The sequence below is a fragment of the Janibacter indicus genome (genome assembly GCF_900176385.1).
Lineage (GTDB): Bacteria > Actinomycetota > Actinomycetes > Actinomycetales > Dermatophilaceae > Janibacter > Janibacter indicus.
On the sequence record NZ_FWXN01000012.1, the window covers coordinates 1 to 54969 of the forward strand.

Annotated in this window: 59 protein-coding genes (1 of these 59 only partly in view); 18 read left to right on the plus strand and 41 right to left on the minus strand. The window is 71.8% G+C overall.

The window, feature by feature from the left end:
- A partial coding sequence (locus B9B60_RS14210) for an integrase core domain-containing protein (RefSeq protein WP_143445587.1) occupies positions 1–263 on the plus strand: 263 nt, incomplete at its 5' end.
- 75 nt (positions 264–338) lie between these two features.
- Entirely contained in the window at positions 339–845 is a 507-nt protein-coding gene (locus B9B60_RS14215; RefSeq protein WP_084452404.1) for a MarR family winged helix-turn-helix transcriptional regulator, read from the plus strand.
- 22 nt (positions 846–867) lie between these two features.
- Here B9B60_RS14215 and B9B60_RS14220 read toward each other — a convergent pair whose 3' ends face one another.
- From B9B60_RS14220 to metG, 6 genes are all read right to left on the minus strand, one after another.
- Positions 868–2691 carry an ABC-F family ATP-binding cassette domain-containing protein gene (locus tag B9B60_RS14220; RefSeq protein ID WP_084452405.1) on the minus strand — a complete coding sequence of 608 codons (1824 nt, stop codon included), beginning with the start codon at positions 2689–2691 and terminating at the stop codon, positions 868–870.
- Entirely contained in the window at positions 2691–3629 is a 939-nt protein-coding gene (locus B9B60_RS14225) for a 4-(cytidine 5'-diphospho)-2-C-methyl-D-erythritol kinase (RefSeq protein WP_084452406.1), read from the minus strand. Before B9B60_RS14225 ends, B9B60_RS14220 begins: the two co-directional genes overlap by 1 nt.
- Positions 3626–4519 (minus strand): 16S rRNA (adenine(1518)-N(6)/adenine(1519)-N(6))-dimethyltransferase RsmA, encoded by an 894-nt coding sequence (gene rsmA, locus B9B60_RS14230; protein WP_084452407.1) that lies wholly within the window; start codon positions 4517–4519, stop codon positions 3626–3628. Before rsmA ends, B9B60_RS14225 begins: the two co-directional genes overlap by 4 nt.
- A gap of 101 nt (positions 4520–4620) precedes the next feature.
- On the minus strand, positions 4621–5868 hold the full coding sequence (locus B9B60_RS17800; RefSeq protein ID WP_327078595.1) for a resuscitation-promoting factor: 1248 nt from the start codon (positions 5866–5868) through the stop codon (positions 4621–4623).
- A 168-nt stretch (positions 5869–6036) separates the two neighbouring features.
- A complete protein-coding gene (locus B9B60_RS14240) occupies positions 6037–6921 on the minus strand; it encodes a TatD family hydrolase (RefSeq protein ID WP_084452409.1) in 885 nt (294 codons plus the stop codon).
- Positions 6921–8720, minus strand: a complete 1800-nt coding sequence (metG, locus tag B9B60_RS14245; protein ID WP_084452411.1) for a methionine--tRNA ligase — start codon at positions 8718–8720, stop codon at positions 6921–6923. The genes B9B60_RS14240 and metG overlap by 1 nt, the downstream gene beginning before the upstream one ends.
- Positions 8721–8811: 91 nt before the next feature.
- Between metG and B9B60_RS14250 the strand changes: the two genes are divergently transcribed.
- Entirely contained in the window at positions 8812–9408 is a 597-nt protein-coding gene (locus tag B9B60_RS14250; RefSeq protein WP_084452413.1) for a DUF4126 domain-containing protein, read from the plus strand.
- Between the two features lie 28 nt (positions 9409–9436).
- Here the strand turns inward: B9B60_RS14250 and B9B60_RS14255 are convergent, their stop codons facing one another.
- Positions 9437–10027 carry a TetR/AcrR family transcriptional regulator gene (locus B9B60_RS14255; RefSeq protein ID WP_084452415.1) on the minus strand — a complete coding sequence of 197 codons (591 nt, stop codon included), beginning with the start codon at positions 10025–10027 and terminating at the stop codon, positions 9437–9439.
- Between the two features lie 145 nt (positions 10028–10172).
- Here B9B60_RS14255 and B9B60_RS14260 point away from each other — a divergent pair, with 145 nt between their 5' ends.
- Positions 10173–10355 (plus strand): hypothetical protein, encoded by a 183-nt coding sequence (locus B9B60_RS14260; RefSeq protein ID WP_084452418.1) that lies wholly within the window; start codon positions 10173–10175, stop codon positions 10353–10355.
- Positions 10356–10458: 103 nt separating this feature from the next.
- Positions 10459–11226, plus strand: coding sequence for a CPBP family intramembrane glutamic endopeptidase (locus tag B9B60_RS14265; RefSeq protein WP_084452421.1), 768 nt, complete (start codon positions 10459–10461; stop codon positions 11224–11226).
- Between the two features lie 9 nt (positions 11227–11235).
- Here the strand turns inward: B9B60_RS14265 and B9B60_RS14270 are convergent, their stop codons facing one another.
- From B9B60_RS14270 to B9B60_RS14285, 4 genes are read right to left on the minus strand one after another with little or no spacing between them, the layout of a single operon-like run.
- Positions 11236–12135 carry a hypothetical protein gene (locus tag B9B60_RS14270; protein WP_084452423.1) on the minus strand — a complete coding sequence of 300 codons (900 nt, stop codon included), beginning with the start codon at positions 12133–12135 and terminating at the stop codon, positions 11236–11238.
- Positions 12136–12164: 29 nt separating this feature from the next.
- Positions 12165–12908 (minus strand): succinate dehydrogenase/fumarate reductase iron-sulfur subunit, encoded by a 744-nt coding sequence (locus tag B9B60_RS14275; RefSeq protein ID WP_072625386.1) that lies wholly within the window; start codon positions 12906–12908, stop codon positions 12165–12167.
- A gap of 2 nt (positions 12909–12910) precedes the next feature.
- Positions 12911–14902: a fumarate reductase/succinate dehydrogenase flavoprotein subunit gene (locus tag B9B60_RS14280; protein WP_084452425.1), complete on the minus strand. Its 1992-nt coding sequence runs from the start codon at positions 14900–14902 to the stop codon at positions 12911–12913.
- A gap of 17 nt (positions 14903–14919) precedes the next feature.
- Positions 14920–15633 (minus strand): succinate dehydrogenase cytochrome b subunit, encoded by a 714-nt coding sequence (locus B9B60_RS14285; protein WP_223277646.1) that lies wholly within the window; start codon positions 15631–15633, stop codon positions 14920–14922.
- A gap of 136 nt (positions 15634–15769) precedes the next feature.
- Between B9B60_RS14285 and B9B60_RS14290 the strand changes: the two genes are divergently transcribed.
- Positions 15770–16459: a spermidine synthase family protein gene (locus tag B9B60_RS14290; RefSeq protein WP_084452429.1), complete on the plus strand. Its 690-nt coding sequence runs from the start codon at positions 15770–15772 to the stop codon at positions 16457–16459.
- Positions 16460–16634: 175 nt separating this feature from the next.
- On the opposite strand, the gene hemL is transcribed toward B9B60_RS14290, so the two are convergent.
- The 13 genes from hemL to B9B60_RS14355 form a co-directional block, all read right to left on the minus strand.
- The gene (hemL, locus tag B9B60_RS14295; RefSeq protein WP_084452431.1) at positions 16635–17966 is read right to left on the minus strand and encodes a glutamate-1-semialdehyde 2,1-aminomutase; all 1332 of its coding nucleotides are present in this window, start codon (positions 17964–17966) and stop codon (positions 16635–16637) included.
- A 285-nt stretch (positions 17967–18251) separates the two neighbouring features.
- A complete protein-coding gene (locus B9B60_RS14300; protein WP_084452433.1) occupies positions 18252–18731 on the minus strand; it encodes a MarR family winged helix-turn-helix transcriptional regulator in 480 nt (159 codons plus the stop codon).
- Positions 18728–19711, minus strand: coding sequence for a porphobilinogen synthase (hemB, locus tag B9B60_RS14305; protein WP_084452435.1), 984 nt, complete (start codon positions 19709–19711; stop codon positions 18728–18730). Before hemB ends, B9B60_RS14300 begins: the two co-directional genes overlap by 4 nt.
- The gene (locus B9B60_RS14310) at positions 19708–21345 is read right to left on the minus strand and encodes a bifunctional uroporphyrinogen-III C-methyltransferase/uroporphyrinogen-III synthase (protein ID WP_084452437.1); all 1638 of its coding nucleotides are present in this window, start codon (positions 21343–21345) and stop codon (positions 19708–19710) included. Before B9B60_RS14310 ends, hemB begins: the two co-directional genes overlap by 4 nt.
- Positions 21342–22301 (minus strand): hydroxymethylbilane synthase, encoded by a 960-nt coding sequence (hemC, locus tag B9B60_RS14315; RefSeq protein WP_084452439.1) that lies wholly within the window; start codon positions 22299–22301, stop codon positions 21342–21344. Before hemC ends, B9B60_RS14310 begins: the two co-directional genes overlap by 4 nt.
- A complete protein-coding gene (locus B9B60_RS14320; RefSeq protein WP_084452441.1) occupies positions 22298–23572 on the minus strand; it encodes a glutamyl-tRNA reductase in 1275 nt (424 codons plus the stop codon). Before B9B60_RS14320 ends, hemC begins: the two co-directional genes overlap by 4 nt.
- Positions 23569–24252 (minus strand): redox-sensing transcriptional repressor Rex, encoded by a 684-nt coding sequence (locus B9B60_RS14325; RefSeq protein ID WP_185220786.1) that lies wholly within the window; start codon positions 24250–24252, stop codon positions 23569–23571. Before B9B60_RS14325 ends, B9B60_RS14320 begins: the two co-directional genes overlap by 4 nt.
- Positions 24253–24386: 134 nt before the next feature.
- Positions 24387–24635: a glutaredoxin family protein gene (locus B9B60_RS14330; RefSeq protein WP_407656487.1), complete on the minus strand. Its 249-nt coding sequence runs from the start codon at positions 24633–24635 to the stop codon at positions 24387–24389.
- Between the two features lie 8 nt (positions 24636–24643).
- Positions 24644–26146: a lysophospholipid acyltransferase family protein gene (locus B9B60_RS14335; protein WP_084452443.1), complete on the minus strand. Its 1503-nt coding sequence runs from the start codon at positions 26144–26146 to the stop codon at positions 24644–24646.
- Positions 26146–27198 (minus strand): NAD-dependent epimerase/dehydratase family protein, encoded by a 1053-nt coding sequence (locus tag B9B60_RS14340; RefSeq protein ID WP_084452448.1) that lies wholly within the window; start codon positions 27196–27198, stop codon positions 26146–26148. The genes B9B60_RS14335 and B9B60_RS14340 overlap by 1 nt, the downstream gene beginning before the upstream one ends.
- Positions 27199–27361: 163 nt before the next feature.
- On the minus strand, positions 27362–27460 hold the full coding sequence (locus B9B60_RS14345; protein ID WP_003792170.1) for a 30S ribosomal protein bS22: 99 nt from the start codon (positions 27458–27460) through the stop codon (positions 27362–27364).
- A 152-nt stretch (positions 27461–27612) separates the two neighbouring features.
- The gene (locus B9B60_RS14350) at positions 27613–27810 is read right to left on the minus strand and encodes a helix-turn-helix domain-containing protein (protein ID WP_072626317.1); all 198 of its coding nucleotides are present in this window, start codon (positions 27808–27810) and stop codon (positions 27613–27615) included.
- A 172-nt stretch (positions 27811–27982) separates the two neighbouring features.
- Positions 27983–29173, minus strand: coding sequence for an acetoin utilization protein AcuC (locus tag B9B60_RS14355; RefSeq protein WP_084452450.1), 1191 nt, complete (start codon positions 29171–29173; stop codon positions 27983–27985).
- A 70-nt stretch (positions 29174–29243) separates the two neighbouring features.
- On the opposite strand from B9B60_RS14355, the gene B9B60_RS14360 reads away from it, so the two are divergent.
- Positions 29244–29903: a potassium channel family protein gene (locus B9B60_RS14360; RefSeq protein WP_370543538.1), complete on the plus strand. Its 660-nt coding sequence runs from the start codon at positions 29244–29246 to the stop codon at positions 29901–29903.
- Positions 29904–29980: 77 nt separating this feature from the next.
- On the opposite strand, the gene B9B60_RS14365 is transcribed toward B9B60_RS14360, so the two are convergent.
- The 9 genes from B9B60_RS14365 to B9B60_RS14405 are packed head-to-tail and all read right to left on the minus strand — an operon-like array spanning position 29981 to position 37046.
- The gene (locus B9B60_RS14365) at positions 29981–30499 is read right to left on the minus strand and encodes a GNAT family N-acetyltransferase (RefSeq protein WP_084452452.1); all 519 of its coding nucleotides are present in this window, start codon (positions 30497–30499) and stop codon (positions 29981–29983) included.
- A 42-nt stretch (positions 30500–30541) separates the two neighbouring features.
- The gene (locus B9B60_RS14370) at positions 30542–31045 is read right to left on the minus strand and encodes a GNAT family N-acetyltransferase (RefSeq protein ID WP_084452454.1); all 504 of its coding nucleotides are present in this window, start codon (positions 31043–31045) and stop codon (positions 30542–30544) included.
- Positions 31045–31833 (minus strand): pyrroline-5-carboxylate reductase, encoded by a 789-nt coding sequence (proC, locus tag B9B60_RS14375; protein WP_084452456.1) that lies wholly within the window; start codon positions 31831–31833, stop codon positions 31045–31047. Before proC ends, B9B60_RS14370 begins: the two co-directional genes overlap by 1 nt.
- 27 nt (positions 31834–31860) lie before the next feature.
- Entirely contained in the window at positions 31861–32805 is a 945-nt protein-coding gene (locus B9B60_RS14380) for a proline dehydrogenase family protein (RefSeq protein WP_084452457.1), read from the minus strand.
- Positions 32802–33722: a diacylglycerol/lipid kinase family protein gene (locus B9B60_RS14385; RefSeq protein ID WP_084452458.1), complete on the minus strand. Its 921-nt coding sequence runs from the start codon at positions 33720–33722 to the stop codon at positions 32802–32804. Before B9B60_RS14385 ends, B9B60_RS14380 begins: the two co-directional genes overlap by 4 nt.
- 24 nt (positions 33723–33746) lie before the next feature.
- The gene (locus tag B9B60_RS14390) at positions 33747–34481 is read right to left on the minus strand and encodes an ABC transporter permease (protein ID WP_084452459.1); all 735 of its coding nucleotides are present in this window, start codon (positions 34479–34481) and stop codon (positions 33747–33749) included.
- Positions 34478–35242: an ABC transporter ATP-binding protein gene (locus tag B9B60_RS14395; protein WP_084452460.1), complete on the minus strand. Its 765-nt coding sequence runs from the start codon at positions 35240–35242 to the stop codon at positions 34478–34480. Before B9B60_RS14395 ends, B9B60_RS14390 begins: the two co-directional genes overlap by 4 nt.
- Positions 35242–36075: a sugar phosphate isomerase/epimerase family protein gene (locus B9B60_RS14400; RefSeq protein ID WP_084452461.1), complete on the minus strand. Its 834-nt coding sequence runs from the start codon at positions 36073–36075 to the stop codon at positions 35242–35244. Before B9B60_RS14400 ends, B9B60_RS14395 begins: the two co-directional genes overlap by 1 nt.
- Positions 36076–36119: 44 nt before the next feature.
- A complete protein-coding gene (locus B9B60_RS14405; protein ID WP_084452462.1) occupies positions 36120–37046 on the minus strand; it encodes a Ppx/GppA family phosphatase in 927 nt (308 codons plus the stop codon).
- 61 nt (positions 37047–37107) lie between these two features.
- Between B9B60_RS14405 and B9B60_RS14410 the strand changes: the two genes are divergently transcribed.
- From B9B60_RS14410 to B9B60_RS14435, 6 genes are all read left to right on the plus strand, one after another.
- Positions 37108–37941 (plus strand): DUF3109 family protein, encoded by an 834-nt coding sequence (locus tag B9B60_RS14410; protein WP_084452463.1) that lies wholly within the window; start codon positions 37108–37110, stop codon positions 37939–37941.
- Positions 37938–39362 (plus strand): FAD-binding oxidoreductase, encoded by a 1425-nt coding sequence (locus B9B60_RS14415; protein ID WP_084452637.1) that lies wholly within the window; start codon positions 37938–37940, stop codon positions 39360–39362. Before B9B60_RS14410 ends, B9B60_RS14415 begins: the two co-directional genes overlap by 4 nt.
- Positions 39363–39481: 119 nt before the next feature.
- A complete protein-coding gene (gene radA / locus B9B60_RS14420) occupies positions 39482–40879 on the plus strand; it encodes a DNA repair protein RadA (RefSeq protein ID WP_084452465.1) in 1398 nt (465 codons plus the stop codon).
- 9 nt (positions 40880–40888) lie between these two features.
- On the plus strand, positions 40889–41965 hold the full coding sequence (gene disA / locus B9B60_RS14425; protein ID WP_084452466.1) for a DNA integrity scanning diadenylate cyclase DisA: 1077 nt from the start codon (positions 40889–40891) through the stop codon (positions 41963–41965).
- Positions 41962–43257 (plus strand): DUF4185 domain-containing protein, encoded by a 1296-nt coding sequence (locus B9B60_RS14430; protein WP_084452468.1) that lies wholly within the window; start codon positions 41962–41964, stop codon positions 43255–43257. The genes disA and B9B60_RS14430 overlap by 4 nt, the downstream gene beginning before the upstream one ends.
- The gene (locus tag B9B60_RS14435; protein WP_327078596.1) at positions 43254–44147 is read left to right on the plus strand and encodes an HhH-GPD family protein; all 894 of its coding nucleotides are present in this window, start codon (positions 43254–43256) and stop codon (positions 44145–44147) included. Before B9B60_RS14430 ends, B9B60_RS14435 begins: the two co-directional genes overlap by 4 nt.
- Positions 44148–44175: 28 nt before the next feature.
- On the opposite strand, the gene B9B60_RS14440 is transcribed toward B9B60_RS14435, so the two are convergent.
- Together B9B60_RS14440 and B9B60_RS14445 are read right to left on the minus strand one after the other, a co-directional pair.
- Positions 44176–44673: an amino-acid N-acetyltransferase gene (locus tag B9B60_RS14440; protein ID WP_084452470.1), complete on the minus strand. Its 498-nt coding sequence runs from the start codon at positions 44671–44673 to the stop codon at positions 44176–44178.
- A 76-nt stretch (positions 44674–44749) separates the two neighbouring features.
- A complete protein-coding gene (locus B9B60_RS14445) occupies positions 44750–46174 on the minus strand; it encodes an LVIVD repeat-containing protein (RefSeq protein WP_084452472.1) in 1425 nt (474 codons plus the stop codon).
- A 183-nt stretch (positions 46175–46357) separates the two neighbouring features.
- Here B9B60_RS14445 and B9B60_RS14450 point away from each other — a divergent pair, with 183 nt between their 5' ends.
- Positions 46358–47026, plus strand: coding sequence for a DUF305 domain-containing protein (locus B9B60_RS14450; protein ID WP_084452473.1), 669 nt, complete (start codon positions 46358–46360; stop codon positions 47024–47026).
- A 42-nt stretch (positions 47027–47068) separates the two neighbouring features.
- Here B9B60_RS14450 and B9B60_RS17225 read toward each other — a convergent pair whose 3' ends face one another.
- On the minus strand, positions 47069–47218 hold the full coding sequence (locus B9B60_RS17225; RefSeq protein ID WP_159451219.1) for a hypothetical protein: 150 nt from the start codon (positions 47216–47218) through the stop codon (positions 47069–47071).
- Between the two features lie 121 nt (positions 47219–47339).
- Between B9B60_RS17225 and B9B60_RS14455 the strand changes: the two genes are divergently transcribed.
- From B9B60_RS14455 to B9B60_RS14465, 3 genes are read left to right on the plus strand one after another with little or no spacing between them, the layout of a single operon-like run.
- The gene (locus tag B9B60_RS14455) at positions 47340–47708 is read left to right on the plus strand and encodes an ArsR/SmtB family transcription factor (RefSeq protein ID WP_084452475.1); all 369 of its coding nucleotides are present in this window, start codon (positions 47340–47342) and stop codon (positions 47706–47708) included.
- Positions 47705–48241 carry an SRPBCC domain-containing protein gene (locus B9B60_RS14460; protein ID WP_084452477.1) on the plus strand — a complete coding sequence of 179 codons (537 nt, stop codon included), beginning with the start codon at positions 47705–47707 and terminating at the stop codon, positions 48239–48241. The genes B9B60_RS14455 and B9B60_RS14460 overlap by 4 nt, the downstream gene beginning before the upstream one ends.
- Positions 48238–48828: a TIGR03086 family metal-binding protein gene (locus B9B60_RS14465; RefSeq protein ID WP_084452479.1), complete on the plus strand. Its 591-nt coding sequence runs from the start codon at positions 48238–48240 to the stop codon at positions 48826–48828. Before B9B60_RS14460 ends, B9B60_RS14465 begins: the two co-directional genes overlap by 4 nt.
- Before the next feature lie 238 nt (positions 48829–49066).
- On the opposite strand, the gene B9B60_RS14470 is transcribed toward B9B60_RS14465, so the two are convergent.
- The 4 genes from B9B60_RS14470 to B9B60_RS14485 form a co-directional block, all read right to left on the minus strand.
- Positions 49067–51586 carry an ATP-dependent Clp protease ATP-binding subunit gene (locus B9B60_RS14470; RefSeq protein WP_084452481.1) on the minus strand — a complete coding sequence of 840 codons (2520 nt, stop codon included), beginning with the start codon at positions 51584–51586 and terminating at the stop codon, positions 49067–49069.
- A 210-nt stretch (positions 51587–51796) separates the two neighbouring features.
- A complete protein-coding gene (locus B9B60_RS14475; RefSeq protein WP_084452483.1) occupies positions 51797–52102 on the minus strand; it encodes an antibiotic biosynthesis monooxygenase family protein in 306 nt (101 codons plus the stop codon).
- Positions 52099–52761: a DUF4328 domain-containing protein gene (locus B9B60_RS14480; protein ID WP_159451220.1), complete on the minus strand. Its 663-nt coding sequence runs from the start codon at positions 52759–52761 to the stop codon at positions 52099–52101. Before B9B60_RS14480 ends, B9B60_RS14475 begins: the two co-directional genes overlap by 4 nt.
- 77 nt (positions 52762–52838) lie before the next feature.
- Positions 52839–53498 carry a DUF4328 domain-containing protein gene (locus tag B9B60_RS14485; RefSeq protein WP_084452487.1) on the minus strand — a complete coding sequence of 220 codons (660 nt, stop codon included), beginning with the start codon at positions 53496–53498 and terminating at the stop codon, positions 52839–52841.
- Between the two features lie 82 nt (positions 53499–53580).
- Here B9B60_RS14485 and B9B60_RS14490 point away from each other — a divergent pair, with 82 nt between their 5' ends.
- On the plus strand, positions 53581–54168 hold the full coding sequence (locus B9B60_RS14490; protein ID WP_084452641.1) for a flavin reductase family protein: 588 nt from the start codon (positions 53581–53583) through the stop codon (positions 54166–54168).
- Position 54169: 1 nt separating this feature from the next.
- On the opposite strand, the gene B9B60_RS14495 is transcribed toward B9B60_RS14490, so the two are convergent.
- A protein-coding gene (locus B9B60_RS14495) for an Fpg/Nei family DNA glycosylase (RefSeq protein ID WP_084452489.1) crosses the window boundary here: on the minus strand, positions 54170–54969 show its 3' portion. It continues 25 nt past the right edge of the window; 800 of the gene's 825 nt are visible here — the last part of the coding sequence; its start codon lies beyond the right edge, outside the window; it ends in the stop codon at positions 54170–54172.

Here is a 54969-nt window from a genome sequence, read left to right on the forward strand (position 1 = left end):
ACAAGAACTCCCACGACGTGCGCGCCGTCCTCGACGAGCTGGGCGCCAAGCACAAGTTCATCAAGCCCCACTGCCCCTGGCAGAACGGCAAGGTCGAACGCTTCAACCGCACCCTGCAAACCGAGTGGGCCTACCGGCAGGTCTTCACCAGCAACCAGCAACGAGCAGCCGCCCTTGCGCCCTGGCTCGAGCACTACAACACTGAACGCCGCCACACCGCACTCGGCGGCCTCGCCCCGACCAGCCGACTGTCAACAACCTGACGGCCGAGTACACCTAGCCGCCACTCCCCGATTCATCTCGACATCAAGATTCATGACCGCAGGTATTCTTGACGGATGAGCAGCCGCCACGACCCGTCCGACGACGTCGACGCCATCGTCGAGGCCTGGCGACGCGAGCGCCCCGACCTCGACGTCGAGCCGCTCCACGTCTTCTCCCGCGTCTCCCGGCTGGCCCGGCTGCTCGACCTCGACCGCACGAGCGCCTTCGCCCGGCACGAGCTCGAGGGCTGGGAGTTCGACGTGCTCTCCGCGCTGCGTCGCGCCGGTGAGCCCTACCAGCTCTCCCCCGGTCGCCTCGTCCAGGAGACGCTCGTGACCTCGGGGACGATGACCAACCGCATCGACCGCCTCGCCACCAAGGGCTGGGTCGAGCGACTCCCTTCGCCCACCGACCGCCGGGGCGTCATCGTTCGCCTGACGCAGGAGGGCCAGTCGGCGGTCGACGCGGCGATGGCCGACCTGCTCTCCCGCGAGGGCGAGCTCCTCGACGACATGTCGACCGACGAGCGCGCCGCGCTCACCCGCGCCCTCAAGCGCCTGCTCGCCCCCTTCGAGGCCTGAGCGGGCTCCCCTTCGCCCGGGCTCACCCGACGAGCTCGGCGCACTCCAGCCACTCGAGCTCGAGCATCTCCTTTTCCTCCGCGAGCTCGCCGAGCGTCGCATTGAGCTGCGCCAGCCGCGTGTGGTCGTGCACCGCCTCGGCCATCTCGTGGTGCAGCCTGTCCTCGCGGGCGGCCACCTTGGCCAGCTGCTTCTCGATCCGGGCCATCGCCTTGCGAGCCTCGCGCTGCGTCGCCGGGTCCACGCTCGGCTCCACCGATGACGAAGGGGGACCATCTGCCCCCTTCGTCGTGGTCGCCGTGGCCTGCGCCACCACGTCACGAGCACCGGTGGTGCCGGCCTGCGCGGCGCGCAGCCGCAGGTACTCGTCGACACCGCCGGGCACGTGCCGCAGCCGGCCGTCGAGGATCGCGTACTGCTGGTCGGTGACCCGCTCGAGCAGGTATCGGTCGTGGGAGATGACGATGAGCGTGCCCGGCCACGAGTCGAGCAGGTCCTCCATCGCCGCGAGCATGTCGGAGTCGACGTCGTTGGTCGGCTCGTCGAGGGCGATGACATTGGGCTCGTCGAGGAGCAGGAGCAGCAGCTGAAGGCGCCTCTTCTGACCGCCGGAGAGGTCGTCGACGCGCGCCGACAGGTGCTCGCGGGCAAAGCCGAGCCGCTCGAGCAGTTGCGCCGGCGTGTGGTCGCGCCCCTCGATGGTGAAGGTCGTCTTCGTGCGGGCGAGCACCTCGCGCACCCGGTCGGAACCGATGCTCGCCAGCTGCGAGAACTGCTGGTCGAGGAAGCCGAACTTCACCGTCTTGCCGCGCTTGACCCGCCCGCTCGTCGGCGCGATCGTCCCGGCGACGAGCCCCAGGAGGGTCGACTTGCCGGCGCCGTTGGCGCCGAGGATCCCGGTGCGCTCGCCCGGCGCGATGCGCCAGGTGATGTTGCGCAGGATCGTGCGGTCGCCGAAGCTCACACCCGCGTCCTCGAGGTCGATGACGTCCTTGCCCAGACGGGCGACGGCCATCCGCTGCAGCTCGATGGGGTTGCGCACCGGGGGCACGTCCTCGATGAGCTGGTTGGCGGCGTCGATGCGGAACTTCGGCTTCGAGGTGCGCGCCGGGGCGCCACGACGCAGCCAGGCGAGCTCCTTGCGCATGAGGTTCTGGCGCTTCTGCTCGGTCGCGGCAGCGATGCGGTCGCGCTCGACCCGCTGGAGGACGTAGGCGGCGTAGCCGCCCTCGAAGGGCTCGACGATGCCGTCGTGGACCTCCCAGGTCTCGGTGCACACCTCGTCGAGGAACCACCGGTCGTGGGTGATGACGAGGAGGCCGCCCGACGTGCGCGCCCACCGTCGCTTGAGGTGCTCGGCGAGCCACGAGATGCCCTCGACGTCGAGGTGGTTGGTCGGCTCGTCGAGGGCGATGAGGTCCCACTCGCCGACGAGGAGCGCGGCGAGCGCCACCCGACGCCGCTGACCACCCGACAGCTCGCCGACGCGCGCGTCCCACGGCACGTCGGAGACGAGGCCGCCGATGACGTCGCGCACCGCGGGGTCGCCGGCCCACTCGTGATCGGGTCGGTCGCCGACGATGCTGTGCCCGACGGTCGCCGCGGGGTCGAGGTCGTCGGTCTGGCCGAGGACACCGAAGCGCACGCCACCACGGCGGGTGATCCGGCCGGACTGGGGCGCGATGGTCCCGGCGAGCATGCCGAGCAGGCTCGACTTGCCGTCGCCGTTGCGCCCGACGAGCCCGATCCGGTCGCCCTCCTCGATGCCGAGGCTGACCGAGTCGAAGACGACGCGCGTGGGGTACTCGAGGTGGAGCGACTCGGCTCCGAGGAGGGGCGTGGCCATCAGGACGTGCGCACCGTCGGCAGGACGTGGGCACCCTGGACCGGCCCGGTGGCGCGCAGGACGTCACCGGCGACCCCCGACGCGGTGAGCGCCACGGCGACGTCGATGGCCCCCTCCGCGGACTCGGTGAGGATCGCGACGGTCGGGCCCGACCCGGAGACGATCGCGGCGAGCGCCCCGAAGCCCATGGCGGCCTCGATGACCTCGCCGATGCCCGGCTGCAGCGCGATCGCGTCAGCCTGCAGGTCGTTGTCGAGGACGGGCGCGAGTGCGCTCGGGTCACCGGCACGCAGCGCGCTCATCAGGGCGGCGCTGGGGTGCGGGTCGTCGAGCCGGGTGCCCGCCGTGCGCTGGTCGAAGGCGGAGTAGACCATCGGCGTCGACAGCCCGCTCGCGGCCGACGGGACGAAGACCCAGTGATAGGTCCCCTTGGCCAGCACGGCCGTGACGACCTCGCCGCGGCCCGACCCGACCGCCGTCCCGCCGTGGAGGAGGAAGGGCACGTCGCTGCCGATGCCGGCGGCGATCTCCTCGAGCTCCTCCCGCGGCAGGGCGGTGCCCCACAGGGCGTCACAGGCGACGAGCGCCGCGGCAGCGTCGGCCGAGCCCCCGGCCATGCCGCCGGCGACGGGGATCTCCTTGTGGATCGACAGGTGGACCGGCTCCTGGCCCCCGGTGTGCTCCGAGAGGGCCAGCGCGGCCCGCAGCGCGAGGTTGGACTCGTCGGTCGGCACCTTGTCGGCGTCACGACCACGGACCGAGCAGCCCCAGTCGTCGGCGAGTGCGGCGGTGACGTCGTCGTGCAGGCCGACGGCCTGGTAGACGGTCGAGAGGGCGTGGAAGCCGTCGTCGCGCAGCGGGCCGACGAAGAGCTCGAGGTTGACCTTCGCCGGGGCGCGCACGGTGACGGGCGCGGGCGACTCGAGGACGGAGGTCATGGCGTCACCCTAGCCATGAGTTCCTCGGTGATCCGCGCGAAGGCCGCCACGTCGAGCTGCTCGCCCCGGGTGCGCGGGTCCACCCCGGCGGCGAGGAGGGCCTGCTCGGCGATCTCACCCGAGCCGGCCACGGAGCGAAGGGAGGCCCGCAGCGTCTTGCGTCGCTGGGCGAAGGCGGCGTCGACGACGGCGAAGACCTGTTCGCGCGTCGCCGCGGTCTGCGGCGGCTCACGGCGCACGAGGCGGACCAGCCCGGAGTCCACATTGGGCACCGGCCAGAAGATCGTCCGGGAGACCCGACCCGCGAGGGCCACGTCGGTCCACCAGGCGGCCTTGACGCTCGGGACGCCGTAGGTCTTGCTGCCGGGGTCGGCGGCGAGGCGCTCGGCGACCTCGAGCTGGACCATGACCAGGACGCGCTCGATGCTCGGGAAGGTCTCGAGGAAGTGCAGCACGACCGGCACGGAGATGTTGTAGGGCAGGTTGGCCACGAGGGCGGTGGGCGTCGGCCCGGGCAGCTGGGTCACGGACATCGCGTCGGCGTGGACGACCTCGAGGCGCGCTGCGGCACCGGGCGCCTCCTCGGCGACGGTGCCGGGCAGCGCTGCGGCGAGCACCGGGTCGACCTCGACGGCCGTCACCCGGCCGGCCGCCTCGAGCAGCGCGAGGGTGAGCGACCCGAGGCCGGGGCCGATCTCGACGACGTGGTCCTGCGCCGTGACCTCCCCCGCGCGCACGATGCGCCGCACGGTGTTGGCGTCGACGACGAAGTTCTGTCCCCACTGCTTCGTCGGGCGCACCGCGTGGCGCTGCGCCAGCTCGCGGATGCGGGCTGCCCCGAGCAGGCCGCCGGGCCCGTCATCGGGGTGCGTGGGCTGCTCGCTCGTCATGGGGGTGACTCTATGACGACGGGCCCCACGACCGAGTCGGTCGTGGGGGCCCGTCGTCACGTTCCCAGGGAGGTCGTCGAGCGACCGTCCCGGGGCGGGGGTCAGGCCGCGTGGGCGCAGCCCCAGGGCTGCAGGCCACGGTCGGCGTAGACGCGGTTGGCCACGGTGATCTGCTCCTCGCGGGTGGCGAGGTCGGCACGCTGGGCGAAGTCCCCTCCGCCGGCGCCGAGCCAGGTCTGGATGTCGAACTGCAGGCCGCCGTAGTAGCCGTTGCCGGAGTTGATCGACCAGTTGCCCGTCGACTCGCACTGGGCGATGCGGTCCCACATCGCGGCGCGCGAGGTGTCGAGGCCGGAGCTGCTCGAGGAGGACGTCGGCTCGGGGGCGGGCGTCGAGGCCTTGGGCGTCGAGGCCTTGGGCGTCGAGGCCTTGGGCTGCGAGGTCGGCTCCGGGGCGGGGGCCGGCTTCGGCGCGGGCTTCGGCTTCGGCGCGGGCTTCGGCTTCGGGGCCGGGCGGGCCTTGGTCCCCTGGCGCACGATCTTGTCGACCGGCTGCTGGGTCACCTTGGTCGAGGTCCGCTTGGAGAAGACGACGTCGCCGTTCTTGTAGGTGAAGCTGTAGGTGGAGGTGCGCGAGCCCGCGCGGCCCTCCTGCTCGACCTTGGTCGTGCCCTCGTAGAGCGAGGAGTCCTGCTTGACGACCGTCTCGAAGGGGATGGCCTCGGTCCGGGTGCCCGGCTTGCGGTTGACGCGGTCCAGGCGGATCGTCATGCCGTCCTTGACGCTGGCGGAGGCGCCCGGCTTGATGAGGTCGTTGCTGTCGTAGCGGACCTCGGCCTGGGTCAGGGCGTCCTCGACCGTGGTGGCCGTGACGGTCGCGGTCGAGCGCTTGCCGCCGACGAGGAGCTTGATCTCCTTGGGGGTGCTCACGCGCAGGTCCAGGCCCTTGCGGCCGATGGACTGCGAGCGCGAGGCGGAGAGCACCGCGCCGTCGCCGTTGCGGATACCCAGCTGCTTGAGCGCGTCGCCGACCGTGGTGGCGGTCGTCCAGTACTCGCGCTCCTTGCCGTCGACGGTGACCGTCAGCTTGCGGCCGTAGCGCACGACGATGGTCTGGCCGTCGTCGACGGGGCTGTCGGCGGAGGGCGTGACGACGTCGTGGGGGCCCAGGTCGATGCCCTGCTTGTCGAGGACGTCACCGACGGTGCCGCCGAAGGCGTGGACGGTGGACTTCTCGCCGTCGACCGACAGGGCGACGGACTTGTCCATGACGACGACGCCCGAGACGCCGAGCGCCAGGGCGCCGACGACGCCGGCCTGGGTGATGCGACGGATCGCGGGTGAACTCACGGTGCTCCGATGTTTGAAACTCCCGGGCACCGGTGGGTCCGCGCACGGGGACCCAAAGAAGGCGGGCACCTGTGTCAGCGAAAAGATCAGGGGAAACCGGCCCCGGCCAACAGCGGACTACCTTGCCCGACAGGTCACGCGAAGGTCAAGTTTTGATAACGGGCGGCGCTATGACGTCTGCCACGAGCCGTAGACCCGCTCGCTGTTGGCCGAGATCGCCGAGCACATCGTCGGCACGTCGACCCCGAGGGTGCGGGCCATGACGCGCACCGTGTGGGGCAGCAGGTAGGGGGCGTTGGCGCGGCCCCGCTCGGGCGTCGGGGTGAGGTAGGGGGCATCGGTCTCGGCGAGGACCTGCTCGAGGGGTGTGTGCGCCAGCGCCTCACGCAGCCCGGCCGCGCTCTTGAAGGTCACGGTGCCGGCGAAGGAGAGGTGGTAGCCGCGCTCGACGCACTCCCGGGCCATCGCGAGGTCACCGCTGAAGCAGTGCAGCACGGTCGTCTCCGGGGCCCCCTCCTCGGCGAGGATGCGCAGGATGTCGTCGTGGCTGTCGCGGTCGTGGATCTGCAACGCCTTGCCCGTGCGCTTGGCCAGGTCGATGTGCCAGCGGAAGGACTCCTGCTGCACGGCGTGCCCGTCGGGCCCGGTGCGGAAGTAGTCGAGGCCCGTCTCGCCGATGGCGCGCACCCGCGGGTGCGCGGACAGCTGCTCGATCTCGTCCCACGCCTCGTGGAGGCGGCCAGCCTCCGCTAGTGCGGGAATCTCGTTGGGGTGCAACGCAACTGCACCGAGCATCGTCGGGTGACGGTCGACCTGGTCGACGGTGAAGCGGGCACTCTCGAGGTCGCAGCCGACCTGCACCACCCGGTCGACCCCGACCGACGCGGCGGTGGCGAGCGCCGCGGCGACGTCCTGCGTGGTCCGCTCGTCACCCCCTTCGGGAGCGATGGCGTCGGCGACGTCACGACGGCGGATGTCGAGGTGCGTGTGGTTGTCGACGACGGCCACCGGCAGCGGGTCCGGGTGCGGCGCGACGCCCTCGCGGTCGCCCATCAGCCCTCCCCCGACATGGCCGCGCGCTCGGTGGCGACGACCTCCTCCGCGTCGAGCTTGACGAAGACCGGGCTCGGCTTGGCGATCGGCGTGCCGACGGTCACCGGGGTCGGCTCCCAGCGGGGGAAGCCCGAGTAGTCGCCGGTGATGACCGGATAGCCGCGGCCACCGTCGAGGTCCTCGACGTCCTCGACGTGCGGCATTGGCACCAGGGCCCCCTCGCCCCCGAGGACCGCGTCGACCCGGTTGGCCGCGTGGGGGAGGAAGGGGGCGAGCAGCAGGTTGCAGTCGCTGACGCACTGGGTGAGCGTGTGCAGCACCGTCGCCAGCCGCTCGCGCCGGTCCTCGCCCTTGAGGCGGAAGGGCTCGGTGTCGGTCACGTACTTGTTGACGTCGCCGACGACCCGCATGACCTCGCCGAGCGCGGCCTTCTGCCGGTGGCGGGCGAGCAGCCCGCCGACCTCGTCGAAGGCGGCGGCGACGCGGGCCAGGACCGCCCGGTCGACGTCCTCGAGGTCACCCGGCTGTGGGATCTCGCCGAAGTTCTTGGCGACCATCGACGCGGTGCGGTTGACGAGGTTGCCCCAGCCGGCGACGAGCTCGGAGTTGTTGCGCTGGACGAAGTCCGGCCAGGTGAAGTCGGCGTCCTGGCTTTCCGGGCCGGCGGCGCAGATGAAGTAGCGCAGCGGGTCCGGGCCGTAGGCCTCGAGGACGTGCCGCACGCCGATGACGTGGCCCCGGCTGGAGGAGAACTGGCGGCTCTCCATCGTCAGGAACTCGCTGGAGACGACCTCGGTCGGGAGGTTGAGCTCGCCGTAGGGGCCGGGCTCGCCCCCCTTCGCCCCCTTGCCGGAGTAGGCGAGCAGCTCCGCCGGCCAGATCTGGCTGTGGAAGGTGATGTTGTCCTTGCCCATGAAGTAGTAGGACAGCGCCTCGGGGTCGTTCCACCACTCGCGCCAGCGCTCGGGGTCGCCCTGGCGGCGGGCCCACTCGATGGACGCGGACAGGTAGCCGATGACCGCGTCGAACCACACGTAGAAGCGCTTCGTCGGGTACTTGGTGGCCAGCTCGCCCGGCAGCGGGATGCCCCAGTCGATGTCGCGCGTCATCGCCCGCGGGCGGATGTCGTCGAGGATGTTGAGGCTGAAGCGGATGACATTGGGCCGCCACGTGCCGGTGGCCTCGCGGCCCTGGAGGTACTCGCGCAGGGCGTCGGCCAGGGCCGGCAGGTCGAGGAAGAAGTGCTCGGTCTCGCCGAACTGCGGCGTCGAGCCGTCGATCTTGCTGCGCGGCTGCTTGAGGTCACTCGGCTCGAGCTGGTTGCCGCAGTTGTCGCACTGGTCGCCGCGGGCCTCCTCGTAGCCGCAGATCGGGCAGGTGCCCTCGATGTAGCGGTCGGGCAGGGTGCGGCCGGTGCGCGCGTCGAGGGCGACCTGCTGGGTCTGCTCGATGAAGTAGCCGTTGGCCCGGCACTGCTCGAAGAGGTCCTGGACGACCTGGTAGTGGTTGCGCGAGGTGGTGCGCGTGTAGAGGTCGTAGGAGCAGCCGAGGTCGGCCAGCTCGTGGGCGATCGTCGCGTGGTGGGTGTCGACGAGCTCGCGTGCCGTCGTGCCCTGCTTGTCGGCCAGGACGAGGATCGGGGTGCCGTGCTCGTCGGAGCCACTCACCATGAGCACGTCGTGCCCCGCCATGCGCATGTACCTGCTGAAGACGTCGGAGGGGACACCGAACCCGGCGACGTGGCCGAGGTGGCGCGGTCCGTTGGCATAGGGCCAGGCGACGGCGGAGAGAACCTTCATGACCTCATCCTAGGTTCCCCGCCCACGCCGTCCCGCGCCGCTAGCCTGCCGGGACGAGGTGCGTGAGCACCCACCGACGAGAGGGGCATCGATGATCGCTGCACTCACCGGGATGGGGCTGAGCGCCGCCGCCGGTCTCAACGCCTACATCCCCTTCATCATCGTCGCGCTGCTCGCCCGCTTCACCGATGCCGTCGTGCTGCCCACGGGCTTCGAGTGGATGGAGGCGTGGTGGACGATCGGCATCGGCGCGGTGCTGCTCGTCACCGAGATCACCCTGGACAAGGTGCCCGCGGTCGACAGCCTCAACGACGCGGTACAGACCGTGATCCGCCCCGGGATGGGTGGGCTCATGGGCGCCGCCACCGCCGGCGCGAGCACGCTCGACGAGTCGACGTGGATGCAGGAGCACGCCTGGGTCGGGGTCGTGCTCGGCATCGTCGTCGCCGGGCTGGTCCACACCGGCAAGGCGGCCTCCAGACCGGTGATCAACGCCGGCACGGCGGGCTTCGGCGCGCCGGTCGCCTCGACCGCCGAGGACGGCGCCGCCGTGGGCATCGCCCTCGTCGCGATCTTCCTGCCCCTGCTCGTCGTCCTCGTGCTCGTCGTCCTCGCCGCGGCGCTGGTCTGGGTGCTCAGCGCGTGGCGCCGGCTGCGCCGGCGACGACAGGCCCGGCTCGCCGCCTGACCCGATGCGGCCTGACGGGCCCGACGCGTCAGTCGACGTGGACGAAGGCCTCGATGATGCGCCGTCCGACTCCGCGCACATAGGCCTCGCGCTCCTCGACCGGCCGGGTCAGCGCACTGTTGAGCACGCCCTCCATCGCGGCGATGACCGCCTGCGCACTGGTCTCGGCGTCCTCGACCTCGGCGAGCACGAGGATCTGCCGCACGATCCCGTCGATGCGGTCACGTGCGGGGGCCATCGCCGCGGCGATCTCCGGCTGACGGGTCGCCTCCTGGCTGAGCTCGGCCTTGGCGGTCCAGGCCTCGGGCTCGTCGAGCCACGAGACGAAGAGGTCGAGCGCTCGCTCGACGAGCTTGACCTCGTCCTCACCGGCCTGCTGCTGCCGACCGAGCTCTTCGATGCTGTCGATGAGGCCGGCGGCGATGAACTCGGTGAGGGCGGTGACCAGGGCCAGCCGCGTGCGCAGGTAGCCCGAGGTGCTCCCCTGCGGCAGCCCGGCCTCGGCGTCGACGGCCCGGTGGGTCAACCCCCGCATGCCACCGGCCGCCACGACCCGGGTCGCGGACTCGAGGATCAACCGCATCCGCGGGGAGAGCTCGGTGCTGTCAGTGACGCTCATCCGGCTCACGCTACCCGTTCCCACGGCCCCGTCAGGGCCGCCCGCGGGGACGTGACCCGGCCCCGGACGGCGAAGTTGACGCGACCTTTCTACGGGTGTAGTTTGGTCTATGTCTTCAACAGATGTAGAAGGGATTGACACCATCATGAGCATCGCCTCCATCACCACCTTCGTCACCGTCTCGCTCGTGCTCGTCGGCCTCGCGCTGGCGCTCCTCCTCGTGACCGTCGGCGTCGCCGCCTTCCAGTTCTTCGCGGCCAACCGTCCGGTGCGCGTCGCCCGTCAGGAGAGCATCCGGACGTACTACCGTCAGGCCGCCTTCAGCTGATCCATCGCTGACGAAGGGAGGACCGCCGCCGTTCCCCCCTTCGCCCCCGGGCCGGGGTCCACGCCGGCGACGACGCCACGGACCCCGCGCCTACGCTGAGGCCATGTCCTCAGCCCCCGAGCCCCTGGCCCCCCGGACGGCCGTCACCGAGACACTTCTCGTTCTCGGGGTCTCCCTGGGCGCCTCGGCCCTGTGGTCGGCCCTGTCGCTGCTGCGCAAACTCACCGCCGACCAGAGGCTGTCCGGTCAGGTCACGTCGATGAACCAGTCCGTGACCCCCGACCAGCCGTGGCTCGACCTGGCCCACCAGCTCGTCGGCATCGCACTGGCGCTGGTGCCGGTCGCCCTCGCCCTGCACCTGCTCGCCCGGCAGCACCGCCGGCCCACCCACCTCATCGGGCTCGACACCCGCGCCCCGGGCCGCGACCTGCTCCAGGGACTCGCTCTCGCCGCGGCGATCGGGATCCCCGGCCTGGGTCTCTACCTCGCCGCCCGCGCCCTCGACCTCAACACGACCATCGCCGCGTCGGACCTGACGCAGGCGTGGTGGACCGTGCCCGTCCTCGTCCTGGCCGCCGGGCAGAACGCCCTGCTCGAAGAGGTCATCATGCTCGGCTACCTCTTCACGAGGTGGCGGGAGGCCACGTGGTCCCCCGTCGCGATCGTCGTCGCCAGCGCCCTCGTGCGGGGCAGCTACCACCTTTACCAGGGCATCGGCGGCTTCGTCGGCAACATCGCGATGGGGCTGCTGCTCGGCGCGGTCTACCTGCGGGTGCGCCGGGTCATGCCGATGTTCATCGCCCACTGGGTCATCGACATCGTCGCCTTCGTCGGCTACGCGCTGCTCGTCACCCGCGTGGCCTGGCTGTGAGCCCGCGGCTCACAGGTCCTCGTCGCCGAACTCCTTGAGCGTGCGCGCACCCGCCGGGGCCTTCCAGTTCTCCCGGCTGGATCCCCAGTCGCTGAAGCTCAGCGTCGTGCGCGCCGGGTAGGTGCCGTAAGTCATCTTCAGCAGCGCGGCGTTGCCGTCGGTCGACAGCCACACCTGGCGCTGCTGGTCGTTGCCGCCCTCCTTGCCCGCCTTGTTCAGCTGCAGGAGGTAGGCCCACTCGTCGCCCATGGGGACGGTGCTCGCCGGGCTGCGGCGGACGTCCTCGGGCGTCAGCCCCACCCCGAAGAAGCTGCTCTTGAGCAGGCGGTGCGGCTTGTACTGCTCGACCGGCGACTGCTGGCGCGGCACCTTGACCCACTCTCCGACCCGCTTGCGCAGCGGGCTGTCGAGCTTGGGCTTGCGGGTGTCGATCCACTGCTGGTCGACCCGCAGGTAGTGGTCCCAGCCGACGACGATGCTCTCCATCGTGCCGCCGCCCGGGAGCTCGAGGGTGGTGCGCGAGATGCCTGCGTCCGAGGTGACCTGCTGGGCCAGGCCCGCGGTCGACCCCTCCGCGTGGATCTTCATCTGCATGTCCCGCTCGGTGTCGTGCAGGGTGCCGCGGATCGTCACCGACGACGCAGCGTCCATGTAGGTGCGCATGTCGTCGGCCAGGGCCACCGGGTCCGGCGTCTGGGGCTTGGGGCCGGTCGGGTCCCCGCTCGGCGAGGTCGACGACGATGCGGTGGCATCGTCCGTCGGTGTCGGCGTCAGCGTCTCCACCGGCTCCCCCGAGCTCGAAGGGGGTGCCTGCCCGGGCAGCAGGGCACACCCGGAGACGGACAGCGCCACGGCGCCGGCCAGCAGCAGGCTGGCGCGGCGCCGTGGCGCGTGGTCACGCGCAGTCATGACGATCCCCTCGTCGTCTGCTCGCGGGCTCAGAGAGCGCCGCGCGCCGCCTTGCGCAGGTCGGCGTTGAGCGTGCTGATGACGTCGAGCGGGATCTCCTTGGGGCACGCCGCCGCGCACTCACCGATGTTGGTGCACCCGCCGAAGCCCTCGAGGTCGTGCGTCTCGAGCATCTTGACGACCCGGCCGCCGCGCTCGGGCTGACCCTGCGGCAGCTCACCCAGGTGGGTGACCTTGGCGCCGAGGAAGAGCATGCCCGAGGCATTGGGGCAGGCCGCGACGCAGGCGCCGCAGCCGATGCACTTGGCCGAGTCGAAGGCCCGGTCGGCCTTGTCCTTGGGCACCGGCACCGAGTGCGCCTCGGGGGCCGCGCCCGTGTTGACCGAGATGAAGCCGCCCGACTGGATGATCCGGTCGAAGGCGCTCCGGTCGACGACGAGGTCGCGGATGACCGGGAAGGCGTTGGCCCGCCACGGCTCGACCGTGATCGTCTCGCCGCTGCGGAAGGAGCGCATGTGCAGCTGGCAGGTGGTCGTCCGCTCGGGGCCGTGGGCCTCCCCGGAGATCATCAGGCCGCACATGCCGCAGATGCCTTCGCGGCAGTCGCTGTCGAAGGCGATGGGCTCGGTGCCCTCGGCGATGAGCTGCTCGTTGAGGACGTCGAGCATCTCCAGGAAGGACATGTCCGGAGAGATGTCCTTGAGCTGGTAGGTGACGAGTTCGCCCTTCGCCGTGGGTCCGGCCTGGCGCCAGATCTTGAGGGTCAGTTCCATGCTCACTTGTAGCTCCGCTGCTTCAGCTCGATGAACTTGTAGTTCAGGTCTTCCTTGTGCAGGACGGGCGCGCCGTCGCCGCCGAACTCCCATGCCGCGACGTAGGCGAACTCGTCGTCGTGACGCAGCGCCTCACCGTCGTCGGTCTGCGACTCGGCGCGGAAGTGGCCGCCGCAGGACTCGCGACGGTGCAGCGCGTCGATGCACATGAGCTCGCCGAGCTCGAGGAAGTCGGCGACACGGCCGGCCTTCTCGAGGCTCTGGTTGAGGGTGTCGGCCTCGCCGAGCACCCGGACGTTGGTCCAGAACTCCTGCTTGAGGTCGCGGATGAGGCCGATGGCCTTGCGCAGACCCGCGTCGCTGCGCTCCATCCCGCAGTACTCCCACATGATGTTGCCGAGCTCGCGGTGGAAGGAGTCGACGCTGCGCTCGCCGTTGATCGAGAGGAACTTCTCGATCCGCTCGGTCACCGACGCCTTGGCCTCGACGACCGCCGGGTGGTCCTCGGAGATCTTGTCGAAGGGGCCCTTGGCGAGGTAGGAGCGCACGGTGTTGGGCAGGACGAAGTAGCCGTCGGCGAGGCACTGCATGAGCGACGAGGCGCCCAGACGGTTGGCGCCGTGGTCGGAGAAGTTGGCCTCACCGACCGCGTACAGGCCCGGGATCGAGGTCTGCAGGTCGTAGTCGACCCACAGCCCGCCCATCGTGTAGTGCACGGCCGGGTAGATACGCATCGGCGTCTCGTAGGGGTTCTCCCCTGTGATCCGGGCGTACATGTCGAAGAGGTTGCCGTACTTCTCCTCGACGGTCTCCCGGCCCATCCGCTCGATGGCGGCGGCGAAGTCGAGGTAGACACCACGCCGCATCTGGCGCTTGTTGCCGTCCTGGTCGACCTCGTCGACGAGCGGGCCGACACCGCGGCCCTCGTCGCACATGTTCTTCGCCTGGCGCGAGGCGATGTCGCGGGGCACGAGGTTGCCGAAGGCCGGGTAGATCCGCTCCAGGTAGTAGTCGCGGTCCTCCTCGGGGATCTGCCGCGGGTCCTTGTCGCAGTCCTCGGCGCGCTTGGGCACCCAGATGCGACCGTCGTTGCGCAGTGACTCCGACATCAGGGTCAGCTTCGACTGGTGGTCACCGGAGACCGGGATGCACGTCGGGTGGATCTGCGTGTAGCAGGGGTTGCCGAAGTAGGCGCCCTTGCGGTGGGCCCGCCAGGCGGCGGTGACATTGCAGCCCATGGCATTGGTCGAGAGGAAGAAGACGTTGCCGTAGCCGCCGGTGGCCAGGACAACGACGTCGGCGAGGTGGGTCTCGATCTCACCGGTGACCATGTCGCGGGCGATGATGCCGCGGGCGACCCCGTCGACGAGGACGACCTCGAGCATCTCGTGGCGGCTGTACTCGGTGACGGTGCCCTTGGCGACCTGCCGCTCCATGGCCTGGTAGGCGCCGATGAGCAGCTGCTGGCCGGTCTGGCCTGCGGCGTAGAAGGTACGGGCGACCTGGACGCCACCGAAGGAGCGGTTGTCGAGCAGACCGCCGTACTCGCGGGCGAAGGGAACACCCTGGGCGACGCACTGGTCGATGATGTTGGTACTCACCTCGGCGAGGCGGTAGACGTTGGTCTCGCGGCTGCGGTAGTCGCCGCCCTTGACCGTGTCGTAGAAGAGGCGGTAGGTCGAGTCACCGTCGTCGTTGTAGTTCTTCGCGGCGTTGATGCCACCCTGCGCGGCGATCGAGTGCGCGCGCCGGGCGCTGTCCTGGTAGAAGAAGCTCTTGACGTTGTAGCCGGCCTCTCCCATGGTCGCTGCGGCGGAGGCACCGGCGAGGCCGGTGCCGACGATGATGACGTCGAGCTTGCGGCGGTTGGCCGGGTTGACCAGGGCGTTGTCGAACTTGTGCTGCGTCCACATCTTGTCGATGGGCTGGTCCGGAGCCTTGGTGTCCGCGATGGGCTCACCCTCGGTGAAGTACTCGCTGAGCGTGTCGGTCATGTGGTCAGTGCTCCTGGTCAGACGAGGTTGAAGAACAGCGCGAGCGGCGGGATGAGGAAGCCGACGACGACCACCGCGGCGATGACACCACCGAGGGCGCGGGCGCGGGAGCGGGCCACCGCGGTCCGGTTGAGGCCCATGGTCTGCGAGGCGCTGTAGACACCGTGGTAGAGGTGCATGCCCAGCGCGATCATCGCCAGGACGTAGATGAGGACGACCCACCACAGCTCGAAGCTGGCGCTGATCATGACGAAGGGGGATTCCTTCACCGCGTCGGCGTCGGCCGAGGAGTTGAAATTCGGCTTGACGACGGTGAAGTGGATCAGGTGGAAGATCACGAAGAGCAGGAGCGCGAGACCGCCCCAGCGCATCGTGCGCGAGGCGAAGGTCGAGGAGATGTTCTTCTTCGCCTGGTACTTGACCGGGCGTGCGGCGTTGTTGCGCGCGATGAGCTTCAGCGCGGCGTAGACGTGCCCGATGATCGCGAGGATGAGCACGACCCGCACGATCCACAGCAGTCCGCCGTAGGGCAGCATCGGCTCGCCGAAGGTGCGCAGGTGGTGGGCGTACTCGTCGAAGGCCTCCTGCCCGGCGAGCGCCTTGAGGTTGCCGTACATGTGCAACAGGACGTACAGGATGAAGATGACGCCGGTGCCCGCCATGAGGTATTTCAGCCCGATGGAGGAAGACGCCACCCCCTTCTTCTTCGCGGGGAGGGTCGTAGTAGCCACGGGGTCAAGGTACCGCCTTGTGAGCAGGCACACGTAGCCGGGGCGGCCCTCCCACGGTGTGATGTTTGCCCGGTTACCGTGACGTAATAGACAACACATTCGTCCCGGAAATCCGGGGCTGGCGAGGAGTGAGGACATGGACGACAGCGCTGCCGAGACGATCGTCTCCGCGACGACACCCCGCGGCGAGATCGCCCTGCGGGAGCGGGCGCACCCCGACGGCAGCGGCTCGGTCGTCCACGAGCTCGTCGTCGCCGGCGTCTTCGCCATGGACAGCCTCGACACGTCGACCGAGACCGCGCTGGCGGTCGAGGCGCTGACCCGGACCGCGGCCCCCGGGCGGGTGCTCGTCGGCGGCCTCGGTCTGGGCTTCACGGCCTGGCAGGTCCTCAAGGACAAGCGGGTGCGCCAGGTCGACGTCGTCGAGATCGAGAGCGACCTCGTCGAGTGGGCCCGGCTCGGCCTGGCCCCGACACTCGGCCTGGTCGCCCGCCACCCCCGCGTGCGCGTCCACGCCGGCGACATCGCACCGGTGCTCGCCGGCGCCGCGACCCCCTTCGGCCCGTGGGACCTCGTCCTGCTCGACGTCGACAACGGCCCGAGCTTCCTCGTGCACGCGGGCAACGAGCGCATCTACTCCCCCGAGGCCATGCGCGGGGCTCTCGACCAGGTCTCCCCCGGCGGCACCCTCGCCATCTGGGCCGCCCAGCCCGAGCCCGACCTGCTCGTGTCCCTGGCCACTCTCGCCCCGACCGAGGAGGTCCTCCTCGAGGTCGAGCGCGAAGGGCGCACCCTCACCTACGCCCTCTACCTCACCCGCCCCTGACGTCACCCTGGCTGGGCTGGGAGGTGGGGTCCGGTGCCAGAGGCCGACAAGGGTGGGTCCGCGCGACTCAAGCCGACGTCGAGAACGACGACGTGACCACACGACGACGAAGGACTTCGGCCCAGCGCGGACCCACCCTCTCTCGGCCGACCCTGACCGGCCCGAAAGGACTGGCTCAGCCGGCAGCGGCCGCCTTGGCAGCGGCGGGCAGGGCGGCGCGGATGACGTCGAGGGCCTCGGTGTCCAGGGCGCCGGAGACGAACCACGCCTCGAAGGCGCTCGGCGGCAGGTGGACGCCGCCCTCGAGCATCGCGTGGAAGAAGCGCCCGTAGGCCGAGGTGTTCTGCGCCTGCGCGTCGGCGAAGGAGCGCACCGGCTCGTCCCGGAAGAAGATCGAGAACATCGACCCGGCCCACTGGACGGTGTGCGCGACCCCCTCGGCGGACAGGGCGTCGGAGGCGGCGTCGGCGATGGTGCGCGCGCTCTCGAGCAGGCGCGGGTAGAGCTCGTCGGTGCACGCCCGGAGCGTCGCGAGCCCGGCCGCGGTGGCGACGGGGTTACCCGAGAGCGTGCCGGCCTGGTAGACGGGCCCGTCGGGCGCCAGCCGCGCCATGAGGTCGGCGCGGCCGCCGAAGGCCGCAGCGGGGAAGCCGCCACCCATGACCTTGCCGAAGGTGAACAGGTCCGGGGCACCGCTCGGGTAGCCGCCGGGGTGGGCTCCCTCGGCACCGGTCTCGAGGCCGTACCAGCCCGAGCGGCTGCAGCGGAACCCGGTCATGACCTCGTCGCTGATGAGCAGTGCCCCGTGAGCAGACGTGATCCGACGCAGCGCCTCGGTGAACCCGGGCGCCGGCGGCACGACGCCCATGTTGCCGGGCGACGCCTCGGTGATCACCGCGGCGACCTCCTCCCCGCGCACGGCGAAGAGCTCCTCGACCGCGCCCAGGTCGTTGTAGGGCAGCACCACGGTCTCCCCCGCTGCCGACGCGGGCACGCCGGCCGAGTCGGGCAGCGCAAAGGTCGCCACCCCCGAACCGGCCTGCGCGAGAAGGGCGTCCACGTGGCCGTGGTAGCAGCCGGCGAACTTCACGACGACCGAGCGGCCGGTCGCGCCCCGCGCCAGACGAAGGGCGGACATCGTCGCCTCGGTCCCCGAGGAGACGAGGCGCACCTGCTCCAGCGGCTCCACGCGCTCGACGATCTCGGCGGCCAGGGCCACCTCGTTCTCGCTCGGGGTACCGAAGGAGAATCCCTTGGCCGCGGCGTCGGTGACGCTGGCGAGCACGTCGGGGTGGGCGTGCCCGAGGATCATCGGGCCCCACGAGCAGATGAGGTCGACGTAGCGGTTGCCGTCGACGTCGGTGAGCCAGGGACCGCGGGCGCTGTCGATGAAGCGCGGCACGCCACCGACCCCGCGGAAGGCCCGCACCGGCGAGTTGACGCCGCCGGGGGTGACCTCGCGGGCGCGGTCGAAGAGAGCCTGGGATGCGGTGGTCGAGAGCGTCATGCCCTGATCCTCCCAAATCCGGTCGCCCGCTCCCCGAGGAGGCGCTCGCCATGATCGAGCAGGCGATGGCGCGCCGGGCGTGACCGGGATGAGCGCAGATGGCCGGGATGTCCGGACCTGGCCGTGCAATTGCGCGGTCACGTCCGGACATCCCGGCCATCTCAGGACTTCCCGGCCATCAGGACCGTGTGAGAGCGAAGGGAGGGTCAGCGCCCCTGGATGTCGGCGATCCGGGCCCCGACCTCGTCGGCGGCGTGCCGTGACGCAGCCAACAGCCCGACGAGGTCAGTCGTCGAGCCCGATCTCGTGGTGCTGCGGTGCCATCCGGTCGCGCAGCGCGGCCATCGCCTCGCCGAGCGCGGCGAACTGCTGCGGCGTGAGCACGTCGACGAGGTGGCTGCGCACGGAGGCCACGTGGGTCTGCGCGATGCCCTCGAGAGCCTCGCGCCCGGCGTCGGTGAGCGAGATCTCGACCCCGCGTCCATCGTCGGTGGAGCGGCACCGCTCGACCCAGCCGCGCTTCTCCAGCCTCGAGGCCGTGTGGGTGACGCGGGAGCGCGACTGGATGATGTCGTCGGCCAGGCGCGACATCCGGGTGCGCTGCCCGGGTGACTCCGAGAGCATCGAGAGCAGCTCGTACTCGGTCAGCTGGATCCCAAGGGGGGCGAGGTCGTCGACGAGTGCCCGCTCGAGGAGCCGCGACCCGCGCAGGTAGGCCCGCCAGTGCTGCTGCTGCTCGTCGTCGAGCCAGACGTCGTCGCTCACAGTCGGCCGGCGATCTCGAGGGCGAAGTAGGTGAGCACGATCTGGGCGCCCGCGCGCCGGATGTGCAGGAGCGACTCCATGACGGCTGCGTCGCGGTCGATCCAGCCCCGCTCGCTCGCGGCGACGATCTGCGAGTACTCCCCCGAGATCTGGTAGGCCGCCACCGGCACCGGCGAGATCTCGGCGGCCGCCGCGATGACGTCGAGGTGCGGCTGGGCCGGCTTGACCATGATGAAGTCCGCGCCCTCGGCGAGGTCGAGCTCGATCTCGCGCAGCGCCTCGGTCGCATTGGCCGGGTCCTGCTGGTAGGTCGCGCGGTCGCCGCTCAGCGAGGACTGCACGGCCTCGCGAAAGGGCCCGTAGAGCGCGGAGGTGTACTTCGCCGCGTAGGCCAGGACGAGCGTGTCGGTGTAGCCGGCCTCGTCGAGCGCGGCACGCACGTGGGCGACCTGGCCGTCCATCATCCCGGACAGCCCCAGGACGTGGGAGCCGGCGGCGGCCTGGGCCAGCGCCATGTCGGCGTAGCGCTCGAGGGTGGCGTCGTTATCGACGACGCTGCGCCCGTCGAGCGTCGTCGTGAGCACCCCGCAGTGGCCGTGGTCGGTGAACTCGTCGAGGCACAGGTCGGTCATGACGACCAGCCGGTCGCCGACGGCGTCGACGACCGCCCGGGTGGCGATGTTGAGGATGCCCTGCGGGTCGTCGGCCCCGGAGCCACGGGCGTCCTTGGTCTCCGGCACCCCGAAGAGCATGATCCCGCCGATGCCCGCCTCGACGCAGGCGCGCGCCTCCTGGACGAGCGAGTCGAGGGTGTGCTGGACGACGCCGGGCATCGAAGAGATCTCCACGGGCGCGGAGATGCCCTCGCGGACGAAGACCGGCAGGACGAGGTCCGCCGGGTGCAGCCGCGTCTGCGCCACGAGACGACGAAGGGGGACGCTCCCCCGCAGTCGTCGCGGTCGCACGACCGGGCCGCTCACCCCTTCGCCTTGCGTCGGGCCGTCGACTTCTTGCGCCGCTGGCTGGGACGGGTCGGCTCCTCGCCCGCTTCGGCCGCGGCCGCCGCGAGCTCGCGACCGTGGTCGGCGAGGGCCTCGACGAGGCTGTCGCCGGTCGCCTCGGGGGCCAGGACGTCGACCCGCAGGCCGGCCTCCTCGGCGGTCTTGGCGGTGGCCGGACCGATGCACGCGATGATCGTCGACGGGTGCGGCTTGCCGGCGATGCCGACGAGGTTGCGCACGGTCGAGGACGAGGTGAAGACGACGGCGTCGAAGGCGCCCTGCTTGATGGCATCGCGCACCGGCGCCGGCGGCGGGGTTGCGCGCACCGTGCGGTAGGCGGTGACGTCGTCGACCTGCCACCCCATGTCCTGCAGGCCCGCGACGAGGGTGTCGGTCGCGATGTCGGCCCGCGGGAGGAAGACGCGGTCGATCGGGTCGAGGACCTCGTCGTAGGGCGGCCACTCCTCGAGCAGTCCGCGGGCGGACATCTCGCCGGACGGCACGAGGTCGGGCTCGAGGCCCCAGTCGCGCAGGGCGTCGGCGGTGACCCCACCGACGGCGGCGATCTTCAGCCCGGAGAAGGCGCGGGCGTCGAGCCCGAACTCCTCGAACTTCTCGCGGATCGCCTTGACGGCGTTGACCGAGGTGAAGCCGATCCACTGGTAGCGACCGGTGACGAGCCCCCGGACGGCACGCTCGACCGCCTGCGGGGTCCGCGGCGGCTCGACGCTGATCGTCGGGACGACCTCGCTCGTCGCGCCGTGGCCGAGCAGCTGCTTGGTCATCGGCCCGGCCTGGTCCTTGGTGCGCGGGATGAGCACGCGCCAGCCGTAGAGCGGCTTGGTCTCGAACCACGACAGGGCGTCGCGCATGCCGACGGTCGACCCGATCACCGCGAGGAGCGGCTCGTCGAGGTCGGCGAGCGCCTCGGCTGCGGCGTCGAGGGTCGTCTGCCGGGTGGCCTGCTGGGTGGTCGTCCCGCCCCGGGTCAGGGCGACCGGGGTGTCGGCCGCCCGACCGGCCGCGATGAGCTCGCCGAAGGCCGGCGCGATGTGCTCGGGCAGGCCGAGCAGCACGAGCGTGACGTCGTCGGCGACCGAGTGCGACAGGTCGGCCCGCTTGGAGCCGCTGAGGCTGATGACGTGCAGCGCCCCGGTGCCACGTGCGGTGAGGGGCACCCCCGCGTAGGTCGGCACGGCGCTCACCGACGAGACCCCGGGGACGATGTCGAAGTCGATGTCGGCCTTGACCAGCGCCTGCGCCTCCTCGGCCAGGCCGTTGAAGGTCGCGGGGTCGCCGTCCATGAGTCGCACGACGAGCCCGCCCTTGTGCGCCTTGGCGGTCTTGACGACGAGCTTGGCCCGGGACGCGTGCGTCAGCTGCTGCCCGTGCTCGCCGTGACTGGCGTCGACGACGTCGACGTCGTCGCCGGTCATCGAGGCGACGATGGCCTCGTTGGTCAGCTGGTCGGTGATCACCGCGTCCGCGCGCCTCAGCAGGTCGACGGCGGCGACGGTCATCAGTGACGCGTCACCCGGTCCGGCGCCGACGAAGGCGACGCGGGCCGGCCGGCGAGCGGCGGTGGTGGCGGTGGCAGTGCGCTGGGGGGTCACTGGGCATGCTCCGAAGCGGTCGGGGGGTGGGTGGCGGTCAGGTCGGCGATGGCGGGGGCGCCGTCGTCGACGAGGGTGCGGGCGAGCCGGCGGCCGAGCTCCTCGGCCTGCTCGAGGGGGCCGGTGGCGGACCGACGCAGGTCGCTGGAGCCATCGGTCGCGGCGACGACGGCCCGCAGCGACAGCACTGGACCGTCGACGTCGTCGACGACCTCGGCGAGCGCGCCGACGGGTGCGGCGCAGCCGGCCTCGAGCTCGGCGAGGATCGCGCGCTCGGCGGTGACGGCGGCCCGCGTGTCGGCGTCGTCAAGGGGACGCAGGGCGGCGAGCACCCGATCGTCGTCCTCGCGGCACTCGACGGCGAGGGCGCCCTGGCCGGGCGCCGGCAGCATCTGGATCGGGTCGAGGACCTCGGTGACGCGGTCGCGCAGGTCGAGCCGGGTCAGGCCCGCGTGGGCGAGCACGATCGCGTCGAGCTGGTCCTCACCGGGGCCGACCATGTCGAGCCGGGTGCCGAGGTTGCCGCGGATGTCGCGGAAGCGCAGACCGAGGCCGAGCGCGGCCAGCTGGGCCCGACGTCGCGGCGACCCGGTGCCGACGACGGCGCCCTCGCCGAGCTCGCCGAGGGTGAGCCCGTCACGGGCGCACAGCGCGTCGCGCGGGTCGACCCGCGGCGGGATGGCGACGACGACGAGCCCCGGCTCCGTTGCGGTCGGCAGGTCCTTGAGCGAGTGCACGGCCACGTCGATCTCACCGTCGTGCAGCGCCTGGCGCAGCGCGCTGGCGAAGACCCCGGTGCCACCCATGCTGGCGAGCGAGGCGCGGTTGGTGTCGCCCTCGGTGACGATCTCGACGAGCTCGACGTCGTGGCCGGCGGCCCGCAGGGCGTCGGCGACGTGGCCGGACTGGGTCGTGGCCAGGGCCGAGCGACGGGTCCCCAGACGAAGGGAGGTCACAGGACACCTCCGTCGGCGTGCAGGTCGAAGAGCTGACGCAGGGCGTCCTCGTACTCGCCGAGCCGACCGTCGACGGCCAGCTCCTTGGCGCGCACGGTCGGCTGGTGCAGCAGCTTGTCGACGATCCGGTGGACGGCCCGCTCGACCTCGGCCCGGTGCTCGGCACTCATGTCGGGGGTGCGCTGGTCGAGGCGGCCGAGCTCACGCTCGACGACCTGCTGGGCGGCCGCGCGCAGTGCCCGGACCGTCGGCGCGGCCTGAGTCGCCGCGCGCGCACCGAGGTGCCGGGTGACGGCGTCACCGACGAGCGAGCGCGCCTGCTCGACCTCGGGGACGGTGCCGCTGGAGCCGAGGAGCTCGCCGAGCTCGGCCAGGCCCAGACGCACGACGCCCGTGAGGTCGGCGACCTCGTGGCCGATGTCGTGCGGGAGGGCGAGGTCGACGAAGGCCTGCCGCCGACCGCCGCGCGCCACCTGGGCGTCGGCGACGTCGGCCAGCGTGATCGCCAGACCGGTCGAGCCGGTGCAGGAGATGACCACATCGGCGTCGGCGAGGGCCTCGGCGAGCTCGTCGAGGGGACGGGCGGTGCCCTCGAGCCGCTCGGCGAGCGCGACCCCCCGCTCGTGGGTGCGGTTGACGACGGTGAGCCGCTCGGCACCGCGGCGCACGCTGCTCGTCGCGGCCAGGGCGCTCATGGCGCCGGCACCCACGACGAGGACGTGGGCGTCGGCGAGCGGGCCGACGTGCTGCTCCGCGGCGTCGAGGCCGGCACCGACGAGCGAGCGCGAGACCTCGTCGATGCCCGTGTCGGAGTGCACCTGCTTGCCGGTGCGCAGGGCCTGCTGGACCAGGGAGTTGAGGCTGGAGCCGACGTGCCCGTCCGCCTGGCCGCGAGCCAGTGCGTCACGCAGCTGCCCGAGGATCTGCGACTCTCCGACGGCCATCGAGTCCAGGCCCGCCGCGACGTTGAAGACGTGGGCGACGGCGGCGTCGCCGTAGTGGAGGTCGAGGTGGGTCTTGAGGTCGTCGTGGGTGATGCCGGTCGACGAGGTGAATGCCTCGGTGAGGTCGGCGACCGCGCCGTGGAAGCCGCTGACCTCGGCGTAGATCTCGGTGCGGTTGCAGGTCGCGACGACGACGTGCTCGCTGATGTCGGGGCTGTCCGAGGCCGCCGCGAGGATCTGGGCGAGGCTGGCCTCGTCGAGCGCCGCCCGCTCCAGCACGGAGATGGGGGCACGTCGGTGGTTGAGGCCGAAGGCGAGCAGACTCATCGGCCCGCCGCCTCGTCGAGGAGCTCGTCCGAGCCGCCCACGCGCTGTTGCTCGTGGAAGGCGAGGATCTGCAGCTCGGTGGACAGGTCGACCTTGCGCATGTGCACCCCTTCGGGAACCTGGATGGCCGTCGCGGCGAAGTTGAGGATGGAGCTGACACCGGCCGCGACGAGCAGGTCGGCGACCGCCTGGGCGGACGCCGCCGGGGTCGCGATGACCCCGATGCACGCCTCTCCGGGGACGACGAGGGAGGTCAGCGCCCCCATGGGCTGGATCGCCAGCTCGTCGACGCTGTCGCCGACGATGGCCTCGTCGCGGTCGAGGAGCGCGACGACCTTGAAGCCCTTGGTCGCGAAGCCCCCGTAGGAGGCCAGGGCCCGACCGAGGTTGCCCATGCCGACGATGATCACGGGCCAGTCGTGGGTCAGCCCCAAGGCCCGGGAGATCTGGTAGGTCAGGTGCGCGACGTCGTAGCCGACTCCGCGGACACCGTAGGAACCGAGGTGGCTGAGGTCCTTGCGCAGCTTGGCGGAGCTGACGCCGGCACTGTGGGCGAGCTCCTCGGAGGAGACGGATTGCACGTCCTGCGCGGTCAGCTGGCCCAGGGCCCGGAGGTATCCGGGAAGTCGCGCGACCGTCGCATCGGGGATCTCCCGCTTGGCGGCCTGATCGACTGACACGGCTGGGCTGCGCTCCTCTCGCGGTCGTGGGGCCGAGCGGCGCCGAACGACCGAACGACTCGAGATTACGCTCTTGTGAACAAATGCACAAAGTCGCCACATACCGTGGACACCGGCCACCCCGGCCCGCACCCTCACGCCCGCAACGCCGCGCGCAACCGCCCTTCGTCCACCCGCCAGTAGTCGTGCTGGCGCCCGTCGACGAAGGTGACCGGCACCTCCTCGGTGTAGCGCGCCAGCTCGGGGTCGGCATCGATGTCGACCTCGGCGAAGCTGTCGCCGGTCTCGGCGACGACCCGCGCGATGATCGCGCGCGCCTCGTCGCACAGGTGACAGCCTTGGCGTCCGACCATCACCACCCGGGCATCGGGAAGGGCGACCACAGCGCCTCCTAGAAGAAGACGGAGCGGCGCGTGACGAGCACGGAGTACAGCGTCTGCTGGATCGTCTCGCGCACCTGGTCGGTCAGCTCGAAGACGAGCATCGGGTCCTCGGCCGCCGCCGGACCCAGCGACGCGGTGTCGACCGGCTCGCCGAACTCGATGATCCACTTGCTCGGCAGCGGGATGAGCCCGAGCGGGCCGAGCAGAGGGAAGAAGGGCGTGATCGGCGCATAGGGAGCCCCGAGCAGCCGGGCCACGGTCTTCATGTTGCCGATCATCGGGTAGACCTCCTCGGCGCCGACGACCGAGCACGGGATGATCGGCACCTCGGAGCGGATCGCCGCCGACACGAAGCCGCCACGGCCGAAGCGCTGCAGCTTGTAACGCTCACGGAAGGGCTTGCCGACGCCCTTGAACCCCTCGGGCCAGACCCCGACGAGCTCGCCGCCGCGCAGCAGCCGCTCGGCATCGGCGTTGGAGGCCAGGGTCGCGCCGGTCTTGCGTGCGACGTCACCGACCACCGGGAGCTGGAAGACGAGGTCGGCGCCGAGCATGCGCAGGAAGCGCTGCTGCGGGTGGGCGTCGTGGATCGCCAGCTGGGTGATGACCGAGTCGATGGCCACCGTGCCCGAGTGGTTGGACACCAGGAGCGCGCCGCTGTCGGCCGGGATGTTTTCGATGCCCCGCACCTCGACGCGGAACCACTTGTCCTTGAGCAGCCGCAGCACGGGGAAGACGGTGTGCGTGGTGAAGTCGCGGTCGAAGCCGAAGTCGTCGACGGCGTAGTCGCCCTTGACCCGACGCTGGAGGAACTGGAGGGTCTCGGCGAAGCGCCGCTCCCAGTCCTCGCCCGCGGCCGCGCCGGCCGCCTGGCCCAGGGTGCGCGAGGTCAGCTGCCCGGCCGACAGCAGCACGGAGAGCAGCTCGGCCAGACCCGGCACGAGCGCCTGGCCGCTGTCGGGGGTCCCCGGCGTCGCGACCGGCTGGGCCGGAGCCACCGCCGGCGAGACCGGCCGACGTGATGCCGCGGCGGTGCTGCGTGCTGCCGGACGCGAGGCGGTCGAGGTGCTGCGCCGGGCCGGCGGTCGGCGGCGGGCGGTCGGGGTCGCCGCGGGGGGCGCTCCGTCGGGTCCGGGGACGACGGTGAGGCGCGGCTGGCGCGGGGCCGACGGCTTCTTGGGCTTGGCCGGGCGGGAGGACGTCGACGAGGTGCGCGATCCGCCCTTCGAGCTCGTGGTCGTGGGGACCTCGGCCGACGGACCGGTGAGCAGCGGGGTCGTGCGGCGGCGGGCCCGCTCTCCCCCGGCACGGTCGGCGGCCGCGGCGACCGAGCTGACCTTGGCGGGCGTCCGCGCGGCGGCCTTCTGGTTCGCCTTCTTCGGCGTCGCCTTCTTCGGCGTCGCCTTCTTGGCGGTCGACTTCTTCGCGGTCGACTTCCGCGTCGCCGGCTTCGCGGCGGTCTTCTTCGCGGCGGTCTTCTTCGCGCCGGAGGCGCGGGTGCTGTCGGCCATCACTTCTCACTCTCGGGGGCGGGCGACACGGCGCGCATGGCGGCCTCGGCGGCCTGCACGGCAGACCAGCCGGGCTGGGCGAAGGGGAGGCGGTCCAGCACCCTCCCCTTCGTCGCGCGGGCGTAGTCCTCGTAGGCGGCGCGCGTCGTGTAGGCGGGCTCGAAGCCCAAGTCGGCGCGCATCCGGGTCGTGTCCAGACCACGACCGAAGGTCATGAAGTCGAGCTGGTCGGAGCCGATGTCGATCAGGCCGAACTTCTTCGCCAGGTCGGTGAGGGCACCGGTCGTCGCGCGCGGCACGAGGACGAAGGGCCGTCCGGCGAGGTTGGCCGCCTGGCTCGCGGTGATGATGCCGTCGCCCGCGACGTTGACCGAGCCCAGACCCGGGATGCTCACCGCCCGGGCGATCGCGTCGACGCAGTCGTCCTCGTGGACGAACTGCAGCCGGGCATCGTAGCCGAGCGGGATCGGGATGACGGGCAGGCTGAAGTGGTCGGTGAAGGCGGTGCGGATGCGCGGCCCGATGACGTTGGCGAAGCGCAGCGTGGTGATCTCGATGTCGGGTCGGCGCCGCGAGAGACCGCGCACGTAGCCCTCGACCTCGACACTGTCGCGGGCCCAGCCCGAGCGCGGCATCTGCTTGGCCGACATGTCCTCGGTGAACATCGCCGGATCACGGGGGCTCGAGCCGTAGACGCCCGCGGTGGACTTGACGACGAGCTTGGTCACCGAGTCGGCGCGCTGGCAGGCAGCGAGCAACTGCATCGTGCCGATGACGTTGACTTCCTTCTGGGTCGCCCGTCCCCCGCCGGCGCGGGGGGTGGCGATGACGCCCATGTGGACGACCGTGTCGACGTCGTTGCCCGAGATGATCCGGCTGATGAGCGGGCTGCGGATGTCGGCCCGCATGAACTCCGCACGCCCGATGCCGTGCCGCGGCGGCACCACGTCGACGCCGATGATCCGGTCGATGGACTCGTCTCGGCTCAGGCGACGCGCAAAGGCTCCGCCGAGGTGGCGGGAGACTCCTGCGACGAGGACCGTCTGGGGCACCGGGAGGCCTTCCTGTGGACGTCGGCCGCGGGTGGTCACGACCTGGTCTGCAGCCTAGCCACGCGCTGCCGCCCGCGGGGCCCCGCCGGGCGAGACGGCGGTCACCGTGAGCACGACGAAGGGGGTCGGTCCGGATGATCCGGACCGACCCCCTTCGTGCGGGTCACTTCTTGTTGCGACGCTGGTGGCGCGTCTTGCGCAGCAGCTTGCGGTGCTTCTTCTTCGCCATGCGCTTGCGACGCTTCTTGATGACAGAACCCATGCGGATGTCCTTCTGGTGTCGTGGTCGGTGCTTGTCGGGGGCGGCTCGAGCGATGCCGATCCTGCCGAGGCAGGGCCCACCGAACTACGAGTCAGACGACAGAGTCTATCCGCTCCCACGAGCGCCTCGCGCCGGGGGCGGGTGCCGGTCGCTCAGGCGGTCTCGATGAAGGAGCTCTCGAGGTAGGTGTGCACGGCGTCCTCCGGGACGCGGAAGCTGCGACCGACGCGCACTGCCGGCAGGTCGCCGTTGTGGACCATGCGGTACACGGTCATCTTCGACACGCGCATGATCGAGGCAACCTCGGCCACGGTGAGGAAGCGCACCTCACCCAGTCGGTCGTTGGACATGATCACCTCGGTCTCCGCGGGGTCGCACCACCGGCCCGTGCCGGATGGATCGTCTACGAGCCCCGCAGACGACAACCATAGGGGCAGATGTGACGACTGTGAAGCCGCAGGGGGAGATTATCGCCCGCACGTCCACCCGACACGCCGATGCGTGGCGAGAAGTCGCGGAATTTCAGTCGTACCAGACGTCGAGGCCGTGGAGCGGGAAGACCGCCTCGCGGGCGGCCATGATCGCCCGGTCGACGCCGCTGTGGGGGTTGTAGCCCATCGCCCAGGGCTGCACCCAGATCGGCAGCTCCCGATCGGGCAGGTCACCCATGCGCTCCGGACCGAGCTGCCCGGAGACGAGCTCGACGTGCTCGCGCCAGGCCAAGGGGATCTCGGTGGCGGCCGGCACCGGCTTGTGCGCGGCGATCGCGGTCAGGTGGGTCCACGTCCGGGGCACGGCGCCGCAGACGTCGTAGCCACCCCCGCCGAAGGCGACCCACCGCCCGTCGGCGACCTCGTGCGCGAGACGGTGGAGGTTGACCGCGGCCTGCCGCTGGGCGTCGACGGTCAGGGCCATGTGGGCCAGGGGGTCCTCGCGGTGGGTGTCGCAGCCGTGCTGGGTGACGAGCACCTGCGGCTCGAAGGCGCGCACGACCGGGGCGGCGACCGAGGCCAGCGCACGCAGCCACGGCCCGTCGGTGACCCCGGGCGGCAGCGCGATGTTGACGGCCGTGCCCTCGGCACCCGGCCCCCCGGTGTCAGCGGGCCAGCCGGTGCCCGGGAAGAGGGTGCGGCCGGACTCGTGGAGCGAGACGGTGAGCACGCGCGGGTCGTCGTAGAAGATCGCCTGCACGCCGTCGCCGTGGTGGACGTCGACGTCGACGTAGGCGACCCGCTCGACGCCCTGGTCGAGCAGCCACCGGATCGCGGCGGCGATGTCGTTGTAGATGCAGAAGCCGGCGGCACGATCGCGCATCGCGTGGTGCATGCCACCGGTGAAGTTGACGGCGTGCTCGGCCTCGCCGGTCCACACCCGCCGGGCGGCCTCGACCGATCCGGCGACGATGCGGGCGCTCGACTCGTGGATCCCGGCAAAGGCGGGCACGTCGTCGGTGCCGATGCCCCAGGTGCCGTCGGCGGCGGAGGGGTCGGCGGACATCGCCTTGACGGCGTCGACGTAGGCGCGGTCGTGGACCGTGGTGAGCACCTCGTCGGGCGCGATGTCCACGTCGACGAGCTCGACGTCGTCGAAGACGCCGAGCTCGCGGCAGAGTCGTGCGGTCAGGTCCAGCCGCACCGGTGCCATGGGGTGACCCGGCCCGAAGTCGTACTTCGTGAAGTCCTCGCCCCAGATGGCGCACGCCTGTGTGCTCATGAGCAGGACGCTACCCCGGCTAGGGTCGGTGATCACTGACCCCCCGACGATCGGAGAGACCGTGCCCCGCATGCGTCTGCACAACGAGGACGTCCTCGTCATCGGCCTCGGCCGCTTCGGCGGGGCCGTCGCGACCGAGCTGCACCGGCTCGGCAACCGCGTCACGGCCCTCGAGCTCGACCCCCGTCTGGCGGAGAGCTATCTCGGCCGGGTCGGGCGCATCGTCCAGGGCGACGCCACTGCCGTCACGACGATCGAGGAGATCAAGCCGCACGCCTTCTCGGCGAGCGTGCTCGCGATCGGCTCGTCGATCGAGGCGAGCGTCCTCGCGGCGGTCAACCTCATCGACGGCGAGGCACCCAAGGTCTGGGCCAAGGCGGTCAGCCCCGAGCACGCCCGCATCCTCAACCGGATCGGCGTGCACCACGTCCTCTCCCCCGAGATCGAGTCCGGCAAGCGGCTGGCGCACCTCATCGGCAGCCGGCTCATGGACTACATCGAGTTCGACGACGGCTTCGCGATCGTCAAGATGACCCCGCCGCAGGAGGCGATCGGCTTCACCCTCGAGCAGTCGTCGATCCGCAGCAAGTACGGCGTGACCGTCGTCGGCGTGAAGTCACCCGGCCAGGACTTCACCTATGCCCGCCCCGAGACCAAGGTGCGCAGCGGCGACCTGATCATCGTCAGCGGGCCGACCGCGCTCATCGAGCGGATGGCCGCGCGGCCGTAACCCGGCCCGCCTCACGGCGGCGCCCCTCCTCCCTTCGGTCGAAGGGAGGAGGGGCGCCGGTGGTCGTGGGGTCGCGGTCAGCCGCGGTCCTCGCCGAGGGCCAGGACGAGCGCGATCTCCTCCTCGGGAGCGCCGTCGCCACCCGAGACGCGCATCGGGCGGCGGTCGTCGGTGGGGCGGAAGCCGAAGCTGGAGGCGAAGGCGACGGCGCGGCCGTTGTCGGAGCCGACCCAGTAGTAGAGCTGGCTCAGGCCCTTGTCCTCGGCGATGCGAGCGCCCTGGCGCACGAGGTTGGCGGCGACGCTGCGGCCACGCCACTGGGGGTTGACCCACAGGCCGAAGAGCTGGCCGGCGGTCTCGCCCTTGTCCTCGCTGACGCTGCCGATGCTGACGACACCGACGTGCGCGCCCTCGGCCTCGGCGACGAGGCGGACGCTGCGGGCCATGCGGGCGCGCCAGAAGTCCTCGGGCTCGGCGGCCTCGGTGTCGTGGTCGGCGACGAAGGCGTCGGGAGATTCGCGCAGGGCTTCCAGCCGAAGGGTGCGGTAGGTCTCCCACTCGTCCTCGGTCAGTGCGCGCACGGTGATCTCACTCATGGCGTGAGTCTCTCATCCCGGGCCGCGGAATGCTCCCCCGGGTCATCGAGAATTCACCTCTTCGCCTGTCACAGCGCGGATCTCGCGACTCATCCGGTCGCACCCCCGGGCGTCGCCGTGTGCCCCGTCGAAGGCGAACCCGGCCCGCTCGTAGAAGCCGAGTGCTCGCGGGTTGTCGAGCATGACGTGCAGTCGCACCTCCGTCGCGCCCCCGGCCGCCGCCTCGGTCACGGCGGCGTCGACGAGGGCGTCGGCGAGCCCCCGACCACGGGCGTGGCCGGCGACCCACATCGCGACGATCTCGGGGACGTCGGCCGGGTCGAGTCGCAGCATCGTCGCGGCGCCGAGCGGGAGGCCGTCGCCGCCCTCGGCGAGGAAGACCGCCTGCTCGAGGAGCGAGCGCCACCTCTGCTCGTCGTAGGAGACCTCCCGGGCGAAGCTGCTGCCGTAGGCCGCCGGCTCGTCGAGGAGCATCGCCAGCCGCACGGCGCGGTAGCGCTGCCAGTCCTCGGCGGTCAGGCGGCGCACCGACCAGTCGGCGGCCATCAGCCGGCTCGGTCGGCGCAGGCCGAGACGGCGTCGGCGAGGGCGTGCCGCACCCCGTGGGCCTCGAGGCGGGCGAGCGCCGCGGCGGTCGAGCCCCCCGGCGAGGTGACCTGGGCGCGCAGCAGCGCCGCCTCCTCGCCGGTCTCGACGAGCATCGCGCCCGCACCACGTGCGGCCTGCCCGGCGAGGGCGAGGGCGTCGGCGCGGGTCAGCCCCTGCGCGACGCCGGCGTCGACCATCGCCTCGACGACGAGGTAGAAGTAGGCGGGCGCCGACCCGGACAGGGCCGTGGCCGCGCCCTGCTGCGTCTCGGGAAGGACGAGGGTGGCCCCGGCCGGCGCGAGCACGTCGCGCACGAGCTGCAGCTGCTCGTCGGTGACGTCGGCGGCGGGGCTGAGCACGGTCATCCCCTGGCCGACGCGGGCCGGGGTGTTGGGCATCCCGCGGACCGCGGCGACGCCGTCGGGCAGCGCGGCGGCCAGGTCGGCGAGGGAGACGCCGAGCGCGAGGGAGACGACGAGCGAGCCGGGGCGAAGGGAGTCGCGCACCTGCGCGAGCAGGTCCGCCACCGCGTAGGGCTTGACGACGACGAGGTGGACGTCGGCGCGGGCCGCGGCCGTGGAGGCGTCGACGACCTCGACCGCGGGCCGGTCGGCGTAGCGCTCGCGCAGCTCGGTGGCGCGCTCGGGGGTGCGCGCGACGGCGAGGACCTCGCCGTCGCCGTGCGCGGTGAGACCGTCGAGGATGGCGCCGCCCATGGCGCCGACTCCGTAGATCGCGGTGGTCATCTGGGTCCTCCTGGGTCGGTGGTGCGGTCAGCCGCGGCCGGTGACGGTCTCGACGAGGCGTCGGACCCCGGAGGGGCGGCGGGCCAGGTCGTGCAGGTGCTCGAGCCACATCGGACCGTAGGGCACGAGGATGCGCACCCGGTGGCCGGCGTCGGCGGTGCGCAGCTGCAGGTCGGGGTCGGCGCCGAGGAAGAACTGGTACTCCAGGCCCTCGGGTCCCCGACCGGACTGGTCGGCGAGGCCGTCGGCCAGGTCGAGGAGCACCGGCTCGTGGGTCGCGACGACGGTGTGGACCCCGCTGCCGAGCAGGGTCGCGAGGCAGCGGGCGAAGGCGAGGTCGACCTCGTGCGGGTCCTGCCAGCTCGACGCCTGCGGCTCGCCGGTGCCGCCGCGCACGAGGCGCACCCGGGCGCCCGTCGCGGCGAGCATCGCCGCATCGGCCTCGGAGCGGTGGCGGCGGGCGACGAGCGAGGTCGTGAGGCGGGGGTGCTCCAGCCGCACCCGCTGGACGAGGTCGAGCAGGGCGTCCATCGAGTGGTCGGGGCCAGAGCGCAGGGTGATGTCGACCCGGTGGTCGTCGCCGACCGTGCACACCCGGCGCAGGGCTTCTTCGGCGCGGGCCGGGTCCTGGCCCAGCCCGAAGTGCTCGGGGGCGAGGTAGAGCTCGGAGTGGTAGTCGCCGCCCGCGGTGACGGGCGCGATCCTCTCGATGGCCGTCGTCGCCTCGGTGATCGTCGCCTCGACGGCCGCGGCATCGGTCGCGGCGGGCAGGAGCGGGTGGAGCGCGGCCAAGCGGTTGGTCCGCCGCAGCCAGGCCGCCGTGGCGACCGCGTCGTCGACGCCCTCGCCGGCGACAAAGCGATGCCGGGCGGCCTGCACGATGCGGGAGCGCTCGGTGCGCCCGCGCGCCTGCGAGGTCACGAGGGCGTCGAGCAGCCGGGTGCGCAGGTGGTCGGGGTTGAGGATGCTCACGTCGTCTCCTCGGGGGTGTGCAGACGGTAGGCCTCGGGCACGACCCGCCAGGTGCGCTCCCTGACGGGGTCGAGCTCCTCGCCGTCGGCATTGGCGGCGAAGGCGTGGTTGACCCCGCGGACGGTGACGGTGCGGGCCCGGCGGGTCACGACGTCGTCGAGCTCGGTGTGCGTCCCGCGGCTCAGGTGCAGCGCGTAGCGGAGGCGGCGACGGGGAGCGACGGCGAAGGAGGCGACGACCTCGGCACGGCCGTCGCCGGGTGCTGCGTCGGGGGCGATCATGCTGCCGCCGCCGAAACTCGTCCCGATGGTCGCGGCGACCTGCAGGACGCGACGACTGCCGTCGGCGATGACCTCGTCGTCGACGACCACCTCGAGGTGGCGACCCTGCTGACCGAAGCCCGCGGCGATGCCCCCGATCGCATAGCTGAGGATCCCGAGGTGCACCTTGCCCAGACGCTCCTTCCAGGGGGCGGCGATGCGGCCGGCCTCCTCGCCCACGCCGATGTGCACGGCATTGGCCACGAGGTTGTCGTCGTCGTCGATGAGCACGTCGACCGGGCGCACCGGGCTGGCCAGGACGATGCGCGCCGCCTCGGCGGGGTCCTTGGGCAGGCCCGTCGCCCGGGCGAAGTCGTTGCCCGTGCCCATCGGCAGCAGGCCGACGGTCGGCGGGTCCTCGCCGAGGTCGCCGGTGCGGCACAGCGCGGTGACGAAGGCGTGCAGCGACCCGTCTCCCCCGGCGACGACGACCTCGCGGCCGTCACGCGCGGCGATCGCCTCGGTGAGATCGTCGATCGACTCGGTCTCGACGACCTCGACGTCGCCGCCCTCGCGCAGCACGGCCAGCGCGGCCGCCTGGGCCTTCCGGTCGGAGCTGCCCGCTGAGGCATTGGCGATGAAGAGCAGTCGTCTCACGCCCGTCAGCCTACGGTCCCGCGGTCACCCGGTCCGGCGGCGCAGGGTGAGGCTCCCCAGGGCGAGGGCCACGACGATCCAGCCGGCGATGACGAGCAGCGGGGTGACGAGGTCACCGCCCGGGTCGGGCGCCCGCGCGACCGAGGTCGCCGCGTCGACGACGTAGGACAGCGGCAGCACGTCGGAGACGAGCTCGAGCGCGCGCGGCAGCTGGTCGCGCGGCACGAGCAGCCCGCAGAGGAGGAACTGCGGCAGCACCGTGGCCGGCATGAGCTGGACGGCCTGGAACTCGGTGGCGGCAAAGGCCGACGCGAGCAGCCCGAGCGAGGTCCCGAGGACCCCGCTCGCGACGACGACGAGCACGAGCCAGGCCGACGTCGCGGCGGTGTCGAGCCCGAGGAGCCACACCGAGACGGCCGTGACGACCGCCCCCTGGACGACGGCGAGCAGACCGAAGGCGAGCGCGTAGCCGAGGACGAGGTCGGCCTTGCCCAGGGGCGTGGTGAGCAGCCGCTCGAGGGTGCCGCTCGTGCGCTCGCGCAGCGTCGCGACGCTCGTCACGACGAACATGACGACGAAGGGGAAGACCGTGAGCAGCACCGGCCCGACCCGCTCGAAGAGCACACCGTCGGCGTAGATCCACGCGAGCAGGCACATGAGGACGACCGGCACGACGAGCAGGAGACCAAGCGTTCGGTGGTCGCGGGTGAGCTGCCGCAGCACCCGGGCGACGGTGACGAGGGTCAGCCGCGGGCTCATGCCGCCACCTCGTCCACGAGCGCGAGGAAGGCACCCTCGGCATCGGCGGCGCCGGTGCGCTCGAGGAGCCCCGCAGGTGTGTCGTCGGCGAGGACCTCCCCGTCGCGCAGCAGGACGAGTCGGTCGCAGCGCGAGGCCTCGTCCATGACGTGGCTGGAGACGAGGAGCGTCACGCCGTCGTCGGCGAGCCCACGGAAGAGGTCCCACAGGTCGCGCCGCAGGACGGGGTCGAGCCCGACGGTCGGCTCGTCGAGGACGAGCAGCTCGGGAGAGCCGACGAGGGCAGCCGCGAGGCTGACCCGGCTGCGCTGCCCGCCCGAGAGGGCATCGGTGCGTGCAGCGGCACGGCTCGTCAGGTCGACGCGCGTCAGCGCCTCGCGGGCCGCCGTGCGCGGGTCCCACACGCCGAGGAGCCGGGCGAAGTGGGTGACGTTGTCCGCCACGGTGAGGTCGCCGTAGACGCTCGGTGCCTGGGTGACGTAGCCGACCCGGTGCCGCAGCTCGGGGTGGCCCGCCGGGCGTCCGAGGACCTCGACCCGACCCGCGTCGACCCGCTGCACCCCGACGACCGCCCGCATGACGGTGGACTTGCCGCCGCCGCTCGGCCCGAGGAGCCCGACGACCTCTCCCTTCGGCACCCGCAGATCGAGGCCGGGCAGCACGAGGCGTCCGCCCCGCGTCACCCGCAGCCCGTCGATCTCGATCGCGTGCGCCCCGTCGAAGGGTGCCCGCGCGTCGCGCCGACGGCCGTGGGCCGACATCACGACGCCGATTCGGTGGCGGTGGCGCTCGGCTCGTCGGCGAGCTGCCCGAGGTGCCGGCGGGCGAAGTCGAGCGACTCGCGCAGGTCCGCCTCGCGCTCCTGCGGGCGGCGCCGGGTGCCGACCTCGAGCACGACGGCCCCGGAGAACCCGCTCGTCGTCAGGTGCTGGAGCACCTCGGCGCAGGGCTGGGTGCCGCGGCCCGGGACGAGGTGGTCGTCCTTGAGCGTCGTGAGCATGCCGTCGGCCAGATGGATGTGCGAGAGCCGGTCGCCGAGGTCGAGGACCATCTGCATCGCGTCGCTGCGGGCGGTCGCGGTGTGCGACAGGTCGATCGTCACGTGGTCGTAGGGCTGGGGCACCGGGTCCCAGTGGGGCAGGTAGGCCTGCACCTGGCGGCCCCGCGCGGCCCAGGGGAACATGTTCTCGACCGCCAGGGTGATGCCGGACTCGTGCTCGCGCTCGGCGACGCCGTCGGCGAAGCCCCGGGCGTAGGCCTGCTGCCAGCGGAAGGGCGGGTGGAGCACGACGGTCGGCGCCCCGACCTGCTGCGCCAGCTCGATCGAGCCGTCGATCTTGCCCCAGGGGTCGGCGCTCAGGACCCGCTGGGTGAGCAGCAGGGTCGGCGCGTGGATCGAGACGATGTCGAGGCCGTGGTGGTCGGCGAGGGCCCGCAGCGCGCCGGCGCTCTGCGAGATCGGGTCCGCCCAGACCATGACCTCGACGCCGTCGTAGCCCAGCTCGGCCGCCATCTCGAAGGCCGCGGCCGCGCCCTCCGGGTAGACCGAGGCGGTGGACAGGCCGACCGGGATGTGCGGGTGGGGAGAGGCCATGCCTCGAGCGTAGACCCGCGTCGGCGGCGGGATCGGGAGCGCGCTCAGCTCATCAGGTCGAGGTAGCGCAGCAGCACGCCCTCGCGCAGCGCCCACGGGCAGATCGTCAGCTCGCGGACCCCGAGCAGGTCCATCGCCGCCTCGGCGACGATGCCGCCGGCGAGCAGCTGGTGGGCCCGCGACGCGGAGACCCCCGGGAGCTCGACGCGCTCGTGCGCGGTCATCGTCGAGATCCGGGCGATCGTCGCGGTGACGTCCTCCAGGCGCAGTCGCCGGTCGGCGTAGGGCCCGTCGGCGCTCGGCGCGGCGCCCGCGATGCGGGCCAGGGAGCGCATCGTCTTGCTCGTGCCGAGCACCGTGTCGGGCGAGCTCGCCTTGGCGTAGGGCCGGATCTCCTTGGCCAGGGTGGCGCGGACCGCGCGGCGGGCCGCCTTGATCTCCTGGGCCGAAGGGGGATTGCCCGGCAGCAGGTCGCGGGTCACCCGGCCGGCGCCGAGGAGGAGCGACTTGGCGATGTCGGGGTCCTCGTCGTCGCCGAGGGTCAGCTCGAGGGAGCCGCCGCCGATGTCGACGACGAGCAGCCGGCCCGCGGACCAGCCGGCCCACCGACGGGCGGCGAGGAAGGTCAGCCGCGCCTCGTCCTCACCGCTGAGCACCCGCAGGTCGACCCCGGTGTCGGCCCGCACCCGGGCGAGGACCTCGTCGCCGTTGGGCGCCTCGCGCACCGCGCTCGTGGCGAAGGGCAGGATCTCCTCGACCCCGTGGTCCTCGGCGACCTCGAGGCACTCGGCGACGAAGCGCGACAGGTCGGCCGCGCCGGCGTCGTCGATGCAGCCGTCGGCGTCGACGTGCTCGGACAGCCGCAGCAGGATCTTGTGGGAGGTCGCAGGGATCGGCGCCGCACCGTGATGGGCGTCGACGACGAGGAGGTGGACGGTGTTGGAACCGACATCGATGACACCAAGGCGCACGGGGCAACAGTAGACGCCCGCGGCTCTTGCCCGGCACGCGCGCACGCATAGGGTGGCAGCCGTGAGTGATGAGACCACGTCGCACCCCGGCGAGAGCGACCTGCAGACCGCCCGGACGTGGGTCGAGTTCGACGACCCGGCCGACGAGGAGCAGCGCTTCCGCTGCGACCTCACCTGGCTCACCTCGTCGTGGACCTGCGTCTTCGGCAACGGCTGCCACGGCATCGACGCCGACAAGCCGGACTTCGGCTGCTGCGTCCTCGGAGCCCACTTCACCGACAAGGACGACGTCGCCCGGGTCAAGGCGATCGTCGACGAGCTCGGCGAGGACGAGTGGGAGCTCCACCCGGGCTCGACCCGCAAGTCCGCATGGACCGAGCGTGAGGACGGCGAGCTGAAGACCAAGGTGGTCGACGGCGCGTGCATCTTCCTCAACCGGCCGGGCTTCCCCGCCGGCGCCGGCTGCTCGCTCCACCAGCACGCGATGCTCACCGGCGTCGAGCCGCACACGGTCAAGCCCGACGTGTGCTGGCAGCTGCCGATCCGCCGCACCTACCGCACCGTCGAGCTGCCCGACGAGAGCAGCTACCTCGAGGTGAGCATCGGCGAGTACGACCGCCGCGGCTGGGGGCCGGGCGGGCACCAGCTCGACTGGTACTGCTCGGGCAGCCCCGACGCGCACGTCGCCGCCGACCCCGTCTACGTCAGCGAGCGGCCGGGGCTCATCGAGCTCATGGGGCAGGCCGGATACGACGAGCTGGCGCGCCGGTGCGAGGCCCACCTGGCACTCGTGGCCGCGGCCACGACGACCGGGGACGGTCGCCCTTCGCCCTCCGGCCGGGCGCTGCTGCCGCTGCTCGTCCACCCGGCGACGCTGGCCGCACGGGAGTGGTGACGGTGTCCCCCTTCGACCTCGCGGAGCTGGTGCGCACCGCGCTGGCGGCCGAGCTCGGTGACGGGGTGCTCGCCACCGACCCCGACGTCGTGGGGTCCTACTCCACGGACCAGGCGCTCTTCTGCCCCGGCGACGGCGCGGTTGCTCTGGTGCGGGCACGGACCGTGGCCGACGTGCAGGCGACGCTGCGGTTCGCGACGCGGCACCGGGTCCCCGTGGTGCCGCAGGGCGCCCGGACCGGGCTGTCCGGCGGGGCCAATGCCGTGCCCGGCTGCCTGCTGCTGTCGCTGGAGCGCATGGACCGCGTGCTCGAGATCGACGCGGCCGAGCGGACCGTGACCGTCGAGCCGGGGATCATCAACCAGGACCTCAAGGACGCGCTCGCCCCGCACGGGCTGTCCTACCCGCCGGACCCGGGCTCGGTCGCGATCTCGTCGATCGGCGGCAACGTCGCGACCAATGCCGGCGGGCTGTGCTGCGTGCGCTACGGCGTGACCCGCGACTACGTGCGGCAGCTGCGGGTCGTGCTCGCCGACGGCACGCTCGCCACCTTCGGCACGACGACGGCGAAGGGGGTCGCCGGCCTCGACCTGCGCGGCCTGCTCATCGGGTCGGAGGGCACGCTCGGGGTCGTCGTCGAGGTGACGCTGCGGCTCGTCCCGACCCTGCCGGAGCCGCTCACCGCAGTGGCGACCTTCGCCGACATCCGTTCTGCCGCAGCGACGGTCGCCGACCTCATGGCGTCCGGGGCGCAGCCCAGCCTCGTGGAGTCGATGGACCGAGCAACCCTGCAGATCCTCGCCGAGTGCGGCTACGGCGACGTCGGCACGGGCGCCGGGGCGATGCTGCTCGTCCAGTCCGACGGTGGCGGCAGCCTCGAGGCCGCACAGGCGGAGGTCGAGGCGCTGGGGCGCTTCGCGCAGGCGCACGGGGCCCTGGACGTCGCCGTCTCGGACGACCCGGCCGACAGCGCGGCCCTGGTGCACATGCGTCGGATGGCCCAGCCCTCCTTCGAGCAGTGGGCTCAGGCGCACGGCGGCGGCCAGCTGCTCGACGACGTCTGCCTGCCGCGCACCCGACTGCCGGACTTCTACGACCGGCTCGACGCGATCCGCGAGGAGTCCGGCCTGACGATCGCGGTCGCCGCGCACGCCGGCGACGGCAACACCCACCCGTCGATCTTCTTCGACACGAGCGACCCCGACAGCATCGCGCGGGCCGATGCGGCCTTCGACGCGATCATGGAGCTCGGTCTCGAGCTCGGCGGCACGATCACCGGCGAGCACGGCGTCGGGTACCTCAAGCGCCGCTGGCTGGCCCGCGAGCTCGACGACGGCACCCGGCAGGCCCACCTGGCGGTCAAGGCGGCGCTCGACCCGCTGGGGATCCTCAACCCCGGCAAGATGCTCGCCGACCTCTGACCGAGCCCGCGGCCGCCCGCGAGGCCCGCTCAGGGCTCGGCACCCCCCTCGAGGCTGCATTGCCCTACGGCAATGCAGCCTCGCGGGGGATGTCGGAGGCGGGACGTAGGTTGGCGGCCATGGCTACCAAGAAGGGCGGACCGACCTACCGGTGCAGCGAGTGCGGCTGGACCACGGTCAAGTGGGTCGGGCGGTGCGGCGAGTGCCAGGCATGGGGCAGCGTCGACGAGGTCGGCGGCGCGACGACGCGCACCCTCGCCGCGGCCCGGGTGCAGCGTCCCGCCGTGCCCATCCGGGAGATCGACGGCGAGCAGGCGAGCCACCGGTCGACCGGGGTCTCGGAGTTCGACCGGGTACTCGGCGGTGGGCTGGTGCCCGGCTCGGTCGTCCTCGTCGCCGGTGAGCCCGGCATCGGCAAGTCGACCCTGCTCCTCGACGTCTCCGCCCGGGTCGGCGAGACCCGGCGGGTCCTCTACCTCACCGGCGAGGAGTCGGCGGCGCAGGTGCGCGGCCGGGCCGAGCGCATCGGCGCGGTGACCGACGGCCTCTACCTCGCCGCCGAGACCGACCTGTCGACCGTGCTCGCGCACATCGCGCAGGTGCAGCCCGACCTCGTCGTCGTCGACTCCGTGCAGACCATCGCCTCCAGCGAGGTCGACGGCTCCGCGGGCAATGTCAGCCAGGTGCGCGAGGTCGCCGGGTCGCTCATCCAGGCGGCCAAGGAGGGCGGCTTCGCGATGCTGCTCGTCGGCCACGTGACCAAGGACGGCTCGATCGCCGGCCCGCGGGTCCTGGAGCACCTCGTCGACGTCGTCGTGCAGTTCGACGGCGACCGGCACACGCGGTTGCGGATGGTGCGCGCGGTGAAGAACCGCTTCGGCCCCACCGACGAGGTCGGGTGCTTCGACCTCACCGACGGCGGCATCATCGGCCTGTCCGACCCGAGCGGCCTCTTCCTCTCCAGCCGCCACATCAACGTCCCGGGCACCTGTGCGACCGTCACGCTCGAAGGGCGGCGACCGCTCGTCGTCGAGGTGCAGTCGCTCGTCTCCCCCTCGCAGATCCCCACCCCGCGACGGGCCAACGTCGGCCTCGACAGCGGCCGCCTGGCGATGATCATCGCCGTCCTCGACAAGCGGGCGGGCGCTCCGATCGGCAACCAGGACACCTACGTCTCCACCGTCGGCGGGGTCAAGATCACCGAGCCCTCCAGCGACCTCGCCGTGGCGATCGCCATCGCGAGCGCGGTGCTCGACGAGCCGGTGCCACACACCCTCCTCGCGCTCGGCGAGATCGGTCTGAGCGGCGAGGTCCGTCCTGCGGTCGGCGTCGCCCGACGGTTGACCGAGGCGGCGCGACTCGGGTTCCGCACCGCGCTCGTGCCCGTGGGCGCGCTGGCCGACGCGACTCCCCCGCCGGGCATGGACGTCGTCGAGGTCACCGACGTCACGGCCGCCGTCGCCGAGATGCGACGGCGCCACCCCGCGGACAACGTGCGACGCCTGCCCTCGACATAGACTCCCTGCGTGGCCGACTCAGACGACGACCTCTTCCGCACGACCCTCGCCGCGGTCGCGCCGGGCACCGTCCTGCGCGACGGGCTCGAGCGCATCCTGCGCGGCAACACCGGAGCGCTCGTCGTCCTCGGGCACGACAAGCTCGTCGAGTCGCTGTGCACCGGCGGCTTCGACGTCAACATCGAGTTCTCCGCCACCCGCCTGCGGGAGCTGGCCAAGATGGACGGCGCGGTCGTCGTCGACGCCGGCGTCTCCCGGATCCTCAAGGCGGCCGTCCAGCTCGTGCCCGACCCGAGCATCGAGACCCTCGAGAGCGGCACCCGTCACCGCACCGCCGAGCGGGTCGCGCGGCAGACCGGCTACCCCGTCGTCTCGGTCAGCCAGTCGATGCACATCATCGCCCTCTACGTCGACGGCCGGCGGCACGTGCTCCGCACGACGCCCGAGCTGACCTCCCAGGCCAACCAGGCCGTGCAGACCCTCGAGCGCTACACGACCCGCCTCAACGAGGTCACCGGCTCCCTGTCGGCCCTCGAGATCGAGGACCTCGTCACGGTCCGCGACGTCGCCATCGTCCTCCAGCGGCTCGAGATGGTCCGCCGCATCCACGCCGAGATCGCCGAGTACGTCCTCGAGCTCGGCATCGACGGACGCCTGCTCACCCTCCAGCTCGAGGAGCTGACCGCGGGTCTCGACGACGACCTGCACGCCGTGGTCCTCGACTACCTCGACCCGGCCGGCCCGGTCGCCGACGTCGACGGGGTCCTGACCAACCTCTCGGCGCTCGACGCGACCGAGCTGCTCGACCTCGGCCACGTGGCCAAGGCGCTCGGCTTCGCCATCGTCGGAGAGTCCCTCGACGCATCGGTCAGCCCGCGCGGACTGCGCATCCTCGGCAAGATCCCGCGCCTGCCGGGCGCGATCATCGACCGCCTCGTCGAGCACTTCGGCTCGCTGCAGCGACTGCTCGCCGCCGGCATCGACGACCTCATGGCCGTCGACGGTGTCGGTGAGCTGCGCGCCCGCACCGTGCGCGAAGGCCTGTCCCGACTCGCCGAGAGCTCGATCCTCGAGCGCTACGTGTGACCCGCTTCCTCGTCTCGCTGCTCGCCGGGGTGCTCGTCATCGCCGGCGCCTGGGTCGGCTGGACCCGGCCCGGCAGCGTCGACGAGCTCATCGCCCGCACCGCCGACCGCACCGTCGAGCCCTCCGGAGCCCCGATCGGCATGGGGCACGAGCCGCGCGGGTCCCGCACTGCCCGGACCGGCGCGCCCGTGACGCCTCCACCGGCGGCGGGGTCCCCCCTTCGTCCAGCACGGGGTGCGGCCATCGACCCCCGCGGCACCGACCCCGGTCGCGCCTGCTCGGTCCCCGCACCCACCGATGCACGGGGCATGGACGCGCTCTTCGCCCAGCTCGACGGGGAGCCGCGGCTGCAGGGCGGCGACCACGGCGGATCGGTGCGCCTCGCCGACGGGCGCACGATGTTCGTCTTCGGTGACACGATCCGCGACACCGACGTCGTCTCGCCCTTCATGGTCCGCAACTCCGTGCTCGTGTCCAACGGCGGCTGCCTGCGCGCGATGCGCGCCGACGACGACGGCGCCGTGATCCCCGACGAGGGCGACACCGGCTACTGGCCGATGTCGCTGCGGGCACGGGCCGTGTCCGGCGGCACCCGGGTCGAGGTCATCACCGCGGCCGTCCGCGATCTCGGGGGCCGTGACTTCGAGACCGTCGGCTCCGGCCTGGCGACCTTCGACGTCCCGACCAACCGCATGCCCAAGCTCGTCTCCCACGAGCCGCTCACCCCGACCACGGCCGACCCGACGGTGCCGACCTGGGGTGCCGCGATGTGGGAGAGCGGGTCGTGGACCTATGTCTTCGGCACGGCGAGCAATGCCGACAAGACGACCGACGGCTGGGCCCTGCACGTCGCGCGGGTGCCGTCGAGCCACCTCGCCGACCCCTCCCGCTGGCAGTACTGGGACGGCTCCGGCTGGGTCTCCGGGCGGCCCGACGACCAGCCGGCACAGGCCGGGCGACTCATCGGGCCCGACGACGGGGTCTCCCACGTCCTCGGCGTGGTCGAGGACGACGGGTCCTGGTACGCGATCAGCAAGGAGGGAGACTTCACCGGCGACTCGCTCACCGTGTGGAAGGCGCCCACCGTCACCGGCCCCTGGACCGCGCACCCGGTCCGCGACCTCGAGAGCACGAGCCGCACGCTGCGCTACACGCCGCTGCCCCACCCCGACCTGAGGATGGGCTCGGGCAAGCTGCTCGTCTCGTGGTCCGAGTCGCCGACGACGAGCGGCCCCTACCACCGCGACCCATCGCTCTACCGACCGCGATTCACCGAGGTGGACCTGCCGTGAGTCCCGAGGTGACCGGAGCCGGTCCCCGGCTGCACGCCGCCGTGCTCGCGTGGTTCGACGAGGTCGGCCGCGACCTGCCCTGGCGCGACCCCGACTGCTCGCCGTGGGGCGTCTACCTCTCCGAGGTGATGTCCCAGCAGACTCCTGTCGCCCGGGTGCTGCCGGTCTGGGAACGCTGGCTCGAGCGGTGGCCGACCCCTGCCGACCTCGCCGCCGACTCCCCCGGCGAGGCGGTGCGCATGTGGGACCGGCTCGGCTACCCCCGTCGGGCGCTGCGGCTGTGGGAGTCGGCGGCGGCGATGGTCGAGCGGCACGACGGTCAGGTCCCGCGCGACCACGACGACCTGCTCGCACTGCCGGGTGTCGGGCCCTACACGGCGGCGGCCGTCGCCTCCTTCGCCTTCGGTGACCCGCGCACCGTCGTCGACACCAATGTCCGCCGGGTCCTCGCCCGGACCGTGAGCGGCACGCAGCACGCGGCGCCGGCACTCACCGCTGCCGAGATGCGTCTGGCCGATGCCTCGATGCCCGCCGACCGCGACACGGCCAACCGGTGGAATGCCGCCTCGATGGAGCTCGGCGCGCTCGTGTGCACCGCCCGCGCGCCCCGCTGCGACGACTGCCCGGTGAGCCACCTGTGCGCCTGGCAGCTCGCCGGTCGTCCCGAGCACGACGGTCCGCCCCGGCGCGGGCAGGCCTGGCACGGCACCGACCGGCAGGTGCGCGGGCGCATCGTGCAGCTGCTGCGCGAGAGCCCCGACCCGGTGGCACGGGACGATCTCGACAGCACCTGGCCGGACGACCCGGCCAAGGTCGAGCGGTGTCTCGCCGGGCTCGTGGAGGACGGCCTTGTCGAGCCGGCCGCAGGCGGCTACGTCCTGCCGAGGTGAGAGGGCTCACCTTCGCCTGGCCTGGGGCTCAGAGTTGGCGGAGCATGCGCGTGTTGCCCAGGGTGTTGGGCTTGACCCGCTCGAGGTCGAGGAACTCGGCGACGCCCTCGTCGTAGGAGCGCAGCAGCTCGACGTAGACCTCGGGGTCGACGGCCTGCCCCTCGATCTCGGTGAAGCCGTGCCGGGTGAAGAAGTCGACCTCGAAGGTCAGGCAGAAGAGACGCTCGACCCCGAGCTCGACGGCGTCCTGGGCCAGCGTCTCGAGCAGCGCGCCCCCGACACCGTGCCCCAGGTGGTCGGCCGAGACGGCGAGCGTGCGGATCTCGGCCAGGTCGTCCCACATGACGTGCAGGGCCCCGCAGCCGACCACACGACCGTCGATCTCGGCGACGCGGAACTCCTGCAGACCCTCGAAGTAGGCCACCGTGTCCTTGCTGACGAGGACCCGTCGCTCGGCGAGCGGGGCGACGAGGGCACGGATCTCGCGCACGTCGGCGGTGCGCGCACGTCGGATGGTCACGGTCACCGGACAAACCTACGCCCCCGCCTGCGAGGCGGGGGCGTAGGTCAGGTGCTCCGGAGAGTGGTGGCGCGAAGGGGGCTCAGCGCACCGTGTACTTCGGCTGCGACTGGGCGTTGAACTCGTCCATGATGACGCGGTCGGCCTTCTTCGTCGCCTTGTCGTTGAACTTCAGCACGTCGAACCCGCGGGCGATGTCCGACGAGTAGAGGTGACCGTTGTAGTAGTAGGTCGACCACGTGCCACCGGTGCCCTCCTCGACGGGCAGCGGCCCGCGCTCGAAGTAGCCCAGCTCCTTGGGGTTCTTGGAGTCGGTGAAGTCCCAGACGCTCACGCCGCCCTGGTACCAGGACTGGACCATGATGTCGCGACCGGCGACGGGGATGATCGAGCCGTTGTGCGCGACGCAGTTCTCGGTCTCGGTCTGGTGGCGCGCGATCTTGTAGTACGACTGGAAGGTCAGCTTGCCGAGCTTCGACAGCTTGTAGATCGCGTTGGCACCGCGGTTGGGTCCGATGTCGGTGTTGCACGTCGGGGCCCCCCCGCCGCCGAGCTCGTCGGTGAAGACGACCTTGGTCGCGTCGGCGTTGAAGGTGGCCGAGTGCCAGAAGGCGAAGTTCTCGTTGTCCTGGACGCGCTCGATGACGCGGGGCTGCTCCGGCGCCGAGATGTCCATGATGATGCCGTCACCCATGCAGGCACCGGCCGCGAGGTTCTTGTGCGGCAGGGCGGTGATGTCGTGGCAGCCGGTTGTGGCGGAGCGGCCGGCGATCGGGGTCGGGCCCTCGCCACCGGGGTTGCCGCCGTCGGGGAAGAGGTTGGGCGTCGCGATGACCTCGGACTTCGTCGGCTCCGCCTTGTCGACCTTGACGATGGAGATCAGGTCGTGCGGGGTCTGGCAGTCCGGGTACTGGTCGCGGGGCGAGTAGCTCGACACGTAGAGGTAGTCGTTGCCCTTGGTCTTGCCCTTGCCCGGCACGAGCGTGTGCGTGTGCGAGCCGCAGGCCGTCTCGACCGACTTGATGTACTTGGGGTTCTCCAGGTCGGAGATGTCGAAGATCTTGATGCCCTCCCAGCTGTCCTTGATCGTCGCCGACTGCGAGGTCGACTCGCAGGAGTCGTCGCTGCGGGAGGAGTCCGTGGACAGGTAGAGCAGGTCGCCCGAGACGGTGATGTCGTTCTGGCTGCCCGGGCACTTCACCTGGACGATGGTCTTGGGCTTGCGGGGGTTGCGGACGTCGACGACCGAGAAGCCGTCGTAGTTGCCGATGAAGGCCTTGTCGTCCTGGAAGGCGAGGTCGGTCCCGACCCCCTCGGCCAGCACACCCGACGGCGCGATGTTGGCCAGGTGCTTGACGTTCTTGCTGCGGCCGATCTCGTCGGTGGCCAGGTCCGTCCCGGACACGCCGATCCGGTCGTCGGGGCCCTTCGCGGTGGCGGTGCCGATGCCGGCGCCGGAGAGTGCCACGGCGGCTGCTGCCGCGATGGCCAGGATGGGTCTGCGCATAATTCCTCCACGGTGGCGTCCCTCGGGGCGGGGTGTGCCCCGACGGGGGTAGGGACACCTTGTCGCGACCTGACGCATCCGCGGCCCCGGACCAGCCCCCGGTTTGGTCAGGACATCGTCAGGTCCGACCGTGCGGGCCGCTGGCGGACCCACGGACGTCGAAGGGCGATTACCGTCGGCCTCGTGATCCGCCGCCTCTCCCCCTTCGTCCTCGCCGCCGCCCTCACCCTGGGCGCCTGCAGCGGTGACGACGCCCCCACGTCCACGGCCACCTCTCCCGACGCACCGGTCCTGCAGCCCGGCACCCCCGGGGAGCCCAACTCGTCGCTGTCCGGCACCTCCGCGGTGGCGACGCCGTCGGCGAGCCACAACCAGGCCGACGTCGACTTCCTCCAGGACATGATCGTCCACCACGCGCAGGCGGTCGTCATGGGCGACATCGTCAAGGGGCGCCTCACCGACAAGAGCGTGCGCGGCATCGCCAGCCGGATCAGCGACGAGCAGAAGCCGGAGATGAAGGGCATGTCCACGACCCTGCGGTCGTGGGGCGAGAAGGTCCCCATCGAGGCGAGCAACCCCGGCGGCAGCGGTCATGGCGCCCATGCCGACCACTCCGGCATGCCCGGGATGGCGACCCGAGCCCAGCTGGACGAGCTGCGTCGGGCGAAGGGGGCCGACGTCGACCGGCTCTACCTCGACCTCATGGTCAAGCACCACGAGGGCGCCCTCGAGATGTGCAAGACCCTGGGCACAAAGGGCTCCGACGAGCGCACCGGCGAGCTCGGCGACGACATCAACGTCACCCAGACCAAGCAGATCGCGCAGATGAAGGACATGCGGCGGCGCCTGTGACCGAGCCGGTCACAGGCGCCGCGCCGTGGGACGAAGGGGGCCTCAGCCGGCCTTCGTGAGGTGGCCGACGACCCGGGGCAGAGCATCGTCGAGCGCCGGGCCCCACGTCTTCATGGTGTGCCCGCCCTCGGGGTAGACCCGGTACGTCCGCGGGCGCGTCGTCATCTTCGTCCTGCCTGGTGAGGCGTCCATGCCATCCACCGTGGATCAGGAGCGTGCCGGTTGCACGTAGCGAACGCCTCAACGACCTCTTGACGACTGCCGCGGCCCCGCCCTACGGTTTATTCAACCGGTTAGTTGATTAAGGAGCGCGATGAAGGACGACACCGAGGAGCGACTTTCCCGGGCCTTCGCCGCGCTCTCCGACCCGGTCCGGCGGGACATCGTCACCCGCCTCACGGTCGGTGACGCCACCGTCAACGACCTCGCCGCCCCCTACGACATCAGCCTCCAGGCCGTGAGCAAGCACCTCAAGGTCCTCGAGGAGGCCGGCCTCGTCAGCCGGCGCAGGGAGGCCCAGCGCCGCCCGGTTCACCTCGAGAGCGAGGCACTGGCCACGATGACCGGCTGGATCGAGCGGCACCAACGACGGGCCGAGGAGCGCATGGCCCGCCTCGAGGAGGTCTTGGCGGACCTCCCTTCGCCCCACCCGGGCACCACGAGCACAGGAGCAGACCGATGAGCACCACACCCAGCACCAGCGGCCACCTCACCACCGCGACCATCGAGGCCGACCCCGAGGTCCCGGTCGTGCGGATCACGCGTGACTTCAAAGCGACCGCGGAGCAGCTGCACCGCGCGCACACCGACCCCGAGCTGTACAAGCGGTGGGTCGGACCCGACGAGCTCGACACGATCATCGACCACTGGGACGCGCGCACGGGCGGTAGCTACCGCTTCACCAACGTCGCCAAGGAGGGCAGCGAGCGGCGCGTCCAGGGCGACACCGAGGAGTTCCACTTCTTCGGCAGCTTCCACGAGGTGCGCCCCGACCGCATCGTCCAGACCTTCACCTTCGAGGGCTTCCCCGACGGGGTCTCGCTCGACACGATGACCTTCGAGGACCTCGGTGACGGCTGGACGCGGGTGCACGGGCACTCGCTCCTGCCGACCTTCGAGGCGCGCGAGATGATGCTCGCCTCCGGCATGGAGATCGGCATCAACGAGGGCTACGCGGCGCTCGAAGCACTGCTCGCCGCCGGCGAGGTCGCGTGAGCTCGCTCGCCGAGCTGTCCGTCGCCGACCGCTACCGGTCGGCGGCCGACGGCTTCGCCCGACGGGTCGCCGGCACGAGCGATTGGGACTCCCCCACCCCCGTCGCACAGTGGCGGGCGCGTGACGTCGTCGGTCACCTGACGTCCTGGCTGCCGGCGCTCGTGGCGTCCGGCTGCGAGGTGCGCCTGGACCCCGTGCCGTCCGCCGAGGAGGACCCGGTCGGCGCGTGGGCCGGTCTCGACGCGCAGATTCGATCGCTGCTCGACGCCCCGGCGACCGAGGAGGTCGTCTTCCAGCACGAGCACATCGGTCGGATGCCACTGCCGCAGATGCTCGACCAGTACTTCACGAGCGACGTCCTCTTCCACACCTGGGACCTCGCCCGCGCCACCGGCCAGGACGACCGCCTCGACGAGGACTACCTCGCCGGCGCCCTGGCCGGGATGCAGGCCCAGGCGGAGATGATCCGGGCGTCCGGGCAGTTCGGGCAGGAGCAGCCGGTGCCCGACGACGCGAGCGTCCAGGAGCGCTTCTTCGCCTTCATCGGGCGGGACCCGCGGTGGACGCCGCCGGCCCGATCCCGGTAGGGCCCGTGGGCTCTGCGCAGGAGGACGGCATGGCGAAGGGTGCCGTTCTCACCTGGCAGCGTCGACGCCACGTGGTCGCGTTGGTGTCACCTGGTTGCCCGGAGAAGGGGGACCAGGTGACACCAACGCCACCAGCCGAAGGACGAGGGCGCCGCCGAGTGCGTGAGGCCCCGGATGACGAAGGGGAGGTGGCCAGTGATCTGGCCACCTCCCCTTCGTCTGCAGGGTCCGCGCTGGGTCAGTCGGCGGAGCCGTCGCCCGCCTCGACGAGCGGGACGTCGAGCTCGCCGACCTTGGGCGCACCCTTGAAGGTGAACTCCGCGTCCTTGCCCTCGCCGGTCGCGTCGACCGCGACGATCTCGCCGGAGACGAGCTCGCCGTAGAGGATCTTCTCGGAGAGCACGTCCTCGATCTCGCGCTGGATCGTCCGCTTGAGCGGGCGGGCGCCGAGGACCGGGTCGTAGCCGCGCTTGGCGAGCAGGGCCTTGGCCGCGGGCGTGAGCTCGATGCCCATGTCCTTGTCCTTGAGGCGCTTGTCGAGCTTGGCGACCTCGAGGTCGACGATCTCGACGAGCTCGTCCTGGCTCAGCTGCGGGAAGACGATCGTGTCGTCGACGCGGTTGAGGAACTCGGGGCGGAAGTGGTTCTTCAGCTCGTCGGTGACCTTGGCCTTCATCCGCTCGTAGTCGGTGCGCTGGTCGGTGCCGGAGGTGAAGCCCATGGCGCCCTTGGAGATGTCCCGCGTGCCGAGGTTGGTCGTCATGATGATGACGGTGTTCTTGAAGTCGACCATCCGACCCTGCGAGTCGGTGAGGCGGCCGTCCTCGAGAACCTGCAGCAGCGAGTTGAAGATCTCCGGGTGCGCCTTCTCGACCTCGTCGAAGAGCACGACGGAGAAGGGCTTGCGGCGCACCTTTTCGGTGAGCTGACCGCCCTCGTCGTAACCGACGTAGCCGGGGGGCGAGCCGAAGAGGCGGCTGACCGTGTGCTTCTCGGAGTACTCCGACATGTCGAGGGTGATCAGGCTGTCCTCGTCGCCGAAGAGGAACTCCGCCAGCGCCTTGGCGAGCTCGGTCTTGCCGACACCGGTGGGGCCGGCGAAGATGAACGAACCGCCGGGGCGGCGCGGGTCCTTCAGGCCGGCGCGGGTGCGCCGGATCGCCTGCGAGAGCGCCTTGATCGCGTCGTCGTTGCCGACGACCCGCTTGTGGAGCTCGGCCTCCATGTTGAGCAGTCGGGTCGACTCCTCCTCGGAGAGCTTGAAGACGGGGATGCCGGTCGAGGCGGCGAGCACCTCGGCGATGAGCTCCTCGTCGACCTCGGCGACGACGTCCATGTCGCCGGCCTTCCACTCCTCCTCGCGGCGGGCCTTGTCGGCGAGCAGGTTCTTCTCGTCGTCGCGCAGGCTGGCGGCCTTCTCGAAGTCCTGGCCGTCGATGGCCGACTCCTTCTCGAGGCGGACCTTGGCGATCTTGTCGTCGAACTCCTTGAGGTCGGCGGGGGCCGTCATCCGACGGATGCGCAGCCGCGCGCCCGCCTCGTCGATGAGGTCGATCGCCTTGTCGGGGAGGAAGCGGTCGTTGACGTAGCGGTCGGCCATCGTCACGGCGGACACGATCGCCGGGTCGGTGATCGTCACCTTGTGGTGCGCCTCGTAGCGGTCACGCAGGCCCTTGAGCATCTCAATGGCGTGGGCCAGCGAGGGCTCGTCGACCTGGATCGGCTGGAAGCGGCGCTCCAGCGCCGAGTCCTTCTCGATGTGCTTGCGGTACTCCTCGAGCGTCGTCGCGCCGATGGTCTGCAGCTCGCCGCGGGCGAGCATCGGCTTGAGGATGCTCGCGGCGTCGATCGCGCCCTCGGCGGCACCCGCACCCACGAGGGTGTGGATCTCGTCGATGAAGAGGATGATGTCGCCGCGCGTCTTGATCTCCTTGAGCACCTTCTTCAGGCGCTCCTCGAAGTCACCGCGGTAGCGGCTGCCGGCGACGAGGGAGCCGAGGTCGAGCGTGTAGAGCTGCTTGTCCTTGAGCGGCTCCGGCACGTTTTCGTCGACGATGTCCTGGGCGAGGCCCTCGACGACGGCGGACTTGCCGACGCCGGGCTCACCGATGAGGACAGGGTTGTTCTTGGTGCGACGGGAGAGCACCTGCATGACCCGCTCGATCTCCTGCTCGCGACCGATGACCGGGTCGAGCTGGCCCTCGCGGGCGGCCTGGGTGAGGTTGCGGCCGAACTGGTCGAGGACCAGGGAGCCGGCCGGCTGCCCTTCGGCTGGACCGGCGCCGGCGCCAACGCCCGCGGCCTGCCCCTCCTTGCCGCCCTGGTAGCCCGAGATGAGCTGGATGACGGTCTGCCGCACGCGGCCGAGGTCGGCGCCGAGCTTGACGAGGACCTGAGCGGCGACGCCCTCGCCCTCACGGATCAGGCCGAGCAGGATGTGCTCGGTCCCGATGTAGTTGTGGCCGAGCTGCAGCGCCTCGCGCAGCGACAGCTCGAGGACCTTCTTGGCGCGCGGGGTGAAGGGGATGTGGCCCGACGGCGACTGCTGGCCGGGACCGATGATGTCCTGGACCTGCTCGCGGACGGCGTCGAGGGAGACGCCGAGTGACTCCAGCGCCTTGCTGGCGACACCCTCGCCCTCGTGGATGAGGCCGAGCAGGATGTGCTCGGTCCCGATGTAGTTGTGGTTGAGGAGTCGTGCCTCCTCCTGGGCGAGGACGACGACCCGGCGGGCCCTGTCGGTGAACCGTTCGAACATGGGATCTACCCCTTCACGTGGTGCTCTGACCTCGATGCTAACCGTGCCCGCTCCCTGAGCCGGGGGGCGAGCCTCTCACGGGGTCACAACGCGGCGCCCTCCCGGCCTGTTCCACGAGGCGAAAGGAGGGCCGCGGTGTTCGCTCTCAGCGGACGGAATGCCTGCCCCGGTGATCGAGGTGCGAGGCCGCCCGCGGCCGAAGCCTCGAGATCAGGGAGCTGGGACGTCGATCACGACGTCGAAGCCGAGCAGCTCCGCGCCGGTGGCGACGGGCTGCTTGCCCTCACCCGCGTGCGCGGCCCGGGCGTCGCCGTCGCGCCAGGCGGCGAAGGACTCCTCGTCGGCCCAGCGGGTCACGACGAAGTAGCGGTCTCCCCCTTCGGTCGGGCGCAGCAGCTGGAAGCCCTCGAAGCCGGGGGCGGTGTCGACGGTGCCCTGGCGCTCGGCGAAGCGCCGCTCGAGCTCCTCGCCCGCGTGCGCGGGGACGCTGATGGCGTTGATCTTGACGATGCTCATGAGGTGACCCTAACCGCCTGCTGCGCGGCCGCGGTCGCCGCACGGACGATGCGCCACCACAGCACGAGGGCCACGACCGCGATGGCCGCGTTGACCTGCAGCGAGAGCGCCCACCGGTCTATGTCGCCCGGCTCGACGAGCACGTCGCCGGAGGAGTCGAGCACCGAGCCGGCGCCCATGAGCAGCCAGGCGATCCACCAGGGCCAGTAGCTGCCGACCCGAGAGCCGACGGCCCGGCTGGCGTCAGCCACGACCTGGTAGGGGAACCAGAGGTTGACGATCGGCACCACCCAGCCAGCAAAGCCCCACCAGCTGGCACGGCGGTGGAAGAACCCGGGGTTGGCCCACTCCCCCACCCCGCGCAGGGCGATGAGCCACCAGCCGGTCGTGACGATGCCGACGAGGAGGGCCAGGACCCCGAGGCCGAGGAGACTGCTGATCAGCATGTAGGTGGTCGAGGTCGTGTCCGGCCCCACGACCCAGGCCCGCAGCTCGTCCCGCCGCAGGGTGATGACGACCGCAGCGGCGACCCACGACGCGGTCGCCGTCAGGGCCGTCGCGAGCGCCGCGCCTGCGGCGAGGGTCGGGGTCGAAGGGGGCGGACCGACCGGCGTCGTGTGCTCGTCGGCGAAGGGACTGGTGACGTGGATCTTGGGCATGTCGACGACGCTAGGTCGACGAAGAGTCCGCCGCGCGGCCATCGCGTCGCCCCTGTGGACAACCCCGACGAAGGGAGTCAGTCCCGAGCGACAGCGGCCTCGGCGGCCCGGGTGGCCGCGCGGACGATGCGCCACCACAGCGCGAGCCCGACGACCGTGAGTGCGGCGTTGAGCTGCATCCCGGTGACCCACACCTCGACGTCGTGCGGGCTCGTCCACTCCTCGCTGCTCGGCGAGCTGACGAAGCCGGTGCCGGTGCTGATGAGCAGCCACGCGATCCACCAGGGCCAGAAGGTCCGTGCCCTCGAGCCGAGGGCACGGCTGCTGTCGGCGACGAGCTGGTAGGGGAACCAGAGGTTGACGATCGGCACGACCCAGGCGGCCAGCGCCCACCAGTCCGAACGGCGGTGGCGGTAGCCGGGCGCCGCCCAGCCGGCGACGCGACGCAGGTCGACGAGCCACCACGCCGTGGCGACCCAAGCGGCGAGGACGGCGAGCAGGCCCGCCCTGGCCAGCGAGTTGACCGCGTCGAGGGCAGGTGGCAGGTGGTGCGGGTCGTCGACCACGAGCTCGAGGTCGTCGAGGCCGAGGGTGACGACACCTGCCGCGGCCACGGTGATCGCCGTGACGACGAGGGACGTGGCGAGCACGACCGCGCCCACTCGGCTCGGCGCCCGTGGCACCTGCGCGACCGACACCTCACCGACCCCTGCTGCTGTCTCCCCCAGAGCACTCATGCATCCAACCTAGGCCCCGAGCCACCACGAGGTGCGCAAGCGCTCCATGGCCTCCCCGGCCCACCGCCCTACGCTCGACCCCATGCGCACGGTCTTCGACCCCACCGACCCGGGCACCAACGCCTACGACCTGCTGACGAGCATCGTCGTGCCGCGGCCGATCGCCTGGATCACGACCGTCGGCGCCGACGGTGTCGGCAACCTCGCCCCGCACTCCTTCTTCAACGTCGCCTGCGCGCGACCGCCGATGGTCAGCTTCACCTCCGTCGGCCGCAAGGACACGCTGCGCAATGTCCTCGCGACGGAGCACTTCGTCGTCAACCTCGTCTCGGAGGACCTCGCCGAGCTCGCCAACGCGAGCAGCGCTCCCTTCGACCCGGAGGTGGACGAGGCACAGGCCGTCGGCGTCCGGCTCGAGCCGAGCGATGTCGTGCCCGTCCCCCGCGTCGCCGACTCGGCGACCTCGATCGAGTGCCGACTGCACTCGAGCACCGGGCTCGGCGACAGCCACCTCGTCATCGGCGAGGTCGTCGCCATCACCGTGCGCACCGATGCCCTCGTCGACGGACGACCGACGATGGACGCGCTGCGGCCGGTCTCCCGGCTCGGGCGGGACGAGTGGGGGCACTCCCCCGAGGTCTTCCGGCTGGAGCGGCCGCGGCGGGCGTGAGTCAGCTGCGGCGCTGGCAGTTGCCGCACCAGTAGAGAGTGCGCCCGGCGACGTCCTTCGAGCGCACCTTCGAGCCGCAGACCACGCAGGCCTCGTCGGTTCGCTTGTAGACGTAACTGGTCCGCTCGGTGAGGTGCACGTCCTCCCCCTTCGCCAGGGCGGCCTCGACCTGCTCGACCTGCTCCTCGACGGTGACGATCCGGCTGGTCGCGACGCCGAGCGGCAGCAGCCGGCGCAGGTCCGCCCAGATGAGGTCCCACGAGGCCCGCTTGAGCCGCTCCCCCGGCGTCGCGGGGTTGATCCGGTGCCGGTAGAGCACCTCGCAGCGGTAGACGTTGCCCACGCCGGCGAGCACGTCCTGCTCCATGAGCAGCGCCGCGATGGACTTGCGGGAGCGGCGGATCCGCTCCCAGGCAGGCCCACCATCGGTGTCCCGCAAGGGATCCGGGCCGAGCTTGGCGTGGACCGCCTCCTCCTGCTCGGGGGTGATGACGGCACAGGTCATCGGGCCGCGCAGGTCCGCGACATGCTTGTCCGTGGCGATGCGGCACCGGACCTGACCGATGACCGGCCGCTCACCGACGTAGGCGGCCTCGTCGATGGTGAAGGTCCCGATGAGCCCGAGGTGGACGTGCAGGACGCGGTCGCCGGCGAACTCGACGAAGAGGTGCTTGCCGTGGGCCCGCGCCTCGAACAGCTCGTGGTCGGTGAGCAGGGCCGAGCCGGAGGCGAAGCGGCCCTGCGGGGACGACACCTCGACGACCTGGCCGGCAAAGGTGGCGTGCAGGTCGCGGGCGATGC

Excerpts from the sequence above, each read along its gene's own strand:
- B9B60_RS14215 (WP_084452404.1), top strand. The coding sequence starts at position 339 with ATGAGCAGCCGCCACGACCCGTCCGACGACGTCGACGCCATCGTCGAG.
- B9B60_RS14220 (WP_084452405.1), bottom strand. The coding sequence starts at position 2,691 with ATGGCCACGCCCCTCCTCGGAGCCGAGTCGCTCCACCTCGAGTACCCC.
- B9B60_RS14225 (WP_084452406.1), bottom strand. The coding sequence starts at position 3,629 with ATGACCTCCGTCCTCGAGTCGCCCGCGCCCGTCACCGTGCGCGCCCCG.
- rsmA (WP_084452407.1), bottom strand. The coding sequence starts at position 4,519 with ATGACGAGCGAGCAGCCCACGCACCCCGATGACGGGCCCGGCGGCCTG.
- B9B60_RS14240 (WP_084452409.1), bottom strand. The coding sequence starts at position 6,921 with ATGGGCGACCGCGAGGGCGTCGCGCCGCACCCGGACCCGCTGCCGGTG.
- metG (WP_084452411.1), bottom strand. The coding sequence starts at position 8,720 with ATGAAGGTTCTCTCCGCCGTCGCCTGGCCCTATGCCAACGGACCGCGC.
- B9B60_RS14250 (WP_084452413.1), top strand. The coding sequence starts at position 8,812 with ATGATCGCTGCACTCACCGGGATGGGGCTGAGCGCCGCCGCCGGTCTC.
- B9B60_RS14255 (WP_084452415.1), bottom strand. The coding sequence starts at position 10,027 with ATGAGCGTCACTGACAGCACCGAGCTCTCCCCGCGGATGCGGTTGATC.
- B9B60_RS14260 (WP_084452418.1), top strand. The coding sequence starts at position 10,173 with ATGAGCATCGCCTCCATCACCACCTTCGTCACCGTCTCGCTCGTGCTC.
- B9B60_RS14265 (WP_084452421.1), top strand. The coding sequence starts at position 10,459 with ATGTCCTCAGCCCCCGAGCCCCTGGCCCCCCGGACGGCCGTCACCGAG.
- B9B60_RS14270 (WP_084452423.1), bottom strand. The coding sequence starts at position 12,135 with ATGACTGCGCGTGACCACGCGCCACGGCGCCGCGCCAGCCTGCTGCTG.
- B9B60_RS14275 (WP_072625386.1), bottom strand. The coding sequence starts at position 12,908 with ATGGAACTGACCCTCAAGATCTGGCGCCAGGCCGGACCCACGGCGAAG.
- B9B60_RS14280 (WP_084452425.1), bottom strand. The coding sequence starts at position 14,902 with ATGACCGACACGCTCAGCGAGTACTTCACCGAGGGTGAGCCCATCGCG.
- B9B60_RS14290 (WP_084452429.1), top strand. The coding sequence starts at position 15,770 with ATGGACGACAGCGCTGCCGAGACGATCGTCTCCGCGACGACACCCCGC.
- hemL (WP_084452431.1), bottom strand. The coding sequence starts at position 17,966 with ATGACGCTCTCGACCACCGCATCCCAGGCTCTCTTCGACCGCGCCCGC.
- B9B60_RS14320 (WP_084452441.1), bottom strand. The coding sequence starts at position 23,572 with ATGAGTCTGCTCGCCTTCGGCCTCAACCACCGACGTGCCCCCATCTCC.
- B9B60_RS14335 (WP_084452443.1), bottom strand. The coding sequence starts at position 26,146 with ATGGCCGACAGCACCCGCGCCTCCGGCGCGAAGAAGACCGCCGCGAAG.
- B9B60_RS14345 (WP_003792170.1), bottom strand. The coding sequence starts at position 27,460 with ATGGGTTCTGTCATCAAGAAGCGTCGCAAGCGCATGGCGAAGAAGAAG.
- B9B60_RS14350 (WP_072626317.1), bottom strand. The coding sequence starts at position 27,810 with ATGTCCAACGACCGACTGGGTGAGGTGCGCTTCCTCACCGTGGCCGAG.
- B9B60_RS14355 (WP_084452450.1), bottom strand. The coding sequence starts at position 29,173 with ATGAGCACACAGGCGTGCGCCATCTGGGGCGAGGACTTCACGAAGTAC.
- B9B60_RS14360 (WP_370543538.1), top strand. The coding sequence starts at position 29,244 with ATGCGTCTGCACAACGAGGACGTCCTCGTCATCGGCCTCGGCCGCTTC.
- B9B60_RS14365 (WP_084452452.1), bottom strand. The coding sequence starts at position 30,499 with ATGAGTGAGATCACCGTGCGCGCACTGACCGAGGACGAGTGGGAGACC.
- B9B60_RS14370 (WP_084452454.1), bottom strand. The coding sequence starts at position 31,045 with ATGGCCGCCGACTGGTCGGTGCGCCGCCTGACCGCCGAGGACTGGCAG.
- proC (WP_084452456.1), bottom strand. The coding sequence starts at position 31,833 with ATGACCACCGCGATCTACGGAGTCGGCGCCATGGGCGGCGCCATCCTC.
- B9B60_RS14390 (WP_084452459.1), bottom strand. The coding sequence starts at position 34,481 with ATGAGCCCGCGGCTGACCCTCGTCACCGTCGCCCGGGTGCTGCGGCAG.
- B9B60_RS14395 (WP_084452460.1), bottom strand. The coding sequence starts at position 35,242 with ATGTCGGCCCACGGCCGTCGGCGCGACGCGCGGGCACCCTTCGACGGG.
- B9B60_RS14400 (WP_084452461.1), bottom strand. The coding sequence starts at position 36,075 with ATGGCCTCTCCCCACCCGCACATCCCGGTCGGCCTGTCCACCGCCTCG.
- radA (WP_084452465.1), top strand. The coding sequence starts at position 39,482 with ATGGCTACCAAGAAGGGCGGACCGACCTACCGGTGCAGCGAGTGCGGC.
- B9B60_RS14445 (WP_084452472.1), bottom strand. The coding sequence starts at position 46,174 with ATGCGCAGACCCATCCTGGCCATCGCGGCAGCAGCCGCCGTGGCACTC.
- B9B60_RS17225 (WP_159451219.1), bottom strand. The coding sequence starts at position 47,218 with ATGGACGCCTCACCAGGCAGGACGAAGATGACGACGCGCCCGCGGACG.
- B9B60_RS14455 (WP_084452475.1), top strand. The coding sequence starts at position 47,340 with ATGAAGGACGACACCGAGGAGCGACTTTCCCGGGCCTTCGCCGCGCTC.
- B9B60_RS14460 (WP_084452477.1), top strand. The coding sequence starts at position 47,705 with ATGAGCACCACACCCAGCACCAGCGGCCACCTCACCACCGCGACCATC.
- B9B60_RS14470 (WP_084452481.1), bottom strand. The coding sequence starts at position 51,586 with ATGTTCGAACGGTTCACCGACAGGGCCCGCCGGGTCGTCGTCCTCGCC.
- B9B60_RS14475 (WP_084452483.1), bottom strand. The coding sequence starts at position 52,102 with ATGAGCATCGTCAAGATCAACGCCATCAGCGTCCCCGCGCACGCGGGC.
- B9B60_RS14480 (WP_159451220.1), bottom strand. The coding sequence starts at position 52,761 with ATGCCCAAGATCCACGTCACCAGTCCCTTCGCCGACGAGCACACGACG.
- B9B60_RS14485 (WP_084452487.1), bottom strand. The coding sequence starts at position 53,498 with ATGAGTGCTCTGGGGGAGACAGCAGCAGGGGTCGGTGAGGTGTCGGTC.
- B9B60_RS14490 (WP_084452641.1), top strand. The coding sequence starts at position 53,581 with ATGCGCACGGTCTTCGACCCCACCGACCCGGGCACCAACGCCTACGAC.